The organism is Streptomyces dryopteridis (genome assembly GCF_049606955.1).
Lineage (GTDB): Bacteria > Actinomycetota > Actinomycetes > Streptomycetales > Streptomycetaceae > Streptomyces.
In genome coordinates, this window is sequence record NZ_CP187114.1 from 57,672 (window position 1) to 112,767 (window position 55,096).

Genomic DNA, 55,096 nt, shown 5'->3' on the forward strand with positions numbered 1-55,096 from the left:
GTCGGTCCGCACCTCAGCCGCGCCGGCCGCGCCTCGACCGGGTCGGTGTGGGTGCCGGCGGAGGGGACTCGTCCCGGTCCCAGAGCACCGCGTCGGGGGGGGAGCCCACGCCCAAGGCGTCGGGGGGAGCGTCCGCGCCAGGGCCGTGCGGGCTTCCGTCCGCAGGGACTTGTGATCGCGGTCGGCGGAGCCTTCACAGCGCGGCCCGACGGGCGAGCCGGCCTCCGGAACGCGAGGACGGGGGCGATGCCGTGGCCGCCGAGGGTGTTCGAGCCGGGGCGGTGCGCGCTGCCGATGCCCCGGGCGCCGAGTCGGCGGATCTCCTCGGCGTCGGGGAAGACGCAGGGGGCGATCCAGGTGCGGGAGGTGGCCCGGCCGACCTCGTCGTGGAGCTCCAGGGGAGCAGGGGGCCAGGGTGATCCGGGTCGGGGCCCCGGGTGCGGGGTCGTGGTGGGCGGCGACGAGGGGTTCGCTGTCGGCGAGGTTCTCGTGCTCTGCCCGGACCACGGGGTCGGGGCGGGCAGGCTGGCGCCGTGGCGGGGCAGGCTCATGGATCCGCGGGTGGGGTGGAGGCGGCAGCCCATCCCACCGTCAAAGAGCCCCGGGTGGTGGGCAGCCGCAGCGGTGCGGGGTGCCCGCGTCGGTGGCGGTCGCCTCGGCGAGGGCGGAGACCTTCCGGGGGTCGTCCGGGTGAGGGGGTCGACGACGCGGATCCGGCCGCGGTACGCAGGGCGGCCGGGCGGCCGGGCGGAGGCTGCGCGCGGCGAGGTCGATCACGAGCGCCGCGGAACGGCTCGTGTCGTGCGCCCCGGTGACGCGGGGGGCCGGCGCCGGCGTCAACGTGCCTGCGGGGTGGTCTCCTTCGGCGCGAGCGGGCGCTCGTGACGGTGTCCGATCGCGGGGAACGGGCCTGCTGCCGCACGCGGTCCGAGGCTTCGGGGCCTCGGGGGCACGGGATCGGCCGATCTCGGGCGGGATCCGGACGATCTTCGTGGTGTGGGCCACGAGGGGTGTCCCGCCGCATACGGTGACCGGTCTGGTGACGGCGGGGAATCGAGAGGTGGGAAGCATGACGTTCACGCGGTGGGAGGGTCGGTCCGTGGTGGTGACCGGCGGGACCCGGGGCATCGGTCACGGAATCGCCGAACTCTTCGCCCGGCAGGGCGCGTCCGTGCTGCTCACCGGGCGGGACGAGGCGGTCGCCCGGAAGGTCGCCGAGGCCCTCGCCGACGACACCGGGGGCCGGGTCCTCGGGCTGGGCGTGGACCTGCGCGATCCGGCCGCCATCGATCGGATGGCGGTGGAGGCCGAGCGGTCGTTCGGCGGGATCGACGTGCTCTGCGCCAATGCCGGGGTGTTCCCCGAGCGCCCGTTGCGCGAGATGACCGCCGAGGACGTCGACGAGGTGCTCGGGGTCAATCTGCGCGGCGGCATCCTCGCCGTGCGCGCGTGCCTGCCGGCGATGGAACGGGCCGGTCGCGGGCGGATCGTGCTCACCTCCTCGATCACCGGCCCCGTCACCGGGTACGCGGGGTGGTCCCATTACGGCGCCAGCAAGGCCGGGCAGCTGGGCTTCCTTCGGGGGGCGGCCCTCGAACTCGCCCCGTTCGGCATCACCGTGAACGCTGTCCTGCCCGGCAACGTCGTCACCGAGGGCCTTACGGCCCTGGGCCAGGAGTACCTCGACGCAATGGCCGCCTCCGTGCCCCTGGGTCGGCTCGGGACCCCTTCGGACATCGCTCACGCGGCGCTGTTCCTGGCCTCCGACGAGGCCGGGTTCATCACGGGGCAGACCATCACGGTGGACGGCGGGCAGGTGCTGCCCGAGTCCCTCGACGCCTTCGGCAGCGCACCCAAGGCGTGAGCCCAGGTGGCGGGTCCGGGGTCGTCACCGGGGCCAGGCCCGCGCCAGGGTGTCGCGCAGCGCCTCCAGCGCGGGTGCCCCCAAGCGGCGCTCCAGGTCCTCCTCCAGTTCGCGGAGGACGCCCGTCGCCACCTCGTGGCGCCGTCGGCCCGCGTCGGTCAGTGCGATGAGGGTGCTGCGCGGGAACCCGGGGCCCGGGGTGCTGACGACCAGGCCCTCGTCGAGGAGTTGTCCGACGGCGCGGTGCATCGTCTGGCGTGTGACGCCGGCGAGGCGGGCCAGTTCGGCGACGTTCAGGGCCGCGTCGCCGCCCAGGTGGGCGAGCACCATCGCGTGCGCGGGCGTGATCGGGTCCACGCCCGCGGCCGCCAAGCGCACCGGCAACTCCTCGGAGAGTCGGCGGACACCGCGTTGCAGGAGTGCGAGGAGCGGCAGGTCCGCGTCGAACCGCCCGTGAACGTCCATGCCTTGCGGCCCTCTCCCTCGGCGGATAACGTCTTGTGTCAGCTTAGCTGACACAAGGGAGGGTGTGATGGGCGTGATCCACCGTGACCTCGATGTCCTCGTCGTGGGTGCCGGACCGGTCGGGCTCACGGCGGCCCTGGCGCTCGCGCGGTCGGGCGTCTCCGTGCGCCTGGTGGACGCCGCGTCCGGCCCGGCCGCCACCAGCCGCGCCCTCGGCACGCACGCCCGCACCCTGGAGGTCTACGACCAGCTCGACGTCCTCGGCGACATCGCCCCGCACGGCACGAGGGTCAACGCCTTCGTCCGCCACCGCGACGACGGCGCGCACCGGGCCGACTTCGACTTCGGGGACCTGCCGACCCGGTTCCCGTACATGTTCAACGTCGAGCAGGTGCACGGAGCGCGTGCTGCGCGGACACGCCGCCGCCGCGGGGGTCGCGGTGGAGTGGCGCACGGCGCTGACCTCGTTCGAGCAGGACGGGGAGTCCGTCACGGCGGAGTTGAGCGTCGGCGAGGGGTCCGGCGCGCGGCGGGAGACGGTGCGCGCCCGGTACCTGTGGGGGTGCGACGGCGGGCACTCCACCGTCCGCAAGGCCCTCGGTCTGCCGCTGACCGGTCACACCGCCCGGACCTGGCTGATCGCCGACGCCCTCGTGCGCACCGATCTGGACCGGGACGCCGTGCACTGGACCTTCCACGACACCGGTTCGCTGATGCTGTTCCCGTTCCCCGACCCCGGGAAGTGGCGGCTGTTGGACATGAGCGGCGACGGGGACCCGACGGATCCGGGGCGGGTCGCGCGGCGGTTCGGCGACCGCTTGTCCCGGGCCCTGGGGCGGGCCACGGCGGTCGCGGACCCCACGTGGGTGTCGCGGTTCACCATCCAGCAGCGCGCGGTCCCCGCGATGAGGGTGGGGCGGTGCTTCGTCTCGGGGGACGCCGCCCACGTCCACTCCCCCGCGTCCGGCCAGGGCCTCAACACGGGGATCCAGGACGCCTACAACCTGGCGTGGAAACTGTCCATGGTCCTGCGCGGCCACGCAGCCGCCGCGCTGCTCGACACCTACGACGCCGAGCGCGTGCCCGTCGGCCGGGCGCTGCTCGCCTCCACGGCGGAGGTCATGGACAAGACCGCGTCCCGTGCCGCCGACGGGGCCGATCCGGCCGCCGAGCGCGAGTTCACGCGTCGGCTCATCGCGAACATGTCGGGCCTGGAGATCGGATACCCCGACAGCCCCCTGACCCTGTCCGGGGAGGTGCCGGGACCGAGTCCGCGACCCGGCCGGCGCCTCCCGCAGGTCTCCGCCGGCGACGCCCACTCCCCAGGGTGGACGGCCCTGCGCGCCCGTCTCAGGACCCCGGTGTGGCACCTGCTCCGGTTCACCGGGAGCGGGCCCGCCGGCGAGGAGGAGCGGAGCGCCTCGTCGCGTCCCGTGCTGCCCTGGCTGGACGAGGTCGGGATCGGCCGGCGCCGCCCGGCCCGGGGCACCCCTGACGTCTGGGACCTCGACGGCCGGGTCCACGAGTCCCTGGCGGCGACCGAGGGCGACTGGATCCTCGTGCGCCCCGACGGGTACGTCAGCGCCCGGGGTGGCGGGGAGGCCGGACTGCGGGCCGCTCTCGACCGCCTGGCCCCCTTGCTGCCGACCCCGCGGTGACGCCACCTCCGAACATCCACCACACGAGAGCGGGGCGAGCGATGGACACGACACACCTCCCGAGCAACTGGGGGCGATGGGGGCAGGAGGATCAACGGGGCACGCTGAACCTCGTCGACGAGGCGGCCGGGCGGCGGGCCGCGGCCGAGGTGCGTGAGGGACGGCACGTCAGTCTGGCCCGCCGGGTGCGGCCGGTGCAGTTGACGACCGGACAGGGTCCCGTAGGCGGCCCCGCCACGATGCCCGCGGCCGTGCTCCAGACCATGAACTTCGGCGGCGTGCGGCCGCGGGCGATGACGGACAGCCTCCTCGTCAACACCCACAACGCGGGCCTGACCCACCTGGACGCCGTCTCCCACATGCCCGTCGACGGGCACGTCTACCCCGGCACGCCGTTGGAGCTCGCGGTGACCCCGACCGGTGTGCGGCACGGTTCGGCCGATCCGTTCGGCGACGGCGTCGTCACCCGGGCGGTGCTCCTGGACCTCGCGCCCCACGGGCGGCGTCTCCCCGCCGACCGGCGCGTCGGCGCCGACGACCTCGACGCCGCCCTCCGACGGACGGGCACCACGCTGACGCCCGGCGACGCCGTCGTCGTACGCGGGGGCTGGGACACCGACCTGCCGCTCGACCGGCCCGTGCCCGGCCTGGACCTCACGGCAGTGGGGTGGCTCGACGAACAGGGCGTGAGCGTGTACGTCGGGGACATCGGTGACGCCCGTCCTGCGGAGTTCCCCCTGCCGGTGCACCAGGTGGCCCTCGCCCGGCTGGGTCTGCCCCTGGTGGACGCCGCGGATCTCGAAGCGGCGGCCCGGTTGTGCGAGGCATCCGGCCGTTGGAGCTTCATGCTCGTCCTGGCGCCGCCGCGCATCACGGGCACCACCGGGCTCGTCGTCAACCCGATCGCCGTCTTCTGAACGGTGCGGAGGGTCCGGCCGTGTCCTCGGCCGGCGGGAACTCGCCTTGCCGGAATGGCCCGTTCGGCCCGGCGGAACCCCTCGACCACAAGGTGACCCCGGGCACCCGGGACCCTGCCCGGAGCCCGGCCCGGACGGTCCGCCGGCGGCGCGGAGGGCGGTCCGGGGTGGTGGCCTCGGTCCCGGCCGCACGACCGGCTCCGCCTACCCGTGGCAGGCCGGCAGGAACTCGATGCCCTCCGGTATTCCGTACTCGACCACCGCGAGATAGGCCCGGGGGATGTTGCACCCGACCTCGGTCCACTGGTACGCGATCACGCTCCACACCACGAACGCGAGCACCAGGATCGTGCGCCAAGTCTTCGCCATGGGTGCACCGTCCCCACCTCACCGGCGGACGACACGCTTCCGGCCCGGGGCGCCGCTCGGCACCGGACGTGCCGCGTCGGCGCGTGCGGCGCGGCGCCCGCCACGAGGTCGCGGTTCGTGGCGGGCCGGCACCGGAAACGGTGGGGCGTCAGGCGCGGGAGCGTCGGCCGCCGGTGATGACGCGGTAGAGGATCAGGAGGATGACGGAGCCGATGATGGCGGCGATCCAGGTGGAGAGGTCGAAGAAGCCGTCGATCGAGTCGACGCCGAATATGACCTTGCCGAGCCAGCCGCCGAGCAGACCGCCCGCGATACCGATCAGCGTGGTGATGATGATGCCGCCCGGGTCCCTGCCCGGCATCAGCGCCTTCGCGATGAGTCCGGCGAACAGTCCGATGAGGATCCACGCGATGATGCCCATGAAGGTCTCCTACCTGGTTGGATAAAGCCGGTGTCAGTGCTTCGTCTGCACCGATCGGAGAGCTTCAAACGTCGGAGGTGGCCTCCTCCCGAAACCGCGTCACCGCGCACGGGCGCGTCAGGCGGTGCGGACGGTGAGGCCGGCGGTTTCCAGCGCGTCGACCTCGTCGGCCGGGGCCGTGGTGTCCGTGACGAGGGTGTGCAGGAGGGCCGAGGGGCCCACGTGGGCGTGGGCGGTGCGGCCCAGCTTGGCGCCGTCGGCGGCCACGAGGGTCCGGCGCGAGCCGGAGATGGCCGCCTTCTTGACCGCGGCGTCGTCGAGGTCGTAGGCGGTGAGGCCGTCGGCGGCGCTCAGCCCGCAGCAGCCGATGACGGCGGTGTCGAAGCGCAGGGCCGCCAGGGAGGCGAGGGTGAGGGGCCCGATGAGGGCGCCTTCCGCCGCGCGGGGCTGCCCGCCGGGCACGATCAGGGTGGCGGGTCCGGCCTGTTCGGCGAACAGGTGGACGGCCTGCAGGGACAGGGGCATCACGGTGACGGGCCGTTCGCGCAGGAGACGCGCGATCTCCAGGCACGTGGTGCCGCTGTCCAGCAGCACGCTCTCACCGTCGGCGATCAGCGCGTTCACCCGGTCCGCGATGCGGCGCTTGGCGTCGACGGCCTCGCGCGCCCGCAGCGCGAAGGGCGGCTCCTGCCCCCGCAGGAGCAGGGTGCGGGCGCCGCCGCGGACGCGCTCCAGGACTCCCTGCGCGGCCAGGGCGTCGAGGTCGCGCCGGATGGTCATCTCCGACGCGCCCGTCAGCCCCGCGAGCTCCTGGACCGTGGCGCCGCCGGAGTCCCGGACTGCCTTCGCGATCAACCCGTGGCGGTCTGCGTTGTTCATGTCGCGATTGAACACCACGCGGAAACGAACATGCAAGATGTTCATTAACGAGCTCATCGAACACAAGGGATGTTCGCTATGATGTTTGTGGGTGGCCTGGGCTCGCGCTCGGCGACCACACACGCCCACACACTCGAACGGGAGACCCCCAGATGACGACCTCGCCTCGCCCCACCCCGCTGCCCCGCGTCCGCGCCTCCGTCGCCGCGGCGGCCGCGTGGTTCTTCGCCACCGGCCTTGCTCTGGCCCCCCGCGACCTCCTCACCCCCACCACCCACACCTGCACCTGCGCGACACCTCGCGGCTGAACACCCGACGCGCCGTGTCGGTGCCGGCTATCCGAGCCAGACGATGTTGAGCACCGTGAGCCGGCGCATCGGCCTGTTGACCCAGTAGGTGAGGGTGAGGAGGCCGGCGGAGACGTAGCGGACGTCCTCGCCCTCGGAGTCGTCCGCGTTCCACGGACCGAAGCGCCAGGGGTCGCGGGCCGCGGTGTCCAGGAGGTCCCAGACCGTGTCCTCGACGTGTTCGGGCACGGTCGCGAGGGTCTTGGCCGCTGCCGAGGCGAATCGCACCGCGTAGGGGGTGTCGGTCATCGGCGTCGTCCGCGGAGTTCCGCCATGTCGACCGTGTCCACGCTGTCGTCGCACTCCGAGGCCAGGAACGCGTCCACGGCGGGGGCGTGGGCCAGGCGGCCCTGCCATTCCCGCACCACGTCGTAGAGGAGGCCGAGGGTGAAGGTGCGGCGGGATTCCTCCAGCGCGGCGGCCCAGTCCCGCTCGAACCTCGGCACCCACGCCTCGGCCCGTCGATCCGCGCGCAACGCGGCCAGCAACTCGCCCGGGGCACCGGGGGCCGGACCGACGGACGGCAGGGGAAGGTACTCGGGCTGGGCGCTCATCGGCTCCTCCAGAAGGGCTTCTCGGCATCACGGTAGCCGACCGGGGGCCGCCGGCAGGCGGCTCGTGGCGGGCCAGCCGCACCGTCGTCAGGAGAAACGGTCCTGTGCCGGCCGGCCCGCATGTCGGCTTGTCGGCACGGAGCGCGGCGGGTACACATCTCCCCACGGGTCATCGCATCCATCGATCGCCCCGTCCTTCCCGCGACAGACGCACCCCCGTTCCCGAGAGCGCCGGGGGTCCCTCCCCACCGCGCGAGCGCCCCATCACGCCGTCACCGGCACAGCCGGCGACGCCGACGGGCCCTTCGTCCAGCACCGGGAGTGTCACGTGGCCTCGTACCCCCGCCGTCCGATCCGGCGAGGACCGCCCGCGCGCGCCCGGCGCACGACCGTTCCCCTCACGCGACGGAAACTCACCATGCCCCCACCACCCGAGGTCACGTACCGCGCCTGGAGACCCTCCGACGTTCCGGGGATGATCACGGCGGTCGACCTGATGTCCCCGGAAAGCGTGTACTGGCGCCTGGGAATCGGCGCCCCGCGCCTGCCGATCTCGTACTTCCGCGAGGTCCTCGACCGCGCCCCGGAGGAATGGAACGCGGTCCTGGCCGAGTCCCGCGAGGAGATCGTCGCCTGGGCCGAATACGCGCGGCTCGCCCCGGGCCACCCGCACGCCGACGTCGCCGTGATCGTCACGGACCCGTTCCAGAGACGGGGCGTCGCCTCACGACTCCTGCGGAAGTTACGCCCCTTGGCCCTCCGTGACGGGGTGCGGTGTTTCCAGGCGAGGATCAACAGTGCGAACAGGCCCGCCCTGCGGACGCTGGAATCGGTCCTCCCCTCGGCCACGCCGGTCGAACGCCGCCACGACGAGGTGGAGTTCCTGATCGACCTGTCCGCGTTCCCGTGACCTGGGAGGGTTCAGTCCTGGCGGGCGAAGCGGTGTGCGGCCCAGGTCAGGGCCGCGAGGCCGACGGTGAGGAGCACGGCGGCCTCCAGCGGCGGAGAGGGCTGCCGGCCGAACCACTCGATGCCGGGGGCCGCGTGCTCGGGGACCCGGTGGCTGATGGTACGGCGCAGGAGGTCCACCCCGTGCGCGAGCGGGTTGACCGCGGCCGTCGCCCGGGCCCAGCCCGGCAGGTTCTCCACCGGGAAGAACCCGCCCGACAGGAAGAGCAGGGGCATCATCACGACGCCGAGCAGGACGTGGAAGACCTCGGGCCGGCGCAGGGTGACGGCGAGCGCCACGGACAGGGAGGTGAGGGTGAAGGAGACGAGGAGCAGGCCGCCGAACAGCGAGGCGAGCAGCACGGGGTCGTAGGGCAGGCCGACCGCCCCGCACAGGGAGAGCAGCACGCCGCCTTGCAGGGCCGCGACGGCGGTGCCCCCGGCGCAGTTCCCCAGCAGGAGGGTGGTGCGCCCGACCGGGGCCATCAGCAGTTCGCGCAGGTAGCCGCTCTGCCGGTCGATGATCAGGCGGACGCCGACCATGACGGCCGGGGTCTGGACGGTCATCATGAGGATGCCGGGGAAGAGGTAGGTCTGGTATCCCGTGCCCAGGGCGGAGGCCGGCACCAGGGCGGCCATGCCGCCGCCGAGGACGAACAGGTACAGCACCGGTTGGAGCAGGACCAGCGCCGTGTGCGCGGGTTGGCCGACCATGCGGCTGAGGTCCCGGTGGACCAGGGCGTGCACGGCGCGCAGTTCCCGTCGCACCCGGGTCGCCTCCCGCACGTCGGAGGCGGGGGCGGGGGCGCGGGTCGTGGGTGTGCTCACCGGGACCCTCCTCGGGGGTGTCGCGCGGTGTCGATGCTGCGCCCGGTGTGGTGGAAGAAGACGTCGTCGAGGGTCGGGCCGGCCACGGAGGCGGCCCGTACCGCGATCCCGTCCGTCTCCAGGGCGGCGCAGAGGCGGGGGATCCAGGTGCTGCCGTCGGGGACGTGCAGGCGGAGGCCGTCGGCGTCGGTGGTGAGGGGGGTGCCCGGTGGGGTGATGCGTTCGACGATCCGGTGCGCGGCGCCGTCGTCGTCGGTGCGCAGCGTCACGCGGTCGTCCTTGATGCCGGCCTTCAGTTCGGAGGCGGTGCCGTGGGCGACCAGCCGTCCGGAGTCGATGACGGCGAGGCGGTCGCAGTTCTCCGCCTCCTCCAGGTAGTGGGTGGTGACGAAGAGGGTGGTGCCGTGCTCTTCCCGCAGGGTGCGCAGGTGGTCCCAGACCTGGGCGCGGGCGTGCGGGTCGAGTCCGGTGGTCGGTTCGTCGAGGAAGAGGATCGTGGGTTCGTGGAGGAGGCCGCGGGCGAGTTCCAGCCGGCGGCGCATGCCGCCCGAGAGGGTCCGCACGGGGTGTCGGCGGCGGTCGGTGAGGGCCACGACCTCAAGGGTTTCGGCGACTCGGCGGCGGCCGTGGCGGCGGCTCATGCCGTAGAGGCGGGTGTGGATGTACAGGTTCTGTTCGGCCGTCAGGTCGGGGTCGAGGGCGCTGTGCTGGAAGAGCATGCCGACGTGGCGGCGGACCCGGTCGGGGTGTTCGCGCACGTCGGCGCCGGCGACGAGGGCGTGTCCGGAGGTGGGGCGGGTGAGGGCGCAGAGCATGGCGATGGTGGTGGACTTGCCGGCGCCGTTGGGGCCGAGGAAGGCGAAGGTCTCGCCTCGGTGGACGGCGAGGTCGATGCCGTGGACGGCGTGGGTGGTGGTGCCGTCGGGGCCCGGGTAGCTCTTGGCCAGGGCGTGGGTGGTGATGGCGGGGTCGGCGGCGGGCCGGGGTGCGGGGGCGGTGTCGAGGAGGCGGGTCGCGGGGCGGGGGTCGTGCCCGGGGCGGGGCGGCATGGGCGGGTCCCTTTCTGCGGGGGGGGTCCCGCCGGTGGGCGTACGGGGCGCACTCCGGCCGGTGACCGCGCGGGGGCGGTCACCGGCCGGAGCCGACGTGGTCCGTTCCTCGTGGTTCCCGGCCCCGGTGGGGCGGGTCACGGGGCGGACCTACGGGATCAGGCGCAGCTGATGCCGATACAGACGGTGTTGAGGAGGGTCAGGAGGCCGGCGCACTCGCAGGTCCCGCCGAACGCGACCGCGTCGGTGGCGATCGGGTCGGTCTCCGGGAGGGCGTGCAGCTGGGTCAGGAGGTCGAAGTCGGTGTTCTCCATGGCGTTCTCCGTTTCTCGGGGGTGGTGGCGGCGGTGGGCCCGCCGCTCGACCCGGCTACCGGAACATCCAGTGCCGGGGGTCTGGGTGGTGGATCCGCGAGAGGAAGGCGAGGATGCCGGCGGATCCGTCGCTCCAGCTCGTCGAGACGTCCCCGTATTCGTTGGGGAAGACGACGTGGCCTTCGCGTTCGGCGCGTTCGGCGAGGATGAGGCGGGCCAGGTCCTCGGCCGCCGTGTGGTGGGCGGGGTCGCCGGTGGCGGCCGCCAGGTCGAGGAGGAAGTCCCCGTTCCCGGCGAGGCCGTGGCATTGGGTGAGGGGGGCGCGGGAGGCCCGTTCGACGACGGCGCGGGCGGCGTGGCGGGCGAGGTCGCCGAAGCGGTCGTCGCCGGTGGCCTGCCAGAGGCGGATCAGGAAGGAGCCGATGCCGGCCGAGCCGTGGCACCAGTAGGCGGCGGTGGCGGGGTCGCCGGACTGCGCGGGCCAGTGCGCGGCCCCGTCGATCATCAGGACGTCGGCGAGGAGGGTCTCGCCGGCCGCGACGGCGAGGTCGAGGTGTTCGCGACGGTGGGAGACGGCCCGGGCCGCGAGGAGGAAGGTGCCGATGCCGGCGGTGCCGTGGGCGTAGCCGAGGTAGCGCTTGTCGGCGGCGGCGGACAGCGCTTCGGCGGGGACGGGCCAGCCGACGGAGGGGCCGTCGCGACGGGCGCCGGCCGCGAGCCGGTCGGCGCGGTCCTCGACGAGACGGGCCAGGCGGGGGTCTCCGGTGCGTCGCCACAGGTGGGCGGCGGCGAGTCCGCTGCCGGCGTGGCCGTGGGTGATGTCGTGGTGGACGGTGTCCTCTTGGGGGGCGAGGGCCAGGGCGAGGGCGTGGGCGGTCAGGGCGGTGTCGTCGAGGGCCCGGCCGGCGTCGTGGAGGGCCCATGCGGTGCCGAGGCCGCCGAAGTGCAGTCCGGGGCGGATGGAGCGGGTGTCGGTGCGGGCCGCGATCCAGTGGGCGGCGGTCGAGACGGTCTTGGCCAGGCGGGGGTCGTCGGTGCGTTCGAGTCGTCGGGTCAGGACCGCGAGGACCCCGGCGGCGCCCTGTTGGACGGTGGTGGGGTCGGTTTCGCCCACCGCCGTGGAGACGGGCCAGAGCCGGTGCTCGTCCGTGGGGTCCATCGAGTCGACGAGGTGCTCGACGATGCCGGCGATCGTGGCGTCGACGGCGTCGCGGATCGGGGTGCGCGGCGGGGTGTGGCGGGGGCTCGTGGTCGGGGCGGGGTGGGCTCGGTCCGCGGGGCGCAGGGCCCGGCGGGCCTCGGCCGGCCCGTGGCGGCGGGTCGGGTCGTCCCGCATCAGTGCGAGGACGGTGTCGGCGAAGGCTTCGGGGAGGGCGAGGGCCTCGTGGCAGGCGTGCAGCCAGTCGGCGAGGCGGTGTTCGGGGCCGCGCCGGTCGGCGGGGCGTTCGGGCAGGAACTGGGGGACCTTGCCGGTGAGGGTGAAGCAGAGGGCGGCGCCGAGGCTGTAGTGGTCGGCGCTCGGTGCGACGGGGGCGAGGTCGAGGCGTTCGGGGGCGCTGAAGCCGGGGGTGCCCACGGTGGTGGGGCGGGCCTCGTCGCCGGTGAGGACGGCGAGCTCCAGGTCGATGAGGCGGAGTTCGCCGTCGGGGCGGACCATGATGTTGGCGGGGGTGAGGTCGCGCAGGACACAGCCCCGGGCGTGGGCGGCCGCGAGCAGGTCGACGAGGCGTCGGGCGTGGGCCAGGGCGTCCTGGCGGTAGCGGGCGGCGCCGACGTCACGGAAGTGTTCGGCGACCCAGGTGCGCAGGGTGACGCCGGGTATCTCCTCCTCGGCCAGGAAGAGGTGTCCGGCGTGTTCGAAGACGGCGAGGAGCGCGGGGGCGAGGTCCGTGCCCCCGAGCCTCTCCAGGGTGCGGGCCTCGGCGCGCAGGCCGTCGCGCACGTCGCGGCCGTCGGCGTCGGCCTCGACGTGGGGTCGGGCCTCTTTGACGATGACGGGGGCGCCGGTGGTGAGGTCGGTGCCGCGGTAGACGCCGCCCTTGTTGGTGTGCCGGATGGCCTCCTTGACGGCGAACCGGCCGCCGAGCACCACCGACCGGTTCGCCGCTCCGTCCGGGCGGGCGGGCGGCGCGGGGGTGGCAGTGGTGTCGGGGAAGGGGCTGCGGGCCCAGGCGGGCGGGGCGTACTGTCCGGTGCGCTTGTCCTCGACGGGGTTGCCGTCGGGGTCCTCGATGTACCACACCAGCAGGCCGTCCTCGGAGAGCCTGCGGCGGCCCACGAAGGCGCCGTAGCGGTAGTGGACGAGGCTGTCGGGGGTGTAGGGCCGGTCGGAGAGGATGCGGGGTCCGGGCAGGCCGGTGGTCGTCTCGTGCAGTTCGCGGGCGATGCGGGCGGCGTCCTCGTCGGTGCGCGGGTAGACGGTGATGAACTTGCCCGAGCCGCCGCGCGGCGCGGCGCGGGAGTTGAGGACGCCGACCCGTTCGGCGGAACGGGCGAATTTGAACGGCGACCGGTCGCGCAGGAGGACGTCCAGGGCCCTGACGAGGACCTCGGGGGCGGACGCGGGCGTCGCGGACACGTGTAACTTCCACCCTTGCGCCCGCGGTGGTACGGACGGGAGAGCGAGTCGGCACCAGGTCTCGTCCGTGTCGGTGGTCCACCGTGCCGGGTCCTCGGTGCGTTCCAGGGCCCGGCGCAGCAGGTCCTCGAAGTCCGCTCCGGTCGCGTGCTGGGGCATGCCTGCCTCTCTTTGCGGTGGACGGGGCACCGGTCGACGCGCCGGTTCGGCGGGGGTGCGTCAGGGCGCTCGTGTGGTGTGGGTGCGGCGAAGCGGAACGCTGTGGAGCGAGGTGCCGGGATGGCCCCGTGGGTGCGGCGTCGCATTGCGCGTTCGCGTCGCGTCACGGCCGGGAGCGGACGTGCATCGGACGGGGCGAAGGCGTTGGGCGTACCGCGGGGGAGAATCGTTTCTCGGGCCGGATACGGGCACTTCCGGTCCGCCGCTTACGTTCACCAGCTTTCCGCTCACGGGGTGGTCAGTAAAGAGCCGGATTCGGCCAGGGAAGCGCCGGGGCTTGTTCGAGTGCGTGTCACGGGCGCCGATGGATCACGGCCGGGTCGTTGAGCTGCGGGAGATGACGGTGCTTCAACGTTCACTCGTTTCGGAGGTTGGCCGAAGGCTCGACCCAAGGCGAGTTGCGGCCCCCTCGACCCCCACCCGTGACACGTGATTCGAAAACCCGATTGGCGCGTTCTCGAATACCGTTCACATTCGGCCATGTCGACCTCGGCGTCGAATTCCCCCGTTCCTCGGCCGTCCCGGGAGTACCACGGGACACCCACCCGGACCGTCCCGCCCGAACCGCGGGTACTGCCGCGCGGCCCCTGAAACCCGTGGTGGTGGCCCGGTCCCTGGTGCGGGCGCCGGTGCGCCGGCACGCGGGCGCGTCCGCCGGACCGGCGGCCCGTGCGGCCGGCCGAATCCACCCGGGCGGGGCGGCGGCGTGCCGCGCCGGCGAGTTTCGTACGTTCGGTGCGGTGTCGCCGGCTCGTCCGTACGCCTCATTTCCGTCCGAGGGCGCGGCCCTTTCGTTTCTCATATCGCCACCGGCTGTTCGGACTCGGCCTTGTCGCGGGAGTCGCGGCGTACGCCGGCGCGCCGGAATCGGGCACCGGCGCGTTTCCGGGCGCGATGAGGAATTTCTCCGACGGATGCCCGTAATTTCCCCGACCCCGATTTTCCCGACCCCGATTTTCCGCCGGCGTGCGCCCGGTGTGACCGATCCCCATTCTCCGGGCAGGGCGCGCGGGCCCGCGAGGGAACACCACCGACCCCGCCCGCGCCCTCGACGCCCCCGCCCTCACAGGCGTATCGAGGCCGCGACGGGCAGGTGGTCACTGCCGGTGCGGGGCAGGGTCCAGGCCGAGACCGGCTCGGCTCCTTGGACGAAGATCTGGTCGATCCGGACCACCGGCGCCGCCGCCGGCCAGCTGAACCCGAAGCCGGCTCCCGCGACCAGTTGCGCGGAGCGCATGCGCGAGGCGATGGGGGCCAGGCCCCGGTCGTCGGTGGTGCCGTTGAAGTCGCCCATCACGATCCTGCGCGCCTCCGGCGCCCCGTCCACCGCCCGCGCGAGCCGGCCGATCGCGGCGTCGCGGTCGCGCGTGGTGAAGCCCTCCGCCGCGCGCACCCGGACCGACGGGAGGTGGGCGACGAAGACCGCGACGGGCCCTTCGGGCGTGCGGACCGTCGCCCGCAGCGCGCGCGTCCAGGCCATGATGGCGACCGGTCGGACCTCGGTCAGCGGCATTCTGCTCCAGATCCCGACCGTCCCCTCGACCCGGTGGTAGGGGTAGGCGGCGTTCATCCCCCGCTCGTAGGCCGGGATGTGCGCGGGGACCAGTTTCTCCAGTCCGATCACGTCGGCGCCCGACGCGACCAGGGCGCGGGCCGTTCCGTCCGGGTCGGGGTTGTCGTCGTCCACGTTGTGGCTCACCACGCGCAACCCGCCCCCCGTGCCCCGCTTGTCGTGGAGCTGCCCGCCGAACAGGCAGGCCCACACCGTGGCGGGCAGGAGCACGGCGATCAGCGCGAGGGGGGAGCGGCGCAGCAGGGCGAGCAGGGCCAGTAGCGCGATGGGGAGCCAGGCCCAGGGCAGGAAGCTCTCCACCAGGCCGAGCAGCCGGCCGGGCCCGTTCGGCATCCGCCCGTGCCACAGCAGCACCGCCGCGCATACGGCGGCGATCGCCGTCAGGACCCGACCGCGCCGTGGGATGCGGCCCGTTCCGCGGCCGCCGGGGCCCGAGGTACGGGGCTCGGGGGTTCGGATCCCGGTCACGGCGTGCCCTCCGCAGTGGCCGCGAGACCGGCGCGGACGGCCGTGAGCAGTCGTCCGCTGCCCTCCACGGCGGCGTGGAGGCCGTCGGCGGCGGAGATCCCCGCCTTCTGGTGCAGGACCACACCCAGGATGAGCGGGCCGCCCCCGTCCGGTCGGGTCCGGGCCGCCCACAGGAGATTGCCGCCCGCCGGTGTCGTCGACCCCGTCTTGATGCCGACGACTCCCGGCGTCTCCAGCAGGGAGTTGCTGTTGACGACCGGCCCGGTCACGCCCGGTACCGTCGTGCGGCGGGTGGCGACGATCTCGCGGAACACCTCGTCCCGCATCGCCTCGCGGGCCAGGCGCAGCTGGTCCTCGGCGGTGCTGACCGTCGCCTCCTCGATGCCGCTGGGGCACGTGTAGGTGGTGCGGGTCATGCCCAGCCTCGCCGCCGCCTCGTTCATCCGCCGCACGAAGCCCCGCTCGTCGCCCGCGTCCCAGCGGGCGAGCAGCCGCGCGATGTTGTTGCCGGAGGGCAGCAGGAGCAGGGTGAGCAGTTGGCGTTCCGTGTAGGCGTGCCCCGCCTGGACCGGTGCGGTGGACTCGGTGGTCGAACGGGCCTCGTCGGCGGCCCGTCGGTCGGCGACGATCGCCGGGCCCTCCGCCCCGGGCCGCAGCGGGTGGTCGCGCAGGATGACGTACGCGGTCATCACCTTGGTGACGCTGGCGATCGGGACGGGTGTCCCGTCCCCGTGCGCGCCGAGGGGGCCCACTCCCTCCACCTCGACGCCCGCCTGCCCCTCCGCGGGCCAGGGCAGGGACGCGGCGAAAGCCGGTGTGGGGGGCGCGGGCGCCGGGGAGGCGGCGACGGGCACGACGGCCGACGGGGCCGGGGACCCCGTGCCGGACGGATGCCCTCCGAAGAGGAGGAGGATTCCGCAGCCGGCGACGGAAAGGAGGACGGCGGTCACGCGGACGGCGGGCCCGCGCCGGAACCAGGCCACGGCGACCGGTGGGGCGGGGCGATGGCGGGGCGTCACAGAACGGCCTCCGAGGGGGGGAGAACAACGGCTCCCTCACCCTTCCGGGGTCGCATGTCGGGACAATGCGCGCAATGTCACCGTTGGCGCTTGATCGTATTGCGATGGTGTATCGGCCGACCCTCCCCCCGCACGCGTCGCCCGGCTCTCGAATCGCCTCCGGGGCCGGGTCGCGTGGCCGGTAGGAGCGGGCCGGTTGTGGCTTGTCACGCTCTGGTGGCGTTCGTCCGCCCACCTGAACAATGAGGGCCGTCGACGATGGATCATGTGGCCCGGGGACGGGCGGGAGAGGCGGCGGTCATGGCTCGGAGAACCTGGGGCACGGCGTTGGCGGCGATGGGCCTGGCCGCGACCGGGCTGGTGGGGACGGCGAGTCCGGCCTCGGCCGGGGTGATCGACGTGGAGTGCGTGGGGACGTTCGGTCGCTCGTTCTCCCCGGGGCTCTCCCCCGCCACCCAGCCGACGCTGGTCACCAACACCAGCACCTACTCCACCTGCCTGACCGGGGCGAGCGGCACCGGCGTCGACGCCGGCACCTTCGACCTGAGCTGCGTCCCGGTCACCGCCGGCCCGCCGGCGATCGAGACGATCGGCTGGAACGACGCCCAGGGGTCGAGTTCCACGATCTCGTGGAGCGCCCCCACGGCCGTCGGTCAGACCGTGGTCCTGACCGGCCGGGTAACCTCCGGCCTGTACGCCGGGGACACCGCCACCAAGATCACCTCGGGCGTCAGCTACCTGGGCTCTCTGCCGGGCTGCCTCTTGGGCGTCCCCGTGACCACCGGCACCGGCTTGGTCGACAGCCTCCTGCTCACCGGCTGACCCCGCGTCCGGCGGCCGGACCACCGGAGGTACAGGCCGATCAGGAGGGACAGCCACATCGCGGCGAAGAGCCACCCCCCGATCACGTCGCCGACCCAGTGGACGCCGAGCTCGACGCGGGTGAGACCGACGGCCGCGCCCCACAGGGCGATCGCGGCGACCGCCGCGCGGGGCGGGCGGTCGCCGCGCAGGGACAACGCCGCCACGAGAAGCCCGGCGGTCATCGCCGCCGTGGCCGCGTGGCCGGAGGGGAAGGCCCAGCCGGAGGCCCGCGTGGCCCAGTCGCCGATCGGGGGGCGGGCGCGGCCCACTCCCGTCATGACCGCGTACCGCACGGCCTGTCCGGCTCCCAGGGCCGACAGGAGCAACGCCGCCGTCACCGCGCCCCCGCGCGGGGTGCGGCCCGCGACCAGGCCGCCCGCCAGGAGCAGCAGGTAGGGCAGGACCCCGGTCCCGGTGTCCGTCAACGCCCGCGCCACCACCACGACGGCGGGCGGACGGTGCTCCACCGACCAGCGGTGCGCCACGGCCTCGCCGGGCAGGAGCCGGCCCTGCGCCCGCACCACCCACAGCGTCAGGAGCGAGAACAGCGCGCCGGCGATGAGCGCGGACCACCACGCGGCCCCGAGCACGAGCGCGGGGCGGCGCGGCCGGCACCCGCGAGGGAACCCCCGCATCACACGGTCCCGTCGCGCCGCGCGCCGGCACGTCGCGAGCGGAGCAGTTCGATCGCCAACGGGAGCAGCGAGACGGCGACGACGAGCGCGACGACCGGCAGCAGGTAGCGGTCGACGCCGGGGATCGAGGAACCGAGCCCGTAGCCGGCGAGGACGAGGCCGACCGTCCACACGAGACCGCCGACGACCTGCCAGAGGGCGAACACGCGGGCCGGCACGCCGAGGGCCCCCGCGAGCGGGTTGACGACCGTGCGCACCACGGGCACGAACCGTGCCAGGACCACGGCCTTCGCGTGCCCGTAGCGCGTCAGGAACCGCTCCGCGCGTGCGACGCCCTCGCGCAGGCGCACGCCGCCGCTCCGCGCGAGCAGCGCCCCGCCCGCCCTGCGTCCGATCAGGTAGCCCACCTGGGCGCCGACCAGCGCGCCGAGGACCGAGGCGGCCAGGACGGCGGGCAGCGACAGGGTCGCGGACCCGTTCACGCCGTCGGCGCACAGGAGACCCGCGGTGAAGAGGAGCGAGTCCCCGGGGAGGAAGAAGCCGACCAGGAGGCCGGTCTCGGCGAACATCACCACCGCGATGCCGAGCACGCCGAAGGCGGCGAGGAGCGCATTGGCGTCGAGCAGGTTGAGCGCGAGGGTGGTGGTGTGAACGGAAGCGGCCATGGAGGAAGGGCCTCTCACTGGGTGCGCCGGCGCAGCCCTCGGGGCCCGTCGGCGACTACAAGACAGTAGACGGTCTACTGCACTGTAGACGAAAACGCCGCGCACCCGCGCTCACCCGACGCACCACGCCGGCACGGCGCCGCACCCGTCGTCGGCGACGACACCCTCGGAGCCCTCGGCGGCGCGGGACTCAGGTGTCGGGGTCGACTTCGGGGTGGGTGAATCGCACCGGCTTGCCGAGCGACCGGGCGTAGGCGATCTCGCCTCGGGTGCTGTCCCCGATGTAATCGCCGACGACGAGCACCTCGTCAGCGAGCAGGATCTTCGCCCGGTGCAGTTCGTCGAGTCGCACCTTCAACGCCGCGGCCTCGGCGGGATCGGACCACAGCGCGTGCGGCGACTTCGGATCGCACCCCGGCTTGACGACGATCCGTCCGGCTTCGGTCTCCCGCAGGTCTGCCTCGGACATCTCGGGCATGAAACGAGTGGAGCCGCAGATCGCGACGATGCGCGGGAGCCCCAGCCGCTTCTTCGCTTCGGCGAGCTTCTCGGCGGGGGTGATCGCTTCCGGGGATGACACAGGATGCACACCTTCCGTGGTCGCTCGTGGGAGGGGAGCCCGGCGGTGAGTTCACGGTAGGGGTTCACGACGTCCTCGGCACAGAGGGTGGTGGCCTCGCGCCGGGAAGGGACGCCGGTGTCGCCGTGCCGACCCGGCCGCAGACGGGCGACCCCTTCCGACCCGCGCGCGCTCGCTCTTGCGTTCCGCGTGGCGGCGCACCGAGGAACGCGTTGGGGCCCTTGCGGGTCACGGGGTTCGCGGGTGTCTCGTTCGGGTGCTGGTGGGACGGCGGAGTTGCTGGTATCCATGCGGGGCGCCTTCGGGTGCGACGAGGCATCGGGGGGTGCTGTGGGGGAGAGTCTGACGGCCGCGGATCCGGATCGGGTCGGTGGTTATCGCTTGGCCTCGCGTCTTGGCCAGGGGGGTCAGGGCGTGGTGTACGAGGCGTACGACGCGGAGGGCGTCCGGGTCGCGGTGAAGCTGCTGCACCCGGGCGCTGGGCCGGAGGCTCTGCGGATGTTCCGCCGGGAGGGGCGGGCCGCGCGACGCGTGGCCGCCTTCTGCACGGCCCGGGTGCTGGAGGTGTCCGGGGACGACGAGAACGCGACGGCCGGCGCCAGGGGCGACGGTCCGGCGGGGGACGGCGGGGCGTTCCTCGTCAGCGAGTACGTCCCGGGCCCCAGCCTCGCCGACCACGTACGGGAACACGGCGCCCTGGAGGCGGACGCTCTCGTCCGCCTGGCCATCGGAGTGGCGACGGCGTTGTCCGCGATCCACCACGCCTCCGTGATCCACCGGGATCTGAAGCCCGCCAACGTCCTGTTGGGTCCGGACGGGCCCCGGATCATCGACTTCGGGATCGCTCGCGCTCCCGACATGTCCCTGACCGCGCCGGGGGTGATCATGGGCACCTTCGGTTTCATGGCGCCCGAGATCCTGGCCGGGCAGCGGGCGACTCGGGCCTCGGACGTCTTCTCCTGGGGCGCCACCCTCCTGTACGCCTCCGGGGGTGGGATCCCCTATCGGGGGGAGACCGTGATGGAGGCCGCCTACCGGGCCGTGTCCGTCGAGCCCGACCTCGGCACGGTGCCGGCGGCGATCCGCCCCGTGGTGGCCCGGGCGCTGTCCCGGGACCCCGCTCGGCGTCCCGCGGCAGCCGAGCTGCTGGACGTTCTCCTGGGCGCCCCGGTCTCGTGGGACCCTGCGCGCGAAGGCCGTGGGCGCGGGCCCGACCACACGGCCGCCGGCCCGGCCGGCTCCGGGGCGGGGCCCGCCGATCCGCGGCTGCTGTTGCTGCGTGAGGGGGCCCGGCGGGCCCGCGCCCTCGTGGTGCCGACGGCCGTGGCCGCCGAGGCGCCCTTGGGCGAGCGGGCGGAACTGGCGTACCTGGGGCTGTCCCCGGAGCAACGACGGGTCGCGCACGAGGTGATGTTGCGGCTGGTGGTCCCCGGTGATCGGGTCGACGGCTCCGAGGACGGCGTGCGGACCGCCTCGGGGCGCGAGTTGCGCGACGGGCGCGCCGAGGGCGGGCGTGGTGACGTGGCGGTGGTGGTGGACCGGCTGGTCGCCGTCGGGCTGCTCGTGCGCGTCGGGGACGAGGGCGGGGTGCGGCCCGGCGGATCCGCCGCGTTGACCGCGTGGCCGCGCCTGCGGGAGTGGGTGGCGGCCGACCGGTCCGGGCTGGCCCTGCGGGCCCGGATCGTGGAGGCGACCCGGACCTGGGAGGAGCACGGGCGGCGGCGGGAGGACCTGCCTCGGGGCACGCTGCTCCTGCGGGCCGCGGCCTGGGCCGCCGTCGCCCCGGGGCACCTGAGGCTCGTGCCCGCCGAGCGGGAGTGCCTGGAGCGGGCGCGGGAGAGCGCGGGACGTGCGGCACGGCGGCGCCGGTACCTGACCGCCGGTCTGTCCGCGGCCCTGGTGTCGGCTCTGCTGGCGGGCGGGGTGGCCTGGTATCAGAAGGAGGAGGTGGACCGTCGGCGCGCCGAACAGCGGGCCCGGTCGGCCGCGCAGACGGCGCAGACCTTGCGCGCGTCCGATCCGCGGGCCGCGATGCTCGTGGGGCTCGCCGCTTGGCGCACCGCGGAGATTCCCGAGTCCCGGGCCGCGTTGACGGCCGCCGCCACCCAACGCGAGATCGCGGTCACGGCGCTGCCCGCGTTCCGTTTCGCCCCCGGGTCCGAACGTGTGCTGACCGAATCGGGCGCGGCGGTCGTCACCAACACCGATCGGGGCGGATTGCGGCGCGTGCCGCTGCTCGACCCCGCGCAGCGGCCTTCCGCGGTGGCCGCCGCCAAGGAGACGCATCTGGCGTTCGACGTCAACCTGAGCCGGTCCGGGGCCTTCGTCGTGACGGTCGACTCCCAGAGCCGACGGGTCACGGTCCGTTCGGTGCGGAGCGGCGCGGTCCTCGGACGCCCCTTCGATCTGAACGGTCGGAGCGTTTCCGGGGTCACCGACAAGGGCGACCTGCTGTTGTCCTCCGGCAACGACCGGTCCCCGACCCTGGTCTCCCCCGCGGGCGAGACCCTCGCCACCCTGCCGCCCTCCGTCGTCCGGGTCTCCCCGGACGGCAGGCACGCGGTCAGTTGCCTTTCCCCCGTGCGCCTGTGGGACATCACCCCCCAGGGCGAGGCGGTCCGTGAGCGTGAACTGTTCGCCTCGGCCCCGCAGGACGCGTCGGACCAGAACTCTTGCGATCGGGCCGCCCAGTTCACCTCGGACAGCGCCACGGTGCTGAAACACGTCAGCACGGGTCAGGGCGAGGAGACCGTCGTCCTCACCCCTGTCGGGCCCGACGGGCCGGGCCGGACCGTGACGCTCACCGGGCTCCCGGCGGGACTGCGCCCCAGTTCGGGCGGCCGATTCATGGTGGGCACGGGGGTCACGGGGGACGTGGAGGTGTGGAGCGCCGCCGGCGGCACCGGACCGCTGCTGCGGCTGCCGCTCCCGGGCCGTCCCACCGCCGGCCGGAGCCTCGTCAAGGTGGCCCTCGCCGAGGACACCGGGACCCTGCTCGTCCTGGACGGCGACACCGTCCGGCACCTGGACCTGACCGAGGTCCTCGGCGGCGCCGGGGTCGACGACTCGACGGCGGCCCGCGCCGTGTCCGCCGACGGCAGGTTCGCGCTGCGCTCTGTCCGCGTACCCGGCCGGGGGGAGGGGGCGCCGCACGAGTACACGAGCCGGATCGTGGATCTGCGGACCGGCCGGCAGGTCGGTGCGAGCATCCCCGTGGACCTGCGCGCGTACGAGTCGCTCCCGGCACCGGCGCTCGGCGGTCTCGACGACATCGGCCGCTTCGCCGCGTACGCCACGTGGGACTCCCGTGACCGGTACGGGGTCGGGCTCTGGGACGTCCGCGCGGCTCGGGCGGTGGGGTTTTGGCCCGCCCGGCAGAACTGGCTGCCCGCCTGGTTCCGGTTCTCCCCCGACGGCCGGCATCTCGCCGTGGCGGACGTGGCGGCCGGGGTTCCGGACTCCGACAGCGGCATGCTGCGGGTCTACGACCTGCGGGCCGAGAAGGAGGTGCGGGTGTGGGAGAACACCAGCGCCCGAGGGGCCTTCAGCCCCGACGGCTCCCGGTTCCTCACCACCGACGGGAAGTCCCTCGACCTCGCCACCGGCGCCCTGCGTGACACGGGCTTGGGAGAGGGGGTGAGCGAACTGCTCTTCTCCCCGAACGGCCGCACCCTCGCCGTACGTCGCGCCACCGGGATCGTGGAACTGTGGGACGGGGCCGTGACCCGCCGGACGGCGGCCCTCAGCGGGACCGCGGACGACGAGGACCCGCGCCGATCGAGCGGCCCCGGCCTGCTGTTCTCTCCCGACGGCCGGCTCCTCGCCTCTCCGACGGGCACGGACTCGGTGCAGCTCTGGGACCCGGTCGCGGCGCTCGCGCTGGGCGCTCCGATCCCGCGGTCCGGGCGGGCCATCGAGGCCATGGGATTCGACGGGACGATCCTGCGGACGCTCAACGGGAACGGCGCTTACGCCGTCGACCTGGCCCCGGATTCCCTGGCCGCCCGCGTGTGCGCTCGCGCCGGCCGTGACCTGACGCGGGAGGAATGGGCCGCGTACGTCCCCGACACCCCGTACCGCCGCCTCTGCTGAGCGGGACTCATCGTTCATCGGGGCGGGCCTGTTCACGACGGGCCGGCGGGCGGCGTTGGATGTGGCGGGCGATGGCCAGCACGATCGGCGCCGTGAGCCAGCACAGGTACGCGCTCGGGCCCGACAGCAGGAACGCGAGGGGAATGGACGCCCCGAAGACCGCGGCGAGGCAGACGCTGCGCACCAGGCTCTCGGCGAAGACCCGGGGCGGGGCGTCCGTCCGGTACAGGTGTGCGCGCCGGATCTCCCGGATGATCAGCGCGAACGACGTCGAGGCCAGGACCTGGACGAGCGCGTACAGGCCGAACCGGGGTGGGAAGGCGCCGTCGGCGGTGATCACCCTGGTCGCGAACGGCATCAGGACCTGCATGAACAGCCAGACCAGGGTGAGGCCGGTGAGGCGGTTGTTCAGGGTGTCGACGTACCGGAAGATCTCGTGGTGGGCGCGCCAGTGGGCGGCGATCACCACGAAGCTGATCCCGAAGGCCAGGTACTCCTTGCCGTGCGCGGCCACCGAGTCGAACATGGCGGCGGTGGTGTCGCCGGAGGGGACGGGGAGGTCCAGGGCGAGCAGGGTGAGGGCGATGGCGATCGCCGCGTCGACGAAGGCGGTGAGGCGGTCGGCGGCGCGGGCTCCCGCTACGCCGGTTCCGTCGTCGGGCCCGAGGCCGGTGTGGGTGGTCATGGTGAGGAGCAGCTCCCTCTGGCTCAGGCGCCGGTTTCCGCGGTCCTCCGGGGCGTGGCCGGCAGGCGCCGGGATTTCACGGCCAGGACGATCATGACGGCCGGGACGAGGATGTCGGTGACAAGGACCCCGCCGGTGTTTCCCGGGGCGTGGTCGCCGCCCGCGAACCACTGGTAGAGGTGTCCGGCCGCGGCTCCCCAGAGGAACATGCCGCCGCCGAGCCCGATCGTGATCCGCTCCCGCGCGGAGGCCGAGGCGGCCCGGAATCCCATGACCGCGAGTCCGAGGTTGGCGAAGGCGATCTCGACCATGAAGGGCGTGCGCTCGAAGCCGATGGCCGTGGCCATGGTGTCCGGGAAGGCGAGGAACGCGATCGTCATCCACAGGCTGCCGCAGCCGAAGGCGCCGATGGCCCACCAGCGCTGCCAGATCTCCAGGGCCTGGTCGGGTGAGGAGGCTTTGCGGGCCCGGAGGAAGGCACCGGCGGCCGGTACCACGATCCAGACCAGGGGGAAGGCGGATTGCGCGACGTACGAGGTGGCGTCCATGCATTCATTCTTAACGCGTTAACATTAACCCGTCAAGAGTCGGGTAGGGTGATGGTCGTGGACGACGGACTCGGAGATCTGCTGCACCGCGTGGTCATGCTGCTGGGCGAGGCGGCCCGGGAGCGCACCGGCGGCGCCGGCGGCGGCTTGACCTACAGCCAGATACGACTCCTGGGCACGCTGGAGGAGATCGAGCCGGCGACACAGCACCGGCTCGCGCAGGCACTCTCCGTGTCCGACCCGGCGGTCAGCCGCTCACTCCGGCCGCTGGAGGCCGAGGCGCTGGTGGAGATCACCGTCGACCCCGAACACGCGCGCCGTCGGCTGGTCCGCCTGACCGATTCCGGGCGGGACGCGTTCCACACCGTCGGGAAACCGCTCGCCGACGAGTTCCGGGACCGGCTGCTCACCGCCGGCTTCCCCTACGACCGCTACCTCGCGGACACCCTCCGCCTGGCCGAACTCCTCGCCGAGGACTGACCCCGGCACCCCGACCCCGGTCAGCGGCCGGGCATCGCGGCATCGGGCGTCGCGGCACCGGGCCCGGCGGCGGTGGGGGCGCCGGCGACGCGGCGCTCGCCGCCGTTGCGCTCCTGCCACAGCCGGTACACCTCGACGGCGTCCGCGCGGTCCTCGTGGCGCATCGGCAGTCGGCGCTCCGCCCAGGGCTTGCCGATCTCCTCGTAGAAGGTGCCGAGTTCGAAGTACTTGCGATCGTCCACGTAGTGCGGCTCGTAGGCGTCCCGGGTGGTGAGGAAGACCACCTCGTCCGGGGAGCAGTAGTAGAGCGCGCCCAGGCACATCGGGCAGGGCAGGGCCAGGATGTACACGGTGGCGCCGGTGAGGTGCTCCGTGCCGAGCCGGGTGCACGCCTCGCGGATGGCGAGGATCTCGGCGTGCGCGGTGGGGTCACTCGTCTGGGCCACCAAGTTGGGGCTCTGGGCCAGGATCTCGCCGTCCTTGACGATGACGGTGGCGAAGGGGCGCCCGCCCTCGGTGACGTTGCGGCGGGCGAGGTCGATGGTGTGCTGCGCGAAGTCCATGGAATCCTCCGGAGGTGGTGGTGTCGGGAACGGGGACGGGAACGGGGACGGGAACGGGGATGGGCCGGGGGCGGTGGGGGGGGGGGGGGGGTGTGTGCCGCCCCCGCCCCACCGGGTCCCGGGTCGGGCCGGCCGGAAGGGCTCGGTCAGAAGGGCTTGGTCGGGAGGTACTTGCCGTCGAAGGTGATGACCGCGCGCTCCCCGCCGTCGGGGTCGGCGACCTTCTTCACGTCCATCCGGAAGTTGATGGCGGAGATGATGCCGTCACCGAACTGCTCGTGGACCAGGGCCTTCAGCGTGGTGCCGTAGACCTGGAGCATCTCGTAGAAGCGGTACATGGTCGGGTCGGTGGGGATCCGGTTCGGCATCGAGCCCCGGACCGGGATGGTCTGGAGCAGCATGGCCGCGTCCTCGTCCAGGTCCAGGAGGGCGGCCACCGCCTTGGCCGACTCCTCGGGCAGCGGGTGCTGGCCGAGGACGGCGGCGGTGGTGAAGGCCGGCGCGAGGCCGGCGGCGTCCGCGATCTCCTGCCAGGTGAGGTCCTTGCGGATCTTCGCGTCGACGGCGCGGACGGCCAGGGCTTCGCGGGCGGTGGGGTCGAACTGGGCGTGCACCATGATCGGTGGTCCTTCTCTGTGTGATGGGTCGAGGAATGGGCTGAGGGAGAGGGGTGTGAGCGAGGGGGTGGCCGGGTGGCTCAGGCGGCGAGGGTGACGGCCTCGGCGCCGGCCGCGGCGGCGTTCAGGTCCGCGACGTTCCCCGTGGGGATGTCGTAGACCCAGCCGCGCAGGGTGAGCTCGTCCGCCGCGAGGGCGCGGGCCACGGAGGGGTGCGTGGCCAGGTTGGCCAGTTGCGCGAGGACGTTGGCCCGTACCAGGGCGGGCACGTCGGCGTCGGCGGCGACGCGGGCCCGGGAGGCGTCGGCGTGCCGCAGCCAGGCCGCGACCGCCGGGGCCGCGCTCAGGTCGTGGTCCTCGGCGAGGGCGGTCATCGCGCCGCAGCCGGAGTGGCCGCAGATCACGATCTCCCGAACGCCGAGCACGGCGACCGCGTACTCGATGCCGGCGGCCACCGCGTCGGCCCCGGGGGCGTGGGCGGGGACCAGGTTGCCGGCGGTGCGGATGACGAACAGCTCGCCCGGTTCGGTGCCGGTGATCAGCTCGGGGACGACCCGGGCGTCGGAGCAGCTGATGAACAGGGTGCGCGGGGTGTGGTGGGTGGCCAGGTGGGCGAAGAGGTCCGCCTTGGCCGGGAAGACGTCCTGTTGGAAGCGGGCGACGCCCTCGACGAGGTCCTGCATGTGGTCACTTCCTTCGGGTGGTGATCAACCCCTGCGGGTTGGTGAGATCCACCCTGCACGACCTGCATCTATAGTGTCCAAGTGCTGTTACGCCTGACAGCCATCGATGTGGTCTATGGTGAGGTCATGGCCGTCCTCGAACTCCGTCACCTGCGCTATCTGCTCGCCGTCGCCGAACAGGGCAACTTCACCCGCGCGGCGGAGGAGTTGCACATCTCCCAGCCCACGCTCTCCCAGCAGGTGAAACAGCTGGAGCGGACCCTGGGCGTGCAACTGCTGGACCGCACCGGGCGGACCGTGCGCCTGACCGACGCGGGCGCCGTCTACGTCGATCACGCCCGGCGCGCGCTGAGCGACCTGGCGGCCGGTGAGCGCGCCGTGCACGACGTGCGGGACCTCTCGCGCGGGCGGTTGCGGCTCGGCGTGACCCCGACCTTCACCGCCTACCTCGTCGGCCCGCTCACCGCCGCGTTGCACGCCCGGCACCCCGGCATCTCCCTCACCGTCACCGAGACGACCCAGGACCGGATCGAGGCGGCCCTGCTCGCCGACGAACTCGACCTGGGCATCGCCTTCACCGGGCCGCACCTGCCCGGGGTCGGCGCCACCGCCCTGTTCACCGAGCACCTCGGTCTGGTCACCGGCTCGGCGGCCGCCCGGGACACCTCCGTCCCGCTGCCGGTCGGGGAGCTGGCGGGGGAACGACTCGCGCTGTTGAGCGGGGACTTCGCCACCCGGGGTCACATCGACGCGTACTTCGCCCGGCACGGGACGGCGCCCCTCATCGCCGTCGAGGCCAACTCGGTCCAGGCCCTCACCGAGATCGTCCGGCGGACCCCGCTGGCCACGGTCCTGCCCGACGCGATCACCCACGACCACCCGCACCTCGTCCCGGTGCCCCTCGATCCGCCGATGCCCACCCGGACGGTGGCCCTGCTGCGCCGCGAGAACGCCTACCTCGCCGCCGCGAGCCACGCCTTCACCGCGCTCACCCGGGACCTGGTCCGCGCCCGCGCCTACCCGCCGCCCCACTGATCCGGGGCGAGGTCAGCCGGTGGGGTTCAGGACGGTGTGGACGAGTTTGACGAGGACGAGCGCGGTGGCCGTCAGCAGGTAGAGCCGGAGCAGCGCCATGCCCACCGATCGGGCCCGGGAGCGCGGCGGGGCGGGCAGTTCCTCGGGGGGCGGCATCCGCCAGTTCAGGCGGTCGGCCTCCGACACGACGACCGGGGCGGGCGGTGCGGGCAACGCGGGCAACGCGGTGGGGCCGGTGGCCGGGCCCGCCGTCACGATGCGGCCGGGCCGGCGCCGCCACCGTCGCCGCCGCAGCACCACCGGGACGGCGCTCGCCGCGGCCGCCGCGAGGGCGACGGCGCCGAGGCCGCCGAGGACGGTGCGCAGCGGCAGGTCGGGGGCCAGGACGGAGACGGTGAGCACCAGCGAGAGGGCGATGAGCACGCCGATGACGCACCAGGTGAAGGCGGTGGTGCGGGCGCCGTTGGCCCACGGGCCCAGTATCGCCCGGTCCTTGCAGAGCAGCAGCAGGTGGACGGTGGCCGAGGGCAGCAGGACTCCGGCCAGTGCCTGCACGCCCTCGGTGAGCAGCCCCAGGGGCGAGCCGGGCACCAGGACGATCGTGGCGGCCACGGCGACCAGCCCGGCGTAGACGGCGTGGAAGCCCTTGGCGCCCCTGACTCCCCGGTGCAGGGTGTGCGGCATGCCGAGGACGTCGCCGATGGCGTAGGCGGTGGCGAGGGAGACGGCGAAGGCCCCGATGATCGAGGCGTCGAGGAGGGCCACGGCGAAGAGGACGGCGGCGATCCGGCCGGCGTGCCGTTGCAGGCCGGTCGCGATCCCGGTGGTGTCGGTGAAGTGCCCGGCGGTCGCGGTGCCCGCGAACGCGGCGGCGGCGCACCCCATGAGGGCGGCGCCGCCGATCACGACGATGACGATCCCGATCCACAGGTCGGCGCGCTCGTAGCGGATGAGGCGGGTGGTGATGCCCTTGTCGATCACGTACGACTGCTGGAAGAAGAGCTGCCAGGGGGCGACTGTGGTCCCGACGATCCCGATGACCAGGAGCACGGTGGCCGACAGGCCCCCGGGGGTTCCGGGGGCGGCGGAGAGCGAGGGGACGAGGAAGCCCTCCAGTATCCGGCCGACCGGCGGGTGGACGAGCAGGAAGAGCGGGATCAGGAGGAGGGAGGCCACGCAGAGGCCGGCGGCGATCCGTTCGAAGCGGCGGAAGGATCCGGTGAACGCGGAGGCGATCACCACGGCGGCCGCCGCGAGCACCGCGATCGGTTTGGGGACGCCCAGGACGTCGGCGGCGAGGGTGATCCCGATGAACTCGGTGATCAGGGTGAGGGCGTTGAGGAGCAGCAGGTCCCCGACGGAGAAGGCGCCCCAGAACCGTCCGAAGCGCGTCATGACCAACCGGGCGTGACCCAGGCCGGTGACGGCGCCCAGGCGCAGCACCATCTCCTGGTTGACGTAGAGGACGGGCACGAGGAGGAGCAGCGTCCACAGCAGCGCGGTGCCGTGGTCTTGGCCGGCCTGGCCGTAGGTGGCGAAGGCCCCGGCGTCGTTGTCGCCCACCATCACGATGAGGCCGGGTCCGACGACGGCGGCCAAGGTGCGCAGCCGGCGGCCGAGTCGGCCGCGGGCGCCGGGCGGCGCCGCGCCGTCCGCGTCGATCGTCGTCGGGTCGACGGTGCCGAAGGCGCCCCGGACGGGCTTCGACGCGGCGGGCGGGAGGGGTTCGGGGTGGGTTCCGGCCGTCTCGGTGCTGATGTCGGTCAACGTGACCTCCGGGTACGGGCGCCGGGGCGGGAGGGCCGGGACGCGCGGAGAGGGGTGCCGGTCGAACGAGTGCGGTGGAACGCCGCGTGGGCGCGGTGCGCGCCGGAACGGGGCACGGGCGGGCCCTTGCGCGGGGGTGGGTCGCGCAGGGGACCCGGGCGCGGACGGTCGCGTGCTCGACGGGGGAAGGTGGGGGTGGTGTGGGCGTGGGCCGGGTGGTGGGGCGGTGTCACCGTCTGGAGCGGTGTCGCCCGTCGTTCGGACCCGGGCACGCGGCCGGGATGGACCGGGGCGTGTGGGTACGGCGGTCGTCAGCTCGCACGAGGCCGCCTCCCCCCATGGCCGGGACGCCGACGGCCTTCGCGCGGTCGCCCCGCCCCCTCACCTCATCGACACGAGTGTAGAACCGCCCGGGAGGCGCACGGGAAGGGGCATGACCAACTCTTGGCCCGTTGTTGGACGCGATCGGACCCGGCCGTGCCCCGCGCCGGTGGTGGCCCCTCTCGCCCCGGGGCCTGCGCGAATGAACGTCCCGCGTTCCGCGTTTGGCGTTCGGCCCGACAGGTGAACACATCGGTGAAATCCCTTGCCGTGCGCACGGGTTCACCGGAACCCGGTGGGTCCGGCGCCGGGGAGGGGAGCGCACGACGGACAGGGAGCGCTGTCATGGCCGAACGGGTCGGTGGTGTCGTCGTCTGGTTCAACCAGTCGAAGGGGTACGGGTACGTGCGCGGTGACGGCGGTGACGAGGTCCGCGTCCGCCGTGAGGACTTGGACGACGCCACCTTCCTCACCGAGGGGCTGCGGGTGACCTTCCTCGTCGTCGCGTCCGAGGAGGGGGAGGCGCGGGCCGTGCACGTGCGGATCGTGGCGCACGGGCGGGGCTGATCGCCGGCTTCAGCCCGTGAGCAGTTGGATCAGTCCGGCCGCGCTCGTCGCGATGATGAGCGCGGTCATGGCCCATCCCGCCGCCAACAAGGGTCGGCCGACGGTGCGCGTGCCCATGATCGTGCGGTTGGTCGCGGCCCGGAGCAGGAGGATCAGGCCCACGGGGGTGCCGACGGCGCCGAAGACCCCGGCCCAGTACAGGATGGTCATCGGGGACACCGAGGAGTATCCGGCGATGGTCCCCAGGAGCACGGCGGCGGCCATGGCCCCGAAGAAGCGCGGGGCCTGTCGGGGCCTCAGGGACAGGCCCCTGGTCCAGTTGAGGTGGGTTCCGGTCATGTACGCGGTGGTGGCGACGATCACGGGCAGGGCCACCACCGTGGAGGCGAGCAGTCCGATGGCGAACAGGGACTCCGCGAAGGGGCCCGCCACCGGGCGCAGGGCCTGGGCGGCCTCGTCGGCGGTGTTCACCGGGAGGTGTCCGACGCCGAGGGTGGCGCCGGCCGCCACCAGGATGAACCAGCAGACGAGGGTGGCGAAGAAGCAGCCCACGAGCGCGTCGAAGCGCCGCAGCCGGTGCATGGCCCAGGGGGTGTGGGTCTCGGATTGGGAGATGGTCTGCCAGACGTACACGTAGCTGGTGGCGGTGGTGCCGATCAGTGACATGGCCCCGTAGACGTGGGTGGAGTCCCAGGTCAGGTGCGGGACGAAGGTGCCGCGGGCGACCGCGCTCCAGTCGGGTCGGGCCATGAGGGCCGCGGCGGCGTACAGCAGCAGGAGCAGCAGCAGGTAGCGCAGGGCCCGCTGGAGGACCTGGTAGCCGAGGGTGAGGATGGCCAGGAGCAGGACGATGGACAGGGGGGCCACGAACCACCGCCAGTCGGCGCCGGTGAGCAGGCCGACGGCGGCGGCGCCGGCCTCCAGGTCGGCGGCGATCGTGATCACGTTCACGATGATCACCGAGCCGAGCAGGAGCCATCGGACGGTCGAGCCGTGGATGGCGCCGATGGCCCCTTGGAGGTCGAGGCGACTGGCGATGCCCACCCGGGTGGCGATGGCCTGGATGACGCCCAGCAGGGGGAAGAGGAGCAGGGTCAGCCAGCCCAGGCTGTAGGTGGTGCCGGCGCCGACCACCGCCAGGGTGGCCACGGTGGTGGGGTCGACGTCGGAGGCGCCGCCGATCAGTCCGGGGCCGAGGGCCCGTGCCCGGGTCCGCCAGGTCAGCGGCAGGGCGGCGGCATCGGTGGTCGCGGGGGCGAGGGCGGGGGCGGGTATGGGGCCGGGTGCGCGGTCGGGGTCCCGACCGGTGGCGAGGGGTCGGGGGGCGGACTTCGGAGGGCCGGGCGGGAGGGAGCCCGCCGGATCGGGAACCGTCGTCATGACAAGCACCATGGCGCGAAACGCGACGGATGTACCGTCCGTTCGACAGCGCACGGTTGCGGGAGGGCGTGGACCCCCGGCGCACGCGCCACGGCGGGCGGGCGGGCAGGCGGTTCAGTGGGGCGCGGGGTGGGAGCGGGGGTGGGCGACGCCCCGTTCCGGGGAGGGGGGTGGAGGGGTGGCGATCTCGCCGAGTTTCGCTGCGGGCGCGTGGGTCAGGGCCGTGGCGCGGTTCGTCGGCGCGGGGGTGAGGGTGCCGTGCTCCCGGACGAAGGCGATGAAGCTCTCGTAGTCGCGTTGGTGGGTGTAGGGCTCGTCGAAGGTGGTGAGGGCGGGGTAGCCGTCGCCTCCCACGAGGGTGTACGCGAGGGTCGCGAGCCGGTAGCGGCGGCGCGGGTCGAGGGGGCGGCCGTCGATGAGCACGTCGGCGGGGGCGACGCGGTCGCCCACGTCGGCGGCCGGGTCGAAGCGGTAGCGCACGTTCTCGGACACGGCGAGCGGCGCGAACCGGACCTCGCCGTCCGGGCGCGTCGTCCACTGTTGTTCGAGGGCGTCGTGGATCTGGCGTCCGGTGACCCAGACGCTGACGACGGGGTCGCCGAAGCCGACGCTCCGCCAGGCCCGGCCGAAGCGGATCGCGCCGTCGCCGGCGGGGTCGTGGGGCAGGTCGCCGGCGATGACGCTCTGGCCGACGCGGGGCGCGGTGGCCACGAGGGCGAGCTGCGCCGGCACGTTGGGGTGGCGGTTGCCGTCGAAGTTCGGGTCCTCGGGGCGGCCGCCGGCCCAGCGGACCCAGTCGGCGACGAGGTTGCCCATCGTGCTCTCCCCCGCGCCGTTGCGCGTGCGCAGGAACGCGCCGCGTTGCCTGCCGATCGTGGAGTCGGCGCGGGCCGCGGCCTCCTTGGCCCAGTAGGCGACCAGTTTGCGCATCTCGGGGTCGGGGGCGATGTCGTCGTGGGAGTTGGGGTGGTTGACGGAGACCGTCAGTTCCCGCACCACCCGGCCGGTGCGCGGGTCGAGCCTGAGGGTGATCTCGTTGAGGAGTTGGCCGTAGCAGCCCGCTTCGACGAAGGGGCGGGGGACGCCGGCGGGGTCGGGCAGCATCATGTTGAACCGGGTGTGCCAGTGGCCGGTGACGATGGCGTCGATGTCGGGCGAGACGCGCAGGGCCAGTTCGTAGGCGGGTCCGGAGGGTGCGGAGCCGCTGTTGAAGTCGCCGCCGGCGACGGCGCCGTCGTGGACGCTGAGCACGATGGCGTTGACTCCGCGTCGTTTGAGGAGGGCCGCGTAGTGGTCGGCGGTGGCGAGCTGGTCCTCGGTGCGCAGGGCGGGGAGGAAGGCGGTGCTGGTGGTCTCGGATCCGGTGGCGGTGAGGTGGATGAACCCGAGGGGGATCCGTTCGCCCCGGGGGCCGGTGACGTGGGTGATGTTGTAGGGCGGCAGGACGTTGGAGCCGTCCTCGCGCCACAGCGTGTTGGCGCTGTGGAAGCGGAAGTTCGCGCCGCGGAAGCGGTTGCCGGTGGAGTCGACGAACGAGGTCTCGCGCCCGGCGCGGGGGAACGGGACGCCGTCCTCCATGTGGCGCGTGATCATGGCGGGTGAGCGGTCGAACTCGTGGTTGCCGGCGGTCGCGAAGTCGAGCTTCATGAGGTTGAGGGCCTCGATGGTGGGTTCGTCGGCGAAGGCGGCCACGTCGAACTCCCAGCCGGAGAAATTGTCCCCGGGGCTGAAGAAGACGGAGTTCTTCCGGCCGTCGCGCAGGCGCCCGAGGTGGGCGGCGAGGTGGGCGACGCCGCCGACGGTGTACACGCGCCCGCCGTTGCCGCGGATGGTGGCGTGCGGTCCGGGCGGCGCGGCGAGGTAGCCGTGGAGGTCGGTGATGCTGAGCAGTTGGACGTCCACGTGGCCGTCGGCGGCTCCCGCGTCGCGGGCGTGGTCCGAGGCGTACGCGGGCGTTCCGGTGGCCACGGTGGCCCCGAGGGCTCCCAGGGCGGTGAGGAAGGAGCGCCGTCCGTGCCCGACACCGTTCCACGGCTTGATCGCGTCCAGGGGGTTCATGTCCCGATGCATGGCGTGCGGGAGGGCCGGCCATGCGGGTGGGCGGCAAGCGGTCCGCGAGCTTCACCGGTTCGGGTCGTTCTCCTCGGCGAGGCGGGTCCCGGACGACGAATCGGGGTAACGGGCGCGGCCCCGGGGCGGGTTCGGGTAGCGTGACACCTCCGAAGTCCTCAGACAAGCTGAGAGGTGCTCTGGTGAACGTCGTGCGTCGGCAATCGCTCGTCGAGCAGGCCGCCGAGGCCATCCTGTCCCGGGTCGCCTCGGGGGAATGGGGGTTGGGGGCCCGGCTGCCCGGTGAGACGAGGCTCGCCGCGCAGTTGGGTGTGGGGCGTTCCACCGTGCGCGAGGCCGTGCGCGAGCTGGTGGGACACGCCGTGTTGGAGAGCCGGCAGGGCTCCGGGGTCTTCGTCGTCGGGCTGGAGCGGGCGGAGGACTGGCCGTCCGTGCTGGCGCGGGCCGACGCCGTCTCGGTGATCGAGGCGAGGATCGGCGTGGAGGCGGAGGCCGCGGCGCTGGCGGCCCGGCGCAGGACGCCCGCGGACCTGCGGGCCCTGCGCCGGACCCTGCGCGAGCGGTCCCTGACGGGACCCGAGGTCGAGGCGCACGTGCGCGCGGACATGGCCTTCCACCGGGCGGTGGTGCTCGCGGCGCACAACGAGGTGTTCACGGAGCTGTTCGACGCGTTCGTGCCCCGCGTCCACCGGTCGATGGTCGAGATGTTGCGGGTCCGCCCCCTGCCCTCGGCCGAGGCGGACCACACCGCCCACGAGCTGCTGTTCGAGGCGATCCGGGCGCGCGACGCGGTCGCCGCCGCCGAGGCGAGCCGAACCCACCTGCGGAACCTGAGGGAGCAGTACGCGTGAACACCACGATCACGGCGGGCGCGCCGGTGCTGACGCTGGACGAGGTCACGTTCACCCGCGAGGGGAACACCATCCTGGACCGGGTGAGCGTGCGCGTGCGGGCGGGAGAGCACTGGGCGCTGCTGGGGCCCAACGGCGGGGGCAAGAGCACGGTCCTCGGGCTGTGCGGGGCGATGGCGCACCCGAGCTCGGGAACCGTCGAGGTGTTGGGACACCGGCTGGGGCGGGTGGAGTTGCAGGCGCTGCGCCGGGGCATCGGCCACGTGAACCCGCGCCACCCCCTGCGCTCGGCCCTGACCTGCCGCCAGGTGGTGCTGACGGGGCTCACGGGCACGATCGAGCCCCCGATGCGGTGGCGGGCCGACGCCCGGCAGGCCCGCCGGGCGGACGAGCTGATCGAAACCCTCGGCCTGGGCGGGAGGGCGCACGCGCGCTGGCCCGCGCTGTCCCAGGGGGAACGGGGGCGGGTGCTGATCGCGCGCGCCCTCCTCGCGGATCCGCGGCTGCTGCTGCTCGACGAGCCGTCCACCGGTCTGGACGTGGCCGCCCGGGAGCAACTCCTCGAAACCCTTGACCTGTTGGACCGGACGCATCCGGACCTGGCCTCCGTGCTGGTCACCCATCACCTGGAGGAGTTGCCGTCCTCGACGACCCACGCCCTGCTGCTCTCCCGCGGCCGCGTCGTGGCGGCCGGGCCCGCCGGGGACGTGATCACGACCGCGCTCGTGAGCGAGGCGTTCGAGCACCCCATCGAGGTGGAACGCCGCGAGGGCCGGTGGACGGCCCTGACCCGCCGGCGCCCGGCGCCGCCGGGGGCGCACGCGGCGCGGACCGGCGCCTGACCGAAGGCCGGGCGCCCGCCCGTCGACCCGCGCCCGCTCCGGGGGCGTGCGGAGGCGACCGGGGATTGGGGCGGTTGGGGCGGGGGCATGCCGGAGGTCGACCGTGTGCCACGACGATGGGCCCGTGATGTTCGTCTTCGAAGCCGAGCAACGTCAGAAGAACGTGCCGACGTTGGAGTTCCCCCACCCCACCCGGATCAGCGACGGGTACTTCGCGGTGAAGCCGCTCGTCCACGACTGGTTCATCGCGACCGGAGTGTTCGAGGGGGCGAGGCTCAGACGGTTCCTGTTGGGCGACTACACGCTGTTCGTCGCGATGATGCACTCGCACAGCGACCGCGAACGTCTGGAGCGGCTGACCCGCTACTACATTCTGTGGTTCGCGATGGAGGAGTACTGCGAGAGCCTCTGGTCGGCGGAGCCGGGGCGCGCCGATCGCTTCCTGCGCGGGTTCGTCGCCCACCTCGAGACGGGAGTGGCCCCCGAAGCCTCCGATCCGTGGCTCGACGCGTTCGTGGGGGCCGTCGAGGGCCTGGGCCTGAACGCGCGGCAGCGGGAGCTGTTGGCGACGTGGATGATCGACTGGTTGCGGGGCGAGCAGCGCGTCGCGGCGTACCGGGGGGAGCCGCGCGAGGAGTTCATGCTCGACCGCTTCCACACCATCGGGCAGCATCTGGCGTTCCGGCTCTTCACCCAGTACGAGCTGGGTCTGGACCTGCCGCCGGCGGTGAGCGAGCGCCCCGACATGGTCGAGTTCGTCGAGACCCTGGTGCGGGCCGGGTCGTGGCACAGCGACGTGTTGACGCTGGAGGCGGAGGAGGCCCGCGGGGAACTCGTCAACACGGTCCACGTGATCGCGCGCAGGCCCGGATCCGACCGGGAGCGGGGGATCCGGGACATCGTGCGACGGTTCCACGAGGACTGCCGGCTCGCGTCCGCCCAGGCCGAACGCCTGCTGAAGTCCGACTGGGGGGACACGCCGAGGGAGGACGTCGCCGCCTACGTCGACGCCCTGTTCGGAACCTCGGCGGGTTTCCTCTCGTGGAACCAGATCACCGACCGGTACGTGGTCCCGTTGCAGTGAACGTCCCCGCCCCGTGCGCTCAGGCGGAGCGGAGGGCTTCGGTCGGGGAGGCGCGGGCGGCGCGCATCGCGGGGTGGATGCCGGCGAGGGTCGCCACGAGCACGGAGACGGCGGGGCCGGCCACGAGGGTCGGTGCGGGGATCGCGGCGGGCCATCCCTGGGCGAGGGCGTAGGCGTGGACGGTGAGGGCTCCCAGGGCGACGCCCGCCAGGCCGCCGGCCAGGCCCATGAGGGCGGCCTCGATGAGGAACTGGCCGGCGATCTGGCCGCCCCGGGCGCCCAGGGCCCGGCGCAGGCCGATCTCTCCCCGGCGTTCCATGACGCTGACGATCATGGTGTTGGCGATGCCGACTCCGCCGACGAGGAGGGCGACCCCGGCGAGGGTGAGGACGAGGCCGGTGAGGGAGTCCTTGGTCTCGGCGCGGGCGGCGAGGAGGTCGGAGGGGCGGCTGACGGCGACCTTGCCGGGGTCCGCGGGGTTGGCGGTGGCGGCGGCCACGGCCTGCACGTCGGGGACGCGCGCGGAGTGGGAGCGCAGGTAGACGGTGCTCGCCGTGCCGTCGGCGGCGAGGTGTTCGGTGGCGTGGGGCCAGCCGACGAGGGCGGCGCCGGCGAGTTCGGGGGCGAGTTCGTTGGGGTCGAGGACGCCGACGACGGTGTGCCACTGCCCGCCGAGCCAGACCCGTTCCCCCGGTGCGGTGACGCCGAGGCGTTGGGCGGCCTGGTCGCCGAGGACGGTGACGGGGAGGTGTTCGCCGGCCCCGGTGAGCCAGGTGCCGGCGCGGAGGGTGCCGTGGAGGACGTCGAGGAGGTCGGGGCGGGCGGCCAGCACGGTGATGCTGTTGGTCTGTTCCTCGGGCACGAGGTCGTTGCGGTAGACGTGGGCGCCGGTGGCCCCGGTGGCGGTGACACGCTGGACGGGGCCGATGGCGCCGAGCATCTTCTCGGCGGTGGCCGGCAGGGGCACGGGCTTCTCCTGGGCGTCCTTGCCGGGGCCGACGGTGATCAGGTTGGAGCCGAGCCGGTCCAGGCGGGCCAGCAGATGGGCCTGGTTGGAGGCCGAGATGCCGGTGACGGCGATGACGGCGGCGATGCCGAGGGAGATGCCCAGGGCGGAGAGCGCCGAGCGCAGCCGACGGGTGCGGGGGCCGATCAGTCCGAGGCGCAGGAGGTCGGTGGGCCGCAGTCGGGTGCGGCGGGGTGTGGTGGTCATCGGGCGCCGCCCGCCGTGTCGGTGGTCGCGGGCCGGCGTTCGTCGAAGGCGACGCGGCCGTCCTGGATGCCGATGCGGCGGGGGAAGGTCGCGGCGAGTTCGCGGTCGTGGGTGATGACGACGACCGTGGTGCCGGTGTCGTGGAGTTCGCGGAGCAGGGCGACGATCGCGGTGCCGGAGGCGGTGTCGAGGGCGCCGGTGGGTTCGTCGGCGAGGAGGAGCGCGGGGCGGCCGACGAGGGCGCGGGCGATGGCGACGCGTTGTTTCTCGCCGCCGGAGAGCTGCTCGGGGCGGTGTCGGAGCCGGTGGCCGAGTCCCACGTCGCGCAGGGCGCGGGTCGCGGCGGCGCGGCGCCGGCCGGCGGGGGTCCCGTCGTAGAGGAGTCCGGTGGCGACGTTCTCGACGGTGGTCAGGCCGGGGAGGAGGAAGAACTGTTGGAAGACGAATCCGATGCGGTGGGCGCGCAGTGCGGCGAGGTCGTGGTCGCCGAGGTCGGCGAGATCACGGCCCTCGAAGGAGAGCCGGCCCCGGGTGGGCCGGTCCAGGGAGCCGAGGAGGGCGAGGAGGGTGGACTTCCCGGAGCCGGAGGGGCCGACGATCGCGAGGAGTTCCCCGGCCTCGACGGTGAGGTCGATGTCGTGGAGGATCCGCAGCGGGGGGTGCCCGGGGTACTCCTTGACGACGCCGTCGAGCCGCAGGACGGGCGGTCGGGGCGTGGTCCCGGTCGGCGCCGCGGTGGGGTTGGTGGGGGTCATTTCGGGATCACGACCTGTTGTCCGGCGCGGATCTCGCCGCTGATCTGGGCCTTCGCGTCGGCGACGAGCCCGAGGTCGACGCGGACGAGCCGATTCCCGGCGCCCTCGACGACCCTGACCCCGTAGCCGCCGCCGTCGAGGGCGAGCAGGGCGGTGACGGGGACGATGAGGGCGTCGTCGACGCTGTCGCCGACCACGGTGATCGTGACCGGGGAGGGGCCGGCCTTCTCGGCGGCCTTCCGGTCGTCGAGGGTGATGGTGACGGTGGTCTTCTCCGGCCCCGATCCGCCGCCGGCGCCGCCGTCCCCGCCGGGCGGGGTGCCGCCGTGCACGAGGGAGCGGATCCGGCCGCCGACGGTGGTGCCGTCGGGGAGCCGCACGGTGACCTTCCCGTCGGGTTTGAAGCGGGAGAGCTGGTTGTCGGCGGGTTTGGCGGTGGCCACGAGCGTCGTGCCGGAGACCGTCATGATCGGGCCGGTGCCGAGCGGGCTGCCGGGCTGGGCGGACAGCGACTGCACGCGGACGGTGGTGTGCGGGAGCATGACGAGATCGCCGAGGGCGATCCTGCCGGTCCGTTTCACGCCGAAGGACTTCTGCCAGCGGGTGACGGCGACGGCCGTGTTGGGCGTGAACCTGTCGTCGACGGCGAGTCCGAGTCCCTCGGCGTGGCCGAGGTCGACGAGGTTGCGTTTGAGCTGGCGCACGTCGGGGCCGGGGGCGACGCCGGGCCCGAGTTCGCGCCACAGGGGCCGCTCGCCCGTGAAGAAGGTGACGGGCACTCCGTCGACCTCGTACAGCTTCCGCCCGGCCTTGACGGTGTCGCCGGCCTCGGGGAGGGCGGTGAGCATGCCCTGGCCGCTGGTGAGGACCCGGGTGGGGGCGTCGTGGGACAGTTCGCCGGTGACCCGGACGCCGCTGGACAGCGATCCCTTCGTCACCGCGACCGTGTCGTGGTCGGCCGCGGTGTCGGGGGCGGCGGCTCCGGGGCGGTCCCAGGGGCGCAGGACGGCGACCGTGCCGGCGCCGCCGACGAGGGTCACGACGAGCAGCGGCACGAGGACCCGGGGGCGTGTGACGCGGGCCCGTCGCGTGGATCGAGTCCCGGCCCGTGAGTGGTCGGGCTCGGACGGGGCGTCCGGGAGGGATCGGGGCACGGTCACTCGCCGATCCGGTAGCTGACCTGGAACTTGCCGCAGGCCACCAGGGCGGCGTCCCATTTCGCGCCGTCGAAGGAGTTCCGGGGGATCACGAGGATCGCCGAGGCGGGGTCCGGGTCGGGCAGCTCCCGGTAGCCGTTCTCGCGGGCGCAGGCGACGAAGTCCCGGGCCTGGGCGAGGAACTTCTCGTTGACCTCCTTCCGCGTCTGCCGGATGCCGGGGACCTTCGTGTCGCAGGTCTTGGACGCCTCGTCGTAGCCGTCCGCGGAGCCCTGCGCGCCGGCGCCCGGGTCGCCGAGCCCGGAGGCGTCCATGACGATGTCGCCGTCCTCGTTCTGCCGGACGCCGTTCTGGCCCTGTTCGCGCATGCAGTCCACCCATGCCTTGCGGATCGCGTTCTCGTCCCGGGGCGCGCTCGCGCTCTTGCCGGACCCCTCGTCCCCGGCCACGCGGGGTGCCTCTCGCGCGTCGGAGCATCCGCTGACCACGAGGAGCGAGGTCAGGGCGATCGCCGCCCACGCCGTCCGCTGCCATCCGTTGTGCACGTCCGTTCATCTCCCTGTCGATCGGTGACGTCGTCGTGGTCAGTTCTAGGGAGGTGCCGGTGAGCGGGGCGTGATCGTGTCCCTAACCCGTGGCTAACGCCGTGCCCCGGCATCCTTGACGGGACAGCTCGCGGGCACGGAGGTCGGCGGCGGAAACGGAGCGCGCCCGATGCGGGTACTGATCGTGGAGGACGAGGTCGAGCTCGCGGCGATGCTCGCGGAGGGGCTCCGGGCCGAGGGGATGGCCTGCGACCTCGCGCACGACGGGGCGCGGGCGATGGAGATGACCGCGGCCGTCGAGTACGACGTGCTCGTCCTGGATCGTGACCTGCCGGTCCTCGGGGGTGACGCGGTCTGCCGGGCCCTGAACACGGCCGGGTACGGGGCCCGGATCCTGATGCTGACGGCGGCCGGCACGATCGGTGACCTCGTGGACGGTCTCGGGCACGGCGCGGACGACTACATGGCCAAGCCGTTCTCCTACCTGGAGTTGGTGGCCCGGCTCCGGGCCCTGGGCCGGCGCGGCTCCGCCGGGGCGCGGCCGACGGTCCTGGTCCGCGGCGGGGTGCGGCTGGACACCGTGCGCAGGCTCGCCGAGCGGGACGGGCGGCCGCTGCGGCTGACGCCGAAGGAGTTCGGGGTGTTGGAGGTGCTGCTCGGCGCGGACGGGGCGCCCGTGACCGCCGAGGAGTTGCGGGACCGGCTGTGGGACGCGGCGCTGGACCCGGCCACCAGTGCCGTGCGCGTCACCGTGCACTCCTTGCGCCGCAAGCTCGGCGAGCCTCGGCTCCTCGCGCACGAGCCGGGCTTCGGGTACCGCCTGTGACCGCCGGCCGCCCGGGTCGCGGTGGGCTGTCGCTGGGGACCCGGCTGGTGCTCGTCATCACGGCCGTGTTCGCCGTCCTGGGCTGTGGGCTGCTGTTGGTGAACTGGCTCGGTTCGCGGCAGCTCATCGAGGAGTACCGCTACCTCGTCGTCCCCTCCGTGCCCACCTACCCCGCGGCCACGGGCCCGACGCCGTCCCCCGTCCCGGACCCCGCGTCCTCGTCCGTGCCCGCCGCGCCGCTCGGGCCGGCCCGCGGCTTCGAGGAGTTCCGGCACAGCGTCCTGAGCGCGCTGCTGACCCGGTCCGGGGTGCTGCTGGTGGTGTTCACGGCCTGCGCCGGGATCGCCGTGTGGGTGCTCACCCGACGCTCCCTGGACCGGCTGACCCGGGTCACCGCCGCCACCCGGCGCATCGCCGGCGACGGCCCCCTCGACGAGCGCCTGGCGCTGGACGGGCCGCGGGACGAGGTCCGTGAACTGGCCGACGCCTTCGACCTCATGCTCGACCGCCTGGAGCGCGGGTTCACCGCGCAGCGCCTCTTCGCCGCGCACGCCTCCCACGAACTGCGCACCCCCCTGACCCTCCAGCGCACCGCCCTGGAGATCCCCCTCGCCCAGGGGCGCGTCCCCGCCGACCTGCGTCCCGCCCTGCTGCGCGCCCTGGACGCCAACGCCCGCAGCGAACGGCTCATCGCCGCCCTGTTGACCCTGGCCCGGGCCGAGAGCCGGCCGACCGCGTACGAGCACGTGGAGCTGGGCGGCCTCGCGCGGGACTGCGCGGCGGAACTGGCCGACGAGGCGGCGGCGGCCGCCCTCGACGTACGGGTCTCGGGTGACGCGGCCGGGGTGCTCGGCGATCCGGCGTTGCTGCGCCAGCTGGTCCTCAACCTGCTCGCCAACGCCGTGCGCCACAACCACACCGCCGGCCTGGTGCGGGTGGCCGCGCGCGTCGAGGACGGGCGGGCCCGGCTGCGGGTCGAGAACACCGGCCCCGTGATGGCGCCGGAACGGCTGCCGGCGCTCTTCGAGCCGTTCCGGCGCGGTGACGCGGCCGGGCCGCCCGGTTCGGGCCTCGGGCTGACCCTGGTGGCGGCCGTGGCCCGCGCCCACGACGGCACCGTCCGCGCGCTCGCGCGGCCCGGCGGCGGGCTCGTCGTGCACGTGTCCCTCCCCCACCACCCCGGGGCCGGTCAGGGCGCGGGCGGCGTGGCGCGGGCGGTGATCAGGCCGGATTCGTAGGCGGCGATGACGAGCTGGGGGCGGTCGCGGGCGCCGAGTCGGGCCATGATGCGCGAGACGTGTTTCTTCGCGGTCAGGGGGCTGAGGGCGAGGCTCGCGCCGATCTCGGTGTTGGTCAGGCCCCGGCCGACGAGGGTGAGGACCTCGCGTTCGCGGGCGGAGAGCAGTTCGGTGACGGGACCGGCGGGCGGGGCGGGCGGGGTACTGAGGACCTGCGCGATGAGTCGGGAGGTCGCGCTCGGCGACAGCAGGGACTCCCCCGCGGAGACGGTGCGCATCGCGGCCAGGAGGTCGGCGGGCAGGGTGTCCTTGACGACGAAGCCGGAGGCGCCGGCGCGCAGGGCGGCCACGAGGTTCTCGTCCGATTCCCAGGTGGTCAGGATCAGGATCCGCAGGCCGTCGAGTCCTTCGTCGGCGGCGATCAGGCGGGTGGCCTCGATGCCGTCCATCTCCGGCATGTGGATGTCCATGACGATCAGGTCGGCGGGCACGGTGCGGGCCGCGTCGAGCGCTTCGCGGCCGGTGCCGGCCTCGGCCACCACCTCCATGTCCGCGGCCGAGGCGACGAGCATGGCGAAGGCCGCGCGGACGAGGTGCTGGTCGTCGGCCAGGATGACGCGGATCACGGATGCTCCTCGCGTGCGCCGGCGGGGCGGGTGGTCAGTGGCAGCACGGCGCGCACGGCGAAACCGCCGCCGGGGCGGGGCCCGGCGGTCAGGGAGCCGCCGACGCTGCGGGCGCGTTCCTCCATGCCGATGATGCCGAAGCGGGTGCCGGTGGTGCCGGCGGAGGGTCGGCCGTCGTCGGTGACGGTCAGGTGCAGGTTCCCGTCCCGGGCCGTGAGGGTGATGTCCGCGCGGGCCTCGGGTCCGCCGTGTCGGGAGGTGTTGGTGAGGGCTTCCTGGGTGATGCGGTGGACGGCCGCCCCGACGGCGGGCCGGATCCGGGCGTCGTCGACGCGCAGGGTCAGTCGGGCGCCGGCCTGGCGGGCGAGGGCGGGCAGGGCCGCGAGGTCCGGCAGCGGGCCTTCACGGCCCGCGCCCTCGCCGTGGCGGAGGACTTCGAGGGTGGTGCGGATCTCGGCGCGGGCCGTGCGGCAGGTGTCGGCGATGTCGTCGAGGGCCTCGGCGACGGCGGCGCGGTCGAGGCGGTCGGGGTCGAGGTTCAGGACGTGGGAGACCACGGAGGTGCGGACGCCGATCAGGGTGATGGAGTGGGCGAGGAGGTCGTGCAGGTCACGGGCGATGCGCAGGCGCTCCTCGGCCACGCGGCGGGCGGCCACCTCCTCCTGGGTGCGCTCGGCCCGTTCGGCACGCCGACGGTGGGCCCGGACGTGGATCCCGGCCATGACCACGGCGGCGATCCAGCCGGAGACGCGCAGGGTGGCCAGGGCCCCTCCGGCGTCGGAGATCCAGTTCGCGCCGACCGTGCCGGCGATGACGACGCCCCCGGCGATCAGGGCCCTGCGGGGCGGGCCGGTGACGGCGACGGTGTAGAGGAGGGTCATCGAGCCGAGGACGGGGGCGAGGTGGTGGTAGCCCAGGGCGTGGTAGACGCCGATGAACGCGACCATCGCCACCAGCGCGGGCACGGTGTGGGTCCTGCGGAACGCGACGGGGGCCGTGCCGAGCAGCAGCAGCGTCCAGCCGAGGGTGTCGAGGGGTTTGCCGTCGTGGTCGAGCAGGGCGATGCCGGCGGCCGCCGCCGCCGGCGCGAGGGCCAGGAGGGCGTCGCGGCGGGCGGCGTGCGGGGCGGCCGGGTCTTGGTGGACGGCGGCGGTGGCCGGCTCGGTGGGGGGCGTGCGCAGGGGGTTCTCCACGTTCTCGTGCCCGTGCGCCGGGTGCGGCGGTGTGGCGGTGCGTAGGTGTGGCGGTCGTCCCCATCATCCGGGGTGGGGAGGGCGCCGCGCATCGGGCCCGCGGAGGATTCCGCGTTACTCCCCGGGGAGCCATGGCCGGACGGGCGCGGCGGCGTCCGGTCGGGGCCGGCCGCTCGGGGAGTACGGCGGGCCGGGATTGCGCCCCGGGAGGCAATCCGGGTTCCGACCCGGGCACGACGATCCGCGCCCGCCGGGCGAACAGGGTTGAGGCATGGACCCCGCAACCCTCGATCTCGCCCGCTGGGAGTTCGCCCTGACGGCGGGCACGCACTTCCTCTTCGTGGCCCTGACCCTCGGGCTGGTCACGCTGGTGGCCTGCCTGCAGACCCGTGCCGCGGTGACCGGCAGCGCCGTGCACCGGCGCATGACCGGCTTCTGGGGGCAGCTCTACGTGATCAACTACGCCGTCGGCATCGTCACCGGCCTGGTCATGGAACTCCAGCTCGCCCTGAACTGGGGCGGCCTCGCCCACTTCGCCGGCAACGTCATCGGCTCCTCCCTCGCCTTGGAGACGATCACCGCGTTCTTCCTGGAGTCCACCTTCCTCGGGTTGTGGATCTTCGGCCGGGACCGGCTGAACCGGTGGGTCCACCTGGCGCTGATCTGGGGGGTGGCCCTGACCGCGTACGCCTCCGCGTACTGGATCATGGTCTCGAATGGGTTCCTTCAGCACCCCGCCGGCGCCCGGGTCGTGGACGGGGTCCTGCGGCTGACGGACGCCGCCGCCGTGTTCGCCAATCCGAGCGCCACCGTCGCCCTCGGGCACCTCTTGGGCGGTGCCCTGGTCACCGGCGGCCTCGTGATGGCCGGCGTCAGCGCCTGGCACCTGCGCCGGGGCACCCCGGATCCCGAGTTCTTCCGCCGTTCCCTGCGGCTCGGGCTGTTCACCGCGCTGCCCGCGCTGCTGCTGACGGTCGCGATGGGCAGCCTGCACTTCGGGGTCCTGGACGCGACCCAGCCCATGAAGACGGCCCTCTTCCGGGGGGACGCGGCCGAGCAGGACCTGCTCCGGCGGGAGCTGGTCGCGGCGCACGGGCCGGGCGACTACGCGCCGCCCGCCGTCGGCGGGCCGGCCGCGTACGTGATGATGCTCTGCTGGGTCCTGATGCTCGTGATCACCGTCGCCGGTGTCCTCATGGCCCGTTCCCCCCGGCGCCTCGAACGCTCCCGGCGCCGGATCCGGCTGCTGGTGCTCGCGATCCCCTTGCCCTTCGTCGCGATGATCGCCGGGTGGGTGTTCCGCGAGACCGGCCGGCAGCCCTGGGTGGTCCAGGGGCTGCTGAGGACCGAGGACGCCGTCAGCGACCTCTCCCCCGGGGCGCTGCGCTTCTCGCTGGCGCTGTTCACGGTCCTGTTCCTGCTGCTGGCCTCCGTCAACACCTGGCTCCTGGCCCGCTGCGCGCGCCGCGGCCCCGACGCGTCCGAACCGGGCCTTCCCTCGGCCGACCAGGGCCCCGAGCCCTTCACCGCCCCGACCTACTAGAGGCAGACAGACGTGGAAAGCATCGCCGTGGCCGTCCTGGCCTTCTTCGCCCTCGGTTACCTCGTCCTGGGAGGCGCCGACCTCGGGGTGGGTGTGGTCCTGCCGTTCCTGGCCCGAGGCGATCACGAGCGCCGGCTCGTGGTCACCGCCGCGGCCCCCTTCTTCCTGCTGAACGAGGTGTGGCTGGTCGCGTCCGTCGGCCTCCTCGCCGGCGCCTTCCCGGACCTTGAGGCCGACCTCGTCCACGACCACCACGCCGCCCTCACCCTCGTCCTGGTCGGCTGGGTCCTGCGCGATGCGGGTCTGTGGCTGCGCGGTCGCGTCGACGCCCTCGGGTGGCGGCGGCTGTGGGACGCCGTGACCGTGAGCGGCAGCTGGGCGGCGGCCGGGGGCTGGGGAGCACTGCTCGCCGGCGTCCTGACCGGCGCGCCCGGCACGTCCGGAGCCTGGCCGGGCGGCCCGACGGCCCTGGTCGGCATGGGCGCCGGCGTCCTCGGGTTCGCCCTCCACGGGACCGCCTTCGCGGCCCTGCGCCTGACCGGGGCCCCGCGCCGGCGTGCGCGCCTGACCCCGGGGCGCCTGCCCCCTGGACGTCTGACCCCGGGGCGCGGCGAGGTCCTCCCGTTCCTCGTCACCGGCGCCCTCGTCCTGTCGGCGGGACTGGCCGCCGGGATCCGGCTCGCGCCGGGCGGGCGGACGGCGGACGCGGCCTCGCTGGACTTCCTGCTGCCGCCCCTGCTGATCGCCCTGCCCTTCCTGATCGGCGTCCAGGGCTGGGCGTGGTGGGTGTTCCGGCACCGCGTCACCGAACCCGGGTACCTGTGACGGCCGACGCGCCGGCCACCGCCCGCCCGCGTCGCCCCTCCCCGCACGAGATCCCCCGCACGAGATCCCCCGCACGATCCTCCACACGAGACGGAACCCCCGATGAACCTCGCCGGCCTCCTCGGCGTCGCCCCGATCCTCCTGGCACCCGCGCTCGTCGGGGTCTTCCTCTTCACCCTCGGCCAGGCCCTCGTCGCCCGCCGGCTCCTCGGGCTCCCCAGCCCCCTCCCCCGCGTCGCGTTCTGCGCGCTGCTCGGGGTGTGCGTCACCGGCCCGACCGTGGGCCGGCCCATGGCCGCCCCCGGTTGGCAGTGGCACCTGATCCCGGTGCTGTGGGGGGCGACCCTCGCGGCGACGATGCTCGCGCTCCTCCTCTTCGAGTACGCCCTGCCCAGCCACGGCCCCGGCCTGGTCCGCGACACCCGGCGCAGGATCGGGCGCGTCCGCCGGTACCTGCGGGTCGGCTCGATCTCGGCCCGGCACGGCCTGCCCCGCTTCCTCGCCTCCCGGCCGCGCCGCGACACCCCGCTCCGCAATCGGGAGTTCGCCGGGGCGCTGCGCCGCAGCCTGGAGGACGGCGGGGTCACGTTCGTCAAACTCGGCCAGTTCCTCGCCACCCGTCGGGATCTGCTGCCCGAGGAGTTCGTCCGCGAGCTCGGCCGGCTCCACGACGACGTGCCGCCCGCGCCCTGGGCAGACGTGCGCCGTCAACTGTGCGAGGAGCTCGGCGCGCCGCCCGAGGAGGTCTTCGCGGCCTTCGACGAGACGCCGTTCGCGGCCGCCTCCATCGCCCAGGTCCACCGCGCCACCCTCGCCGACGGCCGGCGCGTCGTCGTGAAGGTGCGACGCCCGGGGATCGTGCGGACGGTCGCACAGGACCTCGACATCGTGCGGCGCGCCGCCCGTTCCCTGGACCGCCGGCACGCCTGGGCCAGGGCCCTCGACGCCACCGCCCTGGCCGAGGGCTTCGCCGAGTCCCTCACGGAGGAGCTCGACTTCCGGATCGAGGCCCGCAATCTCGACGCCGTCCGCGCCGCCGCCGGCGCGCACCCCACCGTGACCCTGCCCGAGGTGCACGGCGAGCTCTCCGGCGCCCGCGTCCTCGTCCTCGAACACCTCGACGGCGTGCCCTTGGGCCGGGCCCGGACGGCCCTGGCCGAGCGGGGCGTCGACGGCGCGGCGCCGGCCCGGACCCTGCTGACCGCCCTGCTGCGGCAGATCACGGTCGCCGGTGTCTTCCACGCCGACCCGCACCCCGGGAACGTCCTGCTGATGCCCGACGACACCCTGGCCCTCGTGGACTTCGGCTCCGTCGGGCACCTCGACTCCCGACTCCGAAGCTCCCTGCGGCATCTGCTCGTCGCCGTCGACCGGCGCGACCCGGCCGCTCTGCGGGACGCCTTCCTCGACCTCGTGGACCGCCCGGACGGCGTCGACGGCGAGGCACTGGAACGCGCCCTCGGGCGGTTCGCGGCCCGCCACCTCGGCCCCGGCCGGACCGCCGACCTCGCGCTGTTCGCCGACCTCTTCCGCCTCGTCACCGCCCACGGCGTCGCGGTCCCGGGCGAGATCGCCGCCGTCTTCCGTGCCCTGGCCACCCTCGAAGGGACCCTCGCCCAGCTCTCCCCCGGGTTCGACATCCTCGCCGAGGCCCGTGCCTTCGCCACCGAGCAGATCGCGGGCCTCCCGCACCCCGACGCCGTCCGCCGGACCCTCGCCGAGGAGTTCACCGCCCTGCTGCCCGTCCTGCGCCGGATCCCCCGGCGGGCCGAGCGCATCACCGCGGACATCGAGCGGGGGAAGCTCACCCTCAACGTGCGCCTCTTCGCCCACGCGGAGGACGAACGGGTCATCGGGAGGCTCCTGCGGCAGGCCCTCGCCGCGCTGCTCGCCGCCACCACCGGCATCACGGCCGCGCTCCTGCTCTCCGGCACCGGCGGGCCGCGCGTGACCGACACGCTCCGCCTGCACGACCTCCTCGGCTACCACCTCCTCGTTCTCAGCCTGGTCCTCGTCCTCCGCGTCATGGTCGGGTCGGTGGGGCGCTCATCGCCGCCGCGAGGAAGGTGACGGCCCAGTGCCGGGTCTCCTCGCCCTCCGCCGTCGTCGGGCAGGAGGGGGAGGGGTGGTGGTAGAGCTCGACGCGGTCCGCGGCGGTCACGGCGAAGATCCCCCGCATGCGGAACAGCAGCTCGCGGGGGTCGAGCTCGGGCAGGGCCTGCGCGAAGGCGGCCAGGTAGCGCTCGCGGACCGAGTCCTCGTCCGGGCCGGTCCAGTCGCGCGCCTCCCGGGCCGGGTCGTTGAGGATCGTCACGATCAGCCGGGAGGTCCGGGCCCCGCTCTCGCTGCCCGTGGGCATCCGGTCGAAGAGCGGCCCCGCGAACGCCTCCACCAGGTCGGCGACCGAGGGCTCCGGGGTCCGGGCCAGCAGCTCGTCCAGGCCGGCGCGCTGGGCGGCGGTGATGGGCGCGGTCACGCGGCGGGCGACGGCGGCCAGCAGTTCGGCCTTCGAGCCGAAGTGGTAGCCGACGGCGGCCAGGTTCGCTCCGGCGAGGTCGGTGACCGCGCGGACCGAGGTGCCGCTGTAGCCGTGTTCGGCGAAGAGGCGTTCGGCGGCGTCGAGGATCTTGGTCCGGGTATCTGAGGGTGCCATGTGCCGTATTCTACATACGTTCGTTTCAAACGAACGTATGAATAATGCGAAGGAAGGTCCTCATGAAACTGCTGGTCCACGGCGCCGGGGTCTGCGGCAGCCTGCTCGCCGCCCGCCTCCACGAAGCCGGGCGCGACGTCTCCCTCCTCGCCCGGGGCGAGCGCCTGGCCTCCCTGCGGCGCCACGGCGGGGTGCGGATCGCGGACCCGGACGGCACGGCCGTCAGGACGGTGCCGGTGCCGGTGGTCGAGCACCCGGCGGGCGGGTACGACCTGACCGCCGTCCTCGTGCGCACCCATCAGGTCGACTCCGTGCTGGACTCGCTCGCGGACCTGGAGGGCGACGTGCTGTTCCTGCACAACTGGGCGGCCGGCGCGAAGCCGCTGGGCGAGGCGATCGGCCACGAGCGCGTACTGCTCGGCTTCCCCACGCTCGCCGGGACCATGGACGACCACGTGGTCCGACCCCGTGCGCGGACCGCCCTGACCGGCCGGGTCCCGATGCCGATCGGCGAACCCGACGGCCGGAGCAGCCCGCGACTGGAACGGATCGTCCGCGAGTTCCGCGCCGCCGGGCTGAACGCCAAGGCCGAACCGCGGATGGACGCGTGGCTCGGGACGCACGCCGCGTTCGAGGTGCCGCTCGGGCAGGCGGTGCGCGCGGCCGGCGGTCCGGCGGCGCTGGCCGACGACCCCGACGCGGTCCGCCGCATGCTCCGCCTCGTGCGGCGGAACCTGACCACGATGCCGGCGGCACCGGTCCCCCGCGCCTTCGGCGCGCTGCGGACCCTGCCGGAAGGACTGCTCGTGCCCCTGCTGCGCCGCTTCCTGCGCAGCCCGGCCGCGGTGGACAGCGGCCTCAGCGACACCTCCCCGGCGGCGACCGCGGAACTGACCCGCCTGGCGGAACAACTCCACGCACGAGCATCGGACCGGTAGACCTACGGCCCGCCGGGGGGGGCGGGGCGTACGGGGTGGTGGCGTCAGCCGGTGGGGTCAAGGTGTACCCCTGCGGGTCCTCGGGGTGTGGGCGGGTGTGGGTCCGGTGTGGGTGGGCGGGGGGTGAGGGGGGCCGGGCGCTCGGTGTCGGGCTCGGAGGGGGTGGGGTCTGGGGAAACCGTGCCGGGTGGGCGGTCCGGCTCGTGCGCGGGTGGGGGGGCGCCGTGTCCCGCGGGCGCCCGGGGCGGGCGACCGGGGCGCGGAAACGTTCACCCGAACGGGGAGCGCGGTTGGTCCCGGGGGTCGGGGTCCCGTCAAATGGGCGCGCCATTGATCGGCGGGCGAAGAGCCATGGACGAAGGAACAGTCCCACGTGACCAGGAAGACGCGTCCCGACGCGACCGCCGGCCGAGGTGCGAGCCCTGTGGGCGGGGGGAGGTCGCACGCGGCCCGTCCCGTGCCGAAGGGCGGCGTTCCGGCCCAGTACCGGGGGCCCGACGGCGAGGACCGGACGGGCGGCGCCGCCGCGTCCCGTGGGGCGGCCGGGGCGGCGCGCGGGGCCGGCGCCGCCCCCGTGGTCAGCACCGGGGTGGGCGTCGCGCGGGCCGTCGGTCGCAACGGGCGGGTGATCGCGCGGGGTGCGGGGCCCGTGCCCGTGCCCCCGGCGCCGTCCGGTGCGGTCACGAACGACGCCGGCGCCGACGGTGTCCGCGCGAGGCCCTCTCGGCGGCGGGCGCGTCGGGTCGGGGTGTTGTCGGTGGTCGGGTGCGGTGTGGCGCTCGCGGCCCTCGCCGTTCCGTTGCTCCCGGGCCTGCGGGCCGGGGAGGACAAGCCGGTGACCGCCGATTCCGCCAAGGGCGCGGCCGGTGTGGGCCCGGTCGGGTCCGAGGCCGGGGCGACGCTGCGCGCGATGGCCCTGACCACGACGGCCATCGGCTACGCCCCCGGTGTCACGGCCGGCGGCGACACCGCCCGGGACGCCCTCGCCAAGGCCCGCCGGGACGCCCGTCGTTACGCTCTCGCCGCCTGGGCCGCGGGCGGTCGGCCGACCGGGGACGAGGCCCTGTACGGCGCGCTGCTGCGGTCCGGCGGCGCGTACGCGGACGCGGTGGGCACGCACTTCGGGCTCGCCCCGGTCGGCGAGGTCCTCGCCGCCGACGTGGCGCCGGAGGGACACAAGCTGGCGGTCCTCGCCCGGGAGAAGGGCGCGAAATCCGCGCGGGTGCGGGTGCTGGCCTTCGGCGAGGACGCCGCCGCGCCCACGTGGTCGACGATCGGCCCCGACATCGACCCCGAGGCCGCGTTCGCCCTCAGCGACTGCGGCGGCATGTTCGCCTTCGCCGAGCCGGACGGGCACCGCGAGGTGTGGAACATGATGGGGGCCGAGCCGGTGAAGGTGTTCGAGTCCAACGGCGGCGGTGTGGACCTCGCGGCGGGCGAGCGCCAGTTCCTCGACTTCAACGACGACACCCACCGCCTGCTGTACGCGCACGGCCCGGCCGGTGCGCTGCGCGGCGAGGTGGTCGCGGTGCACCAGGCCGTGCCGATCGTCGAGGGCGACGTGGCCCTCCCCCGGGGTGGGCCGGTGGGCGAGGTGCGGCTCGACGGCGCGGGGCCGGCGGCGGTCACCGTGCCGGCCGGTTCCGGAGGCGGGTTCCTGACCCGGTACGGGGACCGCGTCACGGCGGGTACGGGTGGACGGATCCGCGTGGACGCCTCGTACCGGTACCTCGTGGAACGCCACGGATCGGCGGAGGACGTGCACGCCGTCCGGGTCACGGACCCCCGGCTCGGGCGCGTGTACCGGGCGGTGCTGCCCGTCGGGACGCGGGTCGGCGATCTTCCCGGCGGGCGGCAGGCCCTGCTCGTGCCCGTGCGGGCGGACGCGCGGACCCTGCGGATGATCGTCGTGACCGACGGGGCGCTCCTCGTCGTCGACGCGCCCCGTGTCGACGAGGCCGACGCGGAAGCCGGCGCCGACGAGCGCGGGCTGCCCGGGGCCGCCGCCCTGGTCGCCGAGGCGTGCGGGACCTCCCCCACGCCGCTCACCGACCGGGAGCTGGCGCTGCTCCCCGCCGTCGAACGCGGCACCGCCCGCGCCTGGCCCTGCGACTGAGCGGTCCTCGGGCGGGGGCGGGGCCGCCGGTCGGATGAGCTCGGGGTGTCCTTCGGTGGGGTCGGGCGGGTGGCGGGCCGGCGCCGGCTACGGTGGCGAAGTGATCTTCCCCTCGCTGTGTCGCCCGGGGCTCCGGCCCGCCGTCCTCGCGGTGACCACCGCCGTGGCCGTGGGCCTGCCCGCGCCGCCGGCTCGGGCGGCGACGGACCTCGGGGCCGTCGTCACCTCGGTGCCGGCGGCGAAGCTCGGCGCCAGTCACCACGCCGGATGCCCGGTGTCCCCGGGACGGCTGCGGCTGATCAGCATGAACCACTGGGGTTTCGACGGGAAGGTCCACCGGGGCGAGCTGATCGTCCGGGACACGGTGGTCCAGGACGTGCTCGGGGTGTTCGGCGCGGCGTTCACCGCGAAGTTCCCGATCCGCCGGATGCGGGTGATGGCCGAGTACGGCGGCGACGACGTGAAGGCCATGAACGCGGACAACACCTCCGCGTTCAACTGCCGGGCCGTCACGGGGGTCCCGGACCGGTTGTCCCGGCACTCGTACGGCGACGCGATCGACGTCAACCCGCTGGAGAACCCGTACGTCGACGTCAACGGCCGGGTATACCCCGACGGCGGCGAGAAGTACCTGAAGCGGTCGACGAGACGCCCCGGGATGATCTTCTCCGGTGACGCCGTGAACAAGGCGTTCGCCAAGGCGGGTTGGCGCTGGGGCGGGCGGTGGAGCCCGCCCGACTACCAGCACTTCTCCCGCACCGGCGCCTGACGCCGGCGGCGCTCGGGGTTCAGACGCGCCCGATGCCCAGGGTGTTCTCGGCGGGGAGGTGTCCCGAGCCGATCACCTTGACCCAGAACTCGCCGAGGAGGTCGGCCAGGCGGGTCGTGGCCTCTTCGCCGAGGGCGTCCCAGGGGCCGCCGGCCATGGCGTCCGTGTGCCGTTCGACCTCGGCGCGCAGGGCCCGGCCCGCCTCGGTCGCCACGCCGTCGGCGGCCAGGAGCCCCCGCGCCTCCAGGCGGCCGCGGCCGGCCCGCCACTGCTCGGGCGTCCAGCCCCGGGAGGCGAAGGTCTCCGGGGCGGCGGCCCCGACGGCCGCGAACGAGACCAGGGCCTCCACCGGGTCCAGTCCCGCCACCTGGAGCGCGGCGAGGTGGCCGTCGCCCCGGTGTTCGCGCAGGGTGGTCGCCGCCTGCCAGAGCGCGAGGTGGGGTGCGGTCGGAAAGGGCAGCGCGGCGTTGGCGGCGGCCAGGGGGCGGCCGGCGGTGACGGCCGCCCGGGCCGCCTGCCCGACGAGGTCGGCGGCCTCGGCCATGACCGGGCCGTCGACCTCGTCGCCGAAGAGGGTGCGGTACGCGGCGTCCACGCCCCGCGAGCGGGCCCGCAGGACCTCCTCGGGATCCGCGGTGCGCCAGACCTTCGGGACGTGGTGGGCGACCATGTCGGGGGCGAAGCTGTAGAAGGCCGAGGCGACGGACTCGGCGGTGGCCGCGCCGAGGGGGGCCGCGCGCCAGGCGAAGTACAGCGGCCAGCGTTCGGTGACCTCGTATCCCAGGGCCGCGGCCTCGGCACGGGTCTCCGGCGCGTAGTAGGCGATCGCGTGCAGGGGCTCCAGCAGGTGCCACAGCCGGCGCGTGCGTGCGAGGCGTTGCTCGACGGGTTCCATGACGTCCCTCCGTACGGCGATGCACATCTTGTCGTTGACCAGATTGCGCCCGCCGGGGCGAACTTGTCAACGGCTAGATCGGACGTAGGGTGGTCCCATGGCGAAGCGAGACACCTACCACCACGGAGACCTTCGGCGAGCCGTCCTCGACGCCGCCCTCGACGTCGTGCGCACCGAGGGCCCCGGGGCGCTCAGCCTGCGGGAGCTGGCGCGCAGGGCCGGGGTGTCGCACGCGGCGCCCGCCCACCACTTCAAGGACCGCGCCGGCCTGCTGACCGCGATCGCGGTCGAAGGGTTCCGGCTGCTCACCGACGCCTTGGGCGAGGCGGAGGACCTGCGGGAGGCGGGCGTGCGCTACGTGGAGTTCGCGTTCGCGCGTCCCGCCCACTTCCAGGTCATGTTCCGCCCCGACCTCGTCCGGGCCGAGGACCCGGAGCTGGTCGCGGCGCGGGCGGGGGCGGCGGAGCGGCTGCGGGTGGCCGTGGAAGTGCTCTCGCACGAGGGCCGGGTGCCCGACGCACGGTCGGCGGGCGTCGCGGCGTGGTCACTGGCCCACGGATACGCGACGCTCGCGCTGTCCCACAACCTCCCCCCGAACCTGTCCGAAGACCCGGCCGCCCACTTCCGCGACCTGACGGACCTGCTCTTCAACCCGCCTGCCCCGCAAGGCGGTTGACCAACTCGCACGCCGCGCGCGCACGCATCCGCTCACGGCGCCAGTTCCCACAGGGGCGAGTCCAGGGCGTGGTCCCCCACGGCGTGCAGGAGCACCAGGGCCACCAGCGCCTGCTCGGGGACCCCTTCGAGTACCTCCCACCGGCCGCGGACCGCCCGGCCGACCTCCCACCCCCGGTGCCGCAGCACGCGCCTCCCCCGGAACCCCTCGGGGCGCAGCACGGTCAGCGCGTCCTCCCCCTCCACGACCAGCGCCCGGTCCGACCGGAACAGCCCGCCCCGCAGTCGGACCCGTCCCGGCCGGTCGAGGATCGTCGCGGCCACCCCGGA

The 55,096-nt window shown here is 74.3% G+C and carries 53 protein-coding genes and 1 pseudogene (1 of these 54 running past the window's edge); 22 read left to right on the forward strand and 32 right to left on the reverse strand.

The window, feature by feature from the left end; all coding sequences use genetic code 11:
• Window positions 1–1,069 precede the first annotated feature (1,069 nt).
• Window positions 1,070–1,864 (forward strand): 3-oxoacyl-ACP reductase FabG, encoded by a 795-nt coding sequence (gene fabG / locus ACN20G_RS26620; protein ID WP_424215738.1) that lies wholly within the window; start codon window positions 1,070–1,072, stop codon window positions 1,862–1,864.
• A 24-nt stretch (window positions 1,865–1,888) separates the two neighbouring features.
• On the opposite strand, the gene ACN20G_RS26625 is transcribed toward fabG, so the two are convergent.
• Window positions 1,889–2,329, reverse strand: coding sequence for a MarR family winged helix-turn-helix transcriptional regulator (locus ACN20G_RS26625; protein WP_424215739.1), 441 nt, complete (start codon window positions 2,327–2,329; stop codon window positions 1,889–1,891).
• A 67-nt stretch (window positions 2,330–2,396) separates the two neighbouring features.
• On the opposite strand from ACN20G_RS26625, the pseudogene ACN20G_RS26630 reads away from it, so the two are divergent.
• Both ACN20G_RS26630 and ACN20G_RS26635 read left to right on the forward strand, forming a co-directional pair.
• A pseudogene (locus tag ACN20G_RS26630) lies at window positions 2,397–3,987 on the forward strand (FAD-dependent oxidoreductase).
• Window positions 3,988–4,028: 41 nt separating this feature from the next.
• Window positions 4,029–4,904 (forward strand): cyclase family protein, encoded by an 876-nt coding sequence (locus tag ACN20G_RS26635; protein WP_424215740.1) that lies wholly within the window; start codon window positions 4,029–4,031, stop codon window positions 4,902–4,904.
• 204 nt (window positions 4,905–5,108) lie between these two features.
• Here ACN20G_RS26635 and ACN20G_RS26640 read toward each other — a convergent pair whose 3' ends face one another.
• From ACN20G_RS26640 to ACN20G_RS26650, 3 genes are all read right to left on the reverse strand, one after another.
• Window positions 5,109–5,273, reverse strand: a complete 165-nt coding sequence (locus tag ACN20G_RS26640; protein WP_424215741.1) for a hypothetical protein — start codon at window positions 5,271–5,273, stop codon at window positions 5,109–5,111.
• A 148-nt stretch (window positions 5,274–5,421) separates the two neighbouring features.
• Complete coding sequence (locus ACN20G_RS26645; protein ID WP_424215742.1) at window positions 5,422–5,694, reverse strand: GlsB/YeaQ/YmgE family stress response membrane protein; 273 nt, start codon at window positions 5,692–5,694, stop codon at window positions 5,422–5,424.
• A 117-nt stretch (window positions 5,695–5,811) separates the two neighbouring features.
• A complete protein-coding gene (locus ACN20G_RS26650) occupies window positions 5,812–6,573 on the reverse strand; it encodes a DeoR/GlpR family DNA-binding transcription regulator (protein ID WP_424215743.1) in 762 nt (253 codons plus the stop codon).
• Between the two features lie 152 nt (window positions 6,574–6,725).
• Between ACN20G_RS26650 and ACN20G_RS26655 the strand changes: the two genes are divergently transcribed.
• Entirely contained in the window at window positions 6,726–6,881 is a 156-nt protein-coding gene (locus ACN20G_RS26655) for a hypothetical protein (RefSeq protein WP_424215744.1), read from the forward strand.
• A gap of 27 nt (window positions 6,882–6,908) precedes the next feature.
• Here the strand turns inward: ACN20G_RS26655 and ACN20G_RS26660 are convergent, their stop codons facing one another.
• Together ACN20G_RS26660 and ACN20G_RS26665 are read right to left on the reverse strand one after the other, a co-directional pair.
• Window positions 6,909–7,169, reverse strand: coding sequence for a hypothetical protein (locus tag ACN20G_RS26660; protein WP_424215745.1), 261 nt, complete (start codon window positions 7,167–7,169; stop codon window positions 6,909–6,911).
• Window positions 7,166–7,474: a DUF6247 family protein gene (locus tag ACN20G_RS26665; protein ID WP_424215746.1), complete on the reverse strand. Its 309-nt coding sequence runs from the start codon at window positions 7,472–7,474 to the stop codon at window positions 7,166–7,168. The genes ACN20G_RS26660 and ACN20G_RS26665 overlap by 4 nt, the downstream gene beginning before the upstream one ends.
• 418 nt (window positions 7,475–7,892) lie before the next feature.
• On the opposite strand from ACN20G_RS26665, the gene ACN20G_RS26670 reads away from it, so the two are divergent.
• Window positions 7,893–8,384 carry a GNAT family N-acetyltransferase gene (locus tag ACN20G_RS26670; RefSeq protein WP_424215747.1) on the forward strand — a complete coding sequence of 164 codons (492 nt, stop codon included), beginning with the start codon at window positions 7,893–7,895 and terminating at the stop codon, window positions 8,382–8,384.
• An 11-nt stretch (window positions 8,385–8,395) separates the two neighbouring features.
• Here the strand turns inward: ACN20G_RS26670 and ACN20G_RS26675 are convergent, their stop codons facing one another.
• From ACN20G_RS26675 to ACN20G_RS26700, 6 genes are all read right to left on the reverse strand, one after another.
• The gene (locus ACN20G_RS26675; RefSeq protein WP_424215748.1) at window positions 8,396–9,250 is read right to left on the reverse strand and encodes an ABC transporter permease; all 855 of its coding nucleotides are present in this window, start codon (window positions 9,248–9,250) and stop codon (window positions 8,396–8,398) included.
• Window positions 9,247–10,299 carry an ATP-binding cassette domain-containing protein gene (locus ACN20G_RS26680; RefSeq protein ID WP_424215749.1) on the reverse strand — a complete coding sequence of 351 codons (1,053 nt, stop codon included), beginning with the start codon at window positions 10,297–10,299 and terminating at the stop codon, window positions 9,247–9,249. Before ACN20G_RS26680 ends, ACN20G_RS26675 begins: the two co-directional genes overlap by 4 nt.
• A 158-nt stretch (window positions 10,300–10,457) precedes the next feature.
• Window positions 10,458–10,613 carry a VenA family class IV lanthipeptide gene (locus ACN20G_RS26685; protein ID WP_424215750.1) on the reverse strand — a complete coding sequence of 52 codons (156 nt, stop codon included), beginning with the start codon at window positions 10,611–10,613 and terminating at the stop codon, window positions 10,458–10,460.
• A gap of 55 nt (window positions 10,614–10,668) precedes the next feature.
• Window positions 10,669–13,350, reverse strand: coding sequence for a class IV lanthionine synthetase LanL (gene lanL, locus ACN20G_RS26690; RefSeq protein WP_424215751.1), 2,682 nt, complete (start codon window positions 13,348–13,350; stop codon window positions 10,669–10,671).
• A gap of 1,123 nt (window positions 13,351–14,473) precedes the next feature.
• Window positions 14,474–15,388, reverse strand: coding sequence for an endonuclease/exonuclease/phosphatase family protein (locus ACN20G_RS26695; RefSeq protein WP_424217371.1), 915 nt, complete (start codon window positions 15,386–15,388; stop codon window positions 14,474–14,476).
• A 59-nt stretch (window positions 15,389–15,447) separates the two neighbouring features.
• Window positions 15,448–16,470 carry a D-alanyl-D-alanine carboxypeptidase family protein gene (locus ACN20G_RS26700; RefSeq protein ID WP_424215752.1) on the reverse strand — a complete coding sequence of 341 codons (1,023 nt, stop codon included), beginning with the start codon at window positions 16,468–16,470 and terminating at the stop codon, window positions 15,448–15,450.
• Window positions 16,471–16,770: 300 nt separating this feature from the next.
• Between ACN20G_RS26700 and ACN20G_RS26705 the strand changes: the two genes are divergently transcribed.
• Window positions 16,771–17,292 (forward strand): hypothetical protein, encoded by a 522-nt coding sequence (locus tag ACN20G_RS26705; RefSeq protein ID WP_424215753.1) that lies wholly within the window; start codon window positions 16,771–16,773, stop codon window positions 17,290–17,292.
• Here the strand turns inward: ACN20G_RS26705 and ACN20G_RS26710 are convergent.
• The 3 genes from ACN20G_RS26710 to ACN20G_RS26720 form a co-directional block, all read right to left on the reverse strand.
• Complete coding sequence (locus ACN20G_RS26710) at window positions 17,205–17,969, reverse strand: phosphatase PAP2 family protein (RefSeq protein ID WP_424215754.1); 765 nt, start codon at window positions 17,967–17,969, stop codon at window positions 17,205–17,207. The genes ACN20G_RS26705 and ACN20G_RS26710 overlap by 88 nt on opposite strands.
• Window positions 17,969–18,634 (reverse strand): DedA family protein, encoded by a 666-nt coding sequence (locus ACN20G_RS26715; protein WP_424215755.1) that lies wholly within the window; start codon window positions 18,632–18,634, stop codon window positions 17,969–17,971. Before ACN20G_RS26715 ends, ACN20G_RS26710 begins: the two co-directional genes overlap by 1 nt.
• 190 nt (window positions 18,635–18,824) lie before the next feature.
• The gene (locus tag ACN20G_RS26720) at window positions 18,825–19,214 is read right to left on the reverse strand and encodes a hypothetical protein (RefSeq protein ID WP_424215756.1); all 390 of its coding nucleotides are present in this window, start codon (window positions 19,212–19,214) and stop codon (window positions 18,825–18,827) included.
• Between the two features lie 381 nt (window positions 19,215–19,595).
• On the opposite strand from ACN20G_RS26720, the gene ACN20G_RS26725 reads away from it, so the two are divergent.
• On the forward strand, window positions 19,596–23,306 hold the full coding sequence (locus ACN20G_RS26725; RefSeq protein WP_424215757.1) for a protein kinase domain-containing protein: 3,711 nt from the start codon (window positions 19,596–19,598) through the stop codon (window positions 23,304–23,306).
• 7 nt (window positions 23,307–23,313) lie between these two features.
• Here the strand turns inward: ACN20G_RS26725 and ACN20G_RS26730 are convergent, their stop codons facing one another.
• The gene (locus tag ACN20G_RS26730; RefSeq protein WP_424215758.1) at window positions 23,314–23,991 is read right to left on the reverse strand and encodes a TMEM175 family protein; all 678 of its coding nucleotides are present in this window, start codon (window positions 23,989–23,991) and stop codon (window positions 23,314–23,316) included.
• Between the two features lie 23 nt (window positions 23,992–24,014).
• Entirely contained in the window at window positions 24,015–24,539 is a 525-nt protein-coding gene (locus ACN20G_RS26735; protein WP_424215759.1) for a DUF6790 family protein, read from the reverse strand.
• A 57-nt stretch (window positions 24,540–24,596) separates the two neighbouring features.
• Between ACN20G_RS26735 and ACN20G_RS26740 the strand changes: the two genes are divergently transcribed.
• Complete coding sequence (locus ACN20G_RS26740) at window positions 24,597–25,019, forward strand: MarR family winged helix-turn-helix transcriptional regulator (protein WP_424215760.1); 423 nt, start codon at window positions 24,597–24,599, stop codon at window positions 25,017–25,019.
• Between the two features lie 20 nt (window positions 25,020–25,039).
• Here the strand turns inward: ACN20G_RS26740 and ACN20G_RS26745 are convergent, their stop codons facing one another.
• The 3 genes from ACN20G_RS26745 to ACN20G_RS26755 form a co-directional block, all read right to left on the reverse strand.
• A complete protein-coding gene (locus ACN20G_RS26745; protein WP_424215761.1) occupies window positions 25,040–25,582 on the reverse strand; it encodes a nucleoside deaminase in 543 nt (180 codons plus the stop codon).
• Between the two features lie 146 nt (window positions 25,583–25,728).
• Window positions 25,729–26,199, reverse strand: a complete 471-nt coding sequence (gene cynS / locus ACN20G_RS26750; RefSeq protein ID WP_424215762.1) for a cyanase — start codon at window positions 26,197–26,199, stop codon at window positions 25,729–25,731.
• A gap of 80 nt (window positions 26,200–26,279) precedes the next feature.
• Window positions 26,280–26,882: a carbonic anhydrase gene (locus tag ACN20G_RS26755; protein WP_424215763.1), complete on the reverse strand. Its 603-nt coding sequence runs from the start codon at window positions 26,880–26,882 to the stop codon at window positions 26,280–26,282.
• A 126-nt stretch (window positions 26,883–27,008) separates the two neighbouring features.
• Between ACN20G_RS26755 and cynR the strand changes: the two genes are divergently transcribed.
• The gene (cynR, locus tag ACN20G_RS26760) at window positions 27,009–27,917 is read left to right on the forward strand and encodes a transcriptional regulator CynR (RefSeq protein WP_424217372.1); all 909 of its coding nucleotides are present in this window, start codon (window positions 27,009–27,011) and stop codon (window positions 27,915–27,917) included.
• Window positions 27,918–27,929: 12 nt separating this feature from the next.
• On the opposite strand, the gene ACN20G_RS26765 is transcribed toward cynR, so the two are convergent.
• The gene (locus ACN20G_RS26765; RefSeq protein WP_424217373.1) at window positions 27,930–29,675 is read right to left on the reverse strand and encodes an NRAMP family divalent metal transporter; all 1,746 of its coding nucleotides are present in this window, start codon (window positions 29,673–29,675) and stop codon (window positions 27,930–27,932) included.
• Window positions 29,676–30,350: 675 nt separating this feature from the next.
• On the opposite strand from ACN20G_RS26765, the gene ACN20G_RS26770 reads away from it, so the two are divergent.
• The gene (locus ACN20G_RS26770) at window positions 30,351–30,572 is read left to right on the forward strand and encodes a cold shock domain-containing protein (RefSeq protein WP_424215764.1); all 222 of its coding nucleotides are present in this window, start codon (window positions 30,351–30,353) and stop codon (window positions 30,570–30,572) included.
• Between the two features lie 9 nt (window positions 30,573–30,581).
• Here ACN20G_RS26770 and ACN20G_RS26775 read toward each other — a convergent pair whose 3' ends face one another.
• Entirely contained in the window at window positions 30,582–31,952 is a 1,371-nt protein-coding gene (locus tag ACN20G_RS26775; RefSeq protein ID WP_424215765.1) for an NRAMP family divalent metal transporter, read from the reverse strand.
• A 114-nt stretch (window positions 31,953–32,066) separates the two neighbouring features.
• Window positions 32,067–34,010, reverse strand: coding sequence for a bifunctional metallophosphatase/5'-nucleotidase (locus ACN20G_RS26780; RefSeq protein ID WP_424215766.1), 1,944 nt, complete (start codon window positions 34,008–34,010; stop codon window positions 32,067–32,069).
• Between the two features lie 191 nt (window positions 34,011–34,201).
• Between ACN20G_RS26780 and ACN20G_RS26785 the strand changes: the two genes are divergently transcribed.
• The 3 genes from ACN20G_RS26785 (at window position 34,202) to ACN20G_RS26795 (ending at window position 36,799) form a co-directional block, all read left to right on the forward strand.
• Entirely contained in the window at window positions 34,202–34,873 is a 672-nt protein-coding gene (locus tag ACN20G_RS26785; protein ID WP_424217374.1) for a FadR/GntR family transcriptional regulator, read from the forward strand.
• Complete coding sequence (locus tag ACN20G_RS26790; protein ID WP_424215767.1) at window positions 34,870–35,715, forward strand: ABC transporter ATP-binding protein; 846 nt, start codon at window positions 34,870–34,872, stop codon at window positions 35,713–35,715. Before ACN20G_RS26785 ends, ACN20G_RS26790 begins: the two co-directional genes overlap by 4 nt.
• Before the next feature lie 127 nt (window positions 35,716–35,842).
• Window positions 35,843–36,799, forward strand: a complete 957-nt coding sequence (locus ACN20G_RS26795; RefSeq protein ID WP_424215768.1) for a terpene synthase family protein — start codon at window positions 35,843–35,845, stop codon at window positions 36,797–36,799.
• Window positions 36,800–36,818: 19 nt separating this feature from the next.
• Here ACN20G_RS26795 and ACN20G_RS26800 read toward each other — a convergent pair whose 3' ends face one another.
• From ACN20G_RS26800 to ACN20G_RS26815, 4 genes are read right to left on the reverse strand one after another with little or no spacing between them, the layout of a single operon-like run.
• Window positions 36,819–38,012 (reverse strand): ABC transporter permease, encoded by a 1,194-nt coding sequence (locus ACN20G_RS26800; protein ID WP_424215769.1) that lies wholly within the window; start codon window positions 38,010–38,012, stop codon window positions 36,819–36,821.
• Window positions 38,009–38,767, reverse strand: a complete 759-nt coding sequence (locus tag ACN20G_RS26805) for an ABC transporter ATP-binding protein (RefSeq protein WP_424215770.1) — start codon at window positions 38,765–38,767, stop codon at window positions 38,009–38,011. Before ACN20G_RS26805 ends, ACN20G_RS26800 begins: the two co-directional genes overlap by 4 nt.
• Entirely contained in the window at window positions 38,764–39,927 is a 1,164-nt protein-coding gene (locus ACN20G_RS26810; RefSeq protein ID WP_424215771.1) for a peptidoglycan-binding protein, read from the reverse strand. The genes ACN20G_RS26805 and ACN20G_RS26810 overlap by 4 nt, the downstream gene beginning before the upstream one ends.
• Complete coding sequence (locus ACN20G_RS26815) at window positions 39,924–40,469, reverse strand: hypothetical protein (protein WP_424215772.1); 546 nt, start codon at window positions 40,467–40,469, stop codon at window positions 39,924–39,926. Before ACN20G_RS26815 ends, ACN20G_RS26810 begins: the two co-directional genes overlap by 4 nt.
• A gap of 169 nt (window positions 40,470–40,638) precedes the next feature.
• Between ACN20G_RS26815 and ACN20G_RS26820 the strand changes: the two genes are divergently transcribed.
• Complete coding sequence (locus ACN20G_RS26820) at window positions 40,639–41,295, forward strand: response regulator transcription factor (protein WP_424215773.1); 657 nt, start codon at window positions 40,639–40,641, stop codon at window positions 41,293–41,295.
• Window positions 41,292–42,533 (forward strand): sensor histidine kinase, encoded by a 1,242-nt coding sequence (locus ACN20G_RS26825; protein WP_424215774.1) that lies wholly within the window; start codon window positions 41,292–41,294, stop codon window positions 42,531–42,533. The genes ACN20G_RS26820 and ACN20G_RS26825 overlap by 4 nt, the downstream gene beginning before the upstream one ends.
• Here the strand turns inward: ACN20G_RS26825 and ACN20G_RS26830 are convergent.
• Window positions 42,485–43,105 carry a response regulator gene (locus ACN20G_RS26830; protein ID WP_424217375.1) on the reverse strand — a complete coding sequence of 207 codons (621 nt, stop codon included), beginning with the start codon at window positions 43,103–43,105 and terminating at the stop codon, window positions 42,485–42,487. The genes ACN20G_RS26825 and ACN20G_RS26830 overlap by 49 nt on opposite strands.
• Before the next feature lie 50 nt (window positions 43,106–43,155).
• Entirely contained in the window at window positions 43,156–44,352 is a 1,197-nt protein-coding gene (locus ACN20G_RS26835) for a sensor histidine kinase (RefSeq protein WP_424215775.1), read from the reverse strand.
• A 271-nt stretch (window positions 44,353–44,623) separates the two neighbouring features.
• Between ACN20G_RS26835 and ACN20G_RS26840 the strand changes: the two genes are divergently transcribed.
• The 3 genes from ACN20G_RS26840 (at window position 44,624) to ACN20G_RS26850 (ending at window position 48,790) form a co-directional block, all read left to right on the forward strand.
• Entirely contained in the window at window positions 44,624–45,895 is a 1,272-nt protein-coding gene (locus ACN20G_RS26840; protein ID WP_424215776.1) for a cytochrome ubiquinol oxidase subunit I, read from the forward strand.
• A gap of 12 nt (window positions 45,896–45,907) precedes the next feature.
• Window positions 45,908–46,720: a cytochrome d ubiquinol oxidase subunit II gene (locus ACN20G_RS26845; RefSeq protein WP_424215777.1), complete on the forward strand. Its 813-nt coding sequence runs from the start codon at window positions 45,908–45,910 to the stop codon at window positions 46,718–46,720.
• Between the two features lie 102 nt (window positions 46,721–46,822).
• Window positions 46,823–48,790, forward strand: a complete 1,968-nt coding sequence (locus ACN20G_RS26850; RefSeq protein WP_424215778.1) for an ABC1 kinase family protein — start codon at window positions 46,823–46,825, stop codon at window positions 48,788–48,790.
• Here the strand turns inward: ACN20G_RS26850 and ACN20G_RS26855 are convergent.
• The gene (locus tag ACN20G_RS26855; protein WP_424215779.1) at window positions 48,744–49,373 is read right to left on the reverse strand and encodes a TetR/AcrR family transcriptional regulator; all 630 of its coding nucleotides are present in this window, start codon (window positions 49,371–49,373) and stop codon (window positions 48,744–48,746) included. The two genes, ACN20G_RS26850 and ACN20G_RS26855, sit on opposite strands and share 47 nt — an antisense overlap.
• Before the next feature lie 62 nt (window positions 49,374–49,435).
• On the opposite strand from ACN20G_RS26855, the gene ACN20G_RS26860 reads away from it, so the two are divergent.
• The 3 genes from ACN20G_RS26860 to ACN20G_RS26870 all read left to right on the forward strand — a co-directional run bounded on the left by ACN20G_RS26860 (window position 49,436) and on the right by ACN20G_RS26870 (window position 53,196).
• Window positions 49,436–50,311 carry a ketopantoate reductase family protein gene (locus ACN20G_RS26860; protein WP_424215780.1) on the forward strand — a complete coding sequence of 292 codons (876 nt, stop codon included), beginning with the start codon at window positions 49,436–49,438 and terminating at the stop codon, window positions 50,309–50,311.
• Between the two features lie 835 nt (window positions 50,312–51,146).
• Entirely contained in the window at window positions 51,147–52,427 is a 1,281-nt protein-coding gene (locus ACN20G_RS26865) for a hypothetical protein (RefSeq protein ID WP_424215781.1), read from the forward strand.
• A 100-nt stretch (window positions 52,428–52,527) separates the two neighbouring features.
• On the forward strand, window positions 52,528–53,196 hold the full coding sequence (locus tag ACN20G_RS26870; protein WP_424215782.1) for a M15 family metallopeptidase: 669 nt from the start codon (window positions 52,528–52,530) through the stop codon (window positions 53,194–53,196).
• Window positions 53,197–53,215: 19 nt separating this feature from the next.
• Here the strand turns inward: ACN20G_RS26870 and ACN20G_RS26875 are convergent, their stop codons facing one another.
• The gene (locus ACN20G_RS26875) at window positions 53,216–54,091 is read right to left on the reverse strand and encodes an SCO6745 family protein (RefSeq protein WP_424215783.1); all 876 of its coding nucleotides are present in this window, start codon (window positions 54,089–54,091) and stop codon (window positions 53,216–53,218) included.
• Between the two features lie 97 nt (window positions 54,092–54,188).
• On the opposite strand from ACN20G_RS26875, the gene ACN20G_RS26880 reads away from it, so the two are divergent.
• A complete protein-coding gene (locus tag ACN20G_RS26880; protein WP_424215784.1) occupies window positions 54,189–54,767 on the forward strand; it encodes a TetR/AcrR family transcriptional regulator in 579 nt (192 codons plus the stop codon).
• Between the two features lie 32 nt (window positions 54,768–54,799).
• On the opposite strand, the gene ACN20G_RS26885 is transcribed toward ACN20G_RS26880, so the two are convergent.
• Window positions 54,800–55,096: the 3' portion of a hypothetical protein gene (locus ACN20G_RS26885; RefSeq protein ID WP_424215785.1), read on the reverse strand. The gene runs 222 nt beyond the window's last position; only the last 297 of its 519 coding nucleotides appear in the window; the start codon falls outside the window, past its right edge — the gene reads right to left on this strand; the stop codon is at window positions 54,800–54,802.

Coding starts and splice junctions, on each gene's coding strand:
- ACN20G_RS26795 (WP_424215768.1), top strand. CDS start 35,843: ATGTTCGTCTTCGAAGCCGAGCAACGTCAGAAGAACGTGCCGACGTTG.
- ACN20G_RS26635 (WP_424215740.1), top strand. CDS start 4,029: ATGGACACGACACACCTCCCGAGCAACTGGGGGCGATGGGGGCAGGAG.
- ACN20G_RS26670 (WP_424215747.1), top strand. CDS start 7,893: ATGCCCCCACCACCCGAGGTCACGTACCGCGCCTGGAGACCCTCCGAC.
- ACN20G_RS26655 (WP_424215744.1), top strand. CDS start 6,726: ATGACGACCTCGCCTCGCCCCACCCCGCTGCCCCGCGTCCGCGCCTCC.
- ACN20G_RS26640 (WP_424215741.1), bottom strand. CDS start 5,273: ATGGCGAAGACTTGGCGCACGATCCTGGTGCTCGCGTTCGTGGTGTGG.
- fabG (WP_424215738.1), top strand. CDS start 1,070: ATGACGTTCACGCGGTGGGAGGGTCGGTCCGTGGTGGTGACCGGCGGG.
- ACN20G_RS26880 (WP_424215784.1), top strand. CDS start 54,189: ATGGCGAAGCGAGACACCTACCACCACGGAGACCTTCGGCGAGCCGTC.
- ACN20G_RS26770 (WP_424215764.1), top strand. CDS start 30,351: ATGGCCGAACGGGTCGGTGGTGTCGTCGTCTGGTTCAACCAGTCGAAG.
- ACN20G_RS26650 (WP_424215743.1), bottom strand. CDS start 6,573: ATGAACAACGCAGACCGCCACGGGTTGATCGCGAAGGCAGTCCGGGAC.
- ACN20G_RS26665 (WP_424215746.1), bottom strand. CDS start 7,474: ATGAGCGCCCAGCCCGAGTACCTTCCCCTGCCGTCCGTCGGTCCGGCC.
- ACN20G_RS26645 (WP_424215742.1), bottom strand. CDS start 5,694: ATGGGCATCATCGCGTGGATCCTCATCGGACTGTTCGCCGGACTCATC.
- ACN20G_RS26850 (WP_424215778.1), top strand. CDS start 46,823: ATGAACCTCGCCGGCCTCCTCGGCGTCGCCCCGATCCTCCTGGCACCC.
- ACN20G_RS26685 (WP_424215750.1), bottom strand. CDS start 10,613: ATGGAGAACACCGACTTCGACCTCCTGACCCAGCTGCACGCCCTCCCG.
- ACN20G_RS26840 (WP_424215776.1), top strand. CDS start 44,624: ATGGACCCCGCAACCCTCGATCTCGCCCGCTGGGAGTTCGCCCTGACG.
- ACN20G_RS26705 (WP_424215753.1), top strand. CDS start 16,771: ATGGCTCGGAGAACCTGGGGCACGGCGTTGGCGGCGATGGGCCTGGCC.
- ACN20G_RS26755 (WP_424215763.1), bottom strand. CDS start 26,882: ATGCAGGACCTCGTCGAGGGCGTCGCCCGCTTCCAACAGGACGTCTTC.
- ACN20G_RS26715 (WP_424215755.1), bottom strand. CDS start 18,634: ATGGCCGCTTCCGTTCACACCACCACCCTCGCGCTCAACCTGCTCGAC.
- ACN20G_RS26830 (WP_424217375.1), bottom strand. CDS start 43,105: ATGCTCGTCGCCTCGGCCGCGGACATGGAGGTGGTGGCCGAGGCCGGC.
- ACN20G_RS26745 (WP_424215761.1), bottom strand. CDS start 25,582: ATGGACTTCGCGCAGCACACCATCGACCTCGCCCGCCGCAACGTCACC.
- ACN20G_RS26875 (WP_424215783.1), bottom strand. CDS start 54,091: ATGGAACCCGTCGAGCAACGCCTCGCACGCACGCGCCGGCTGTGGCAC.
- ACN20G_RS26800 (WP_424215769.1), bottom strand. CDS start 38,012: ATGACCACCACACCCCGCCGCACCCGACTGCGGCCCACCGACCTCCTG.
- ACN20G_RS26805 (WP_424215770.1), bottom strand. CDS start 38,767: ATGACCCCCACCAACCCCACCGCGGCGCCGACCGGGACCACGCCCCGA.
- ACN20G_RS26855 (WP_424215779.1), bottom strand. CDS start 49,373: ATGGCACCCTCAGATACCCGGACCAAGATCCTCGACGCCGCCGAACGC.
- cynR (WP_424217372.1), top strand. CDS start 27,009: ATGGCCGTCCTCGAACTCCGTCACCTGCGCTATCTGCTCGCCGTCGCC.
- ACN20G_RS26660 (WP_424215745.1), bottom strand. CDS start 7,169: ATGACCGACACCCCCTACGCGGTGCGATTCGCCTCGGCAGCGGCCAAG.
- ACN20G_RS26780 (WP_424215766.1), bottom strand. CDS start 34,010: ATGAACCCCCTGGACGCGATCAAGCCGTGGAACGGTGTCGGGCACGGA.
- ACN20G_RS26680 (WP_424215749.1), bottom strand. CDS start 10,299: ATGCCGCCCCGCCCCGGGCACGACCCCCGCCCCGCGACCCGCCTCCTC.
- lanL (WP_424215751.1), bottom strand. CDS start 13,350: ATGCCCCAGCACGCGACCGGAGCGGACTTCGAGGACCTGCTGCGCCGG.
- ACN20G_RS26860 (WP_424215780.1), top strand. CDS start 49,436: ATGAAACTGCTGGTCCACGGCGCCGGGGTCTGCGGCAGCCTGCTCGCC.
- ACN20G_RS26775 (WP_424215765.1), bottom strand. CDS start 31,952: ATGACGACGGTTCCCGATCCGGCGGGCTCCCTCCCGCCCGGCCCTCCG.
- ACN20G_RS26625 (WP_424215739.1), bottom strand. CDS start 2,329: ATGGACGTTCACGGGCGGTTCGACGCGGACCTGCCGCTCCTCGCACTC.
- ACN20G_RS26735 (WP_424215759.1), bottom strand. CDS start 24,539: ATGGACGCCACCTCGTACGTCGCGCAATCCGCCTTCCCCCTGGTCTGG.
- ACN20G_RS26730 (WP_424215758.1), bottom strand. CDS start 23,991: ATGACCACCCACACCGGCCTCGGGCCCGACGACGGAACCGGCGTAGCG.
- ACN20G_RS26820 (WP_424215773.1), top strand. CDS start 40,639: ATGCGGGTACTGATCGTGGAGGACGAGGTCGAGCTCGCGGCGATGCTC.
- cynS (WP_424215762.1), bottom strand. CDS start 26,199: ATGGTGCACGCCCAGTTCGACCCCACCGCCCGCGAAGCCCTGGCCGTC.
- ACN20G_RS26710 (WP_424215754.1), bottom strand. CDS start 17,969: ATGCGGGGGTTCCCTCGCGGGTGCCGGCCGCGCCGCCCCGCGCTCGTG.